The organism is Variovorax sp. J22R115 (assembly GCF_030317005.1).
Classification (GTDB): domain Bacteria; phylum Pseudomonadota; class Gammaproteobacteria; order Burkholderiales; family Burkholderiaceae_C; genus Variovorax.
Window position 1 is genome coordinate 1 of sequence record NZ_JASZYM010000031.1, and the last position, 44,661, is coordinate 44,661.

Consider the following 44,661-nt stretch of genomic DNA (forward strand, 5'->3'; position numbering starts at 1 on the left):
GGGAGTCCCCAGATTCTCCTGACCTCAACTTCTCGAACCGCCCGGTGCGGACCCGCACGCCGGGTGGTGTGGGAGGGGTCCGGTCTTCGTTGACCGGCCCCTATCCCGATCGCTCAGAGGTCGAGCCATGGCGAGCCGTCTGCGGCAGTGGCGGTGAGCATTTCGTCCTGATTTGAACCCAGCGCTTCGGCCATCACGCGGCGCACGATCTCTGGCCGGTTGTTCTGCTCGCTCAAATGCGCGCCCAGCACGTGGCGCAAGCCGGAGTGCAGCACCGCCTTCGCGATCGCCGCAGCCGCCGCGTTGGAGAGATGGCCGTAGTTGCCGCCCACGCGCTGCTTGAGAAAAGGAGGGTACGCCGAACCCGCGAGCATGTCGCCGTCGTGATTGAACTCGAGCAGCAGGGCATCGAGCCCCATCAGGCGGCCCAGCACATGCGGCGTGGCGTGCCCGAGATCGGTCAGAACCCCGAGGCTGCGATCGCCGTCGGTGCAGCGCAATTGCAGCGGCTCGCGCGCATCGTGAGGGACCGTGAACGGTTGAAGCAGGAGATCGCCGACCTGGATGTCGAGACCGTCTCGTGCGAGATGCACGCGTCCCTCGAAATCGCGCCCGCCAGTTGCCAGCCACGTGCCTTCGCTCATCCACACCGGAATGCGCGCGCGTCGCGAAAGTGCGTGCGCACAACCGATGTGATCGCCGTGCTCGTGCGTGATGAAGATGGCGTCGATGTCCGAGGCCACGAGGCCCGCCCGGGCGAGGCGGGCGTCGAGGTGACGCAGTGTGAAGCCGCAGTCGATCAGCAGCCTCGAAGTCCGCCCGCCGCTGGTCGCTTCGACCAGCGTGGCGTTGCCGGTGCTGCCGCTGCCCAGACTGCGGAAGCGCAGCACCGGAAAGGCCTTACTTCAAATCGTCGGCGATGACTTGGACGATCCGCTGCGCGTTCGCAGAAGTGTCCGGCGCGCCGTTGCCGTCGAGCACCGACACCGTGCTGCTCGCATCGCCCTGGCCCTTGACCAGGATGCGGAACTTGAGCGGCGCCTCGGTCTTGCCCGAGCCGAACGTGAACAGCTTGCCGAAGAAGCCAGGGTCACTCTTGTTGGGGTTCGGCGGCACGTAGCGAACGAAGTAGGTACCCGCCGCGCGGTCACGGTCTTCGACGGTGAAGCCGGTGCGGTCCAGTGCCAGGCCGACACGGCGCCATGCACGCTCGAAGCCTTCGCTGATCTGCACCACCGGCTGGCCGCCGACGTTGGCGACGCGAGCGGTCTGCACGGGTGCGCCAGCCGCGGCGATCACCTTGGATTGCTCTTGCGAGACGCCGAGCTTCACCATCAGGCGGCGTAGGAATTCGGTCTCGAGTTCGGGGTCGCTGGGGCGGGGCTGCCACACCGTCTGGTCCTGACGCGAGCTGCTGTAGACCTCTTGCATGCCCCGGTGGCTGATGAAGATCTCGGTGCCGTTGGGCGTGCGCTCCATGCGCGTGCGGAAACGGTCCAACTCGCCGGTCGAATACATCGACTCGACCAGCTTGCCCAGAGTCCCGCGGATGATGTCCTGCGGAAGCTTGGCGCGGTTTTCGGCCCAGTCGGTTTCCATGATGCCGAGGTTGCGCTGCTCGGTGGTGATCAGGAAGCCGCTCTCCTGCCAGAAGTCCTTGACGGGATCCCAGAGTTGGTCTGCGGGCCGGTTGATGACCAGCCAGCGTTGCGAACCCGAACGCTCCATGCGCACGTCGCCAATGTTGGTGAGCGCGGTCGGAAGCCCGGGCGCATTGGCCAGGCCGGCCTGGTACGTGTTGGCCGTGACGGCACCGCCCGGCACCGCGTAGCGGTTGTCGCGCGACAGCTGCGTCAGGTCGGGCGGCACTTCGAGGGTGGGGGCCTTGCCGGCGCTCTTGTAGTCGATCTTGTCGGTCTCGAGAACCGAACAGGCGGCGAGGCTGGCCACAAGGGCCAGCAGGGCGAATCGCGAAATGGTGTTCAACGTCGTCTTCCTTCTTGGAATATCTAACTCAATCGGTGGGAAGCCGCGGCGCCCGCAGTTTCAGAGCGCAGCCAGGGCAAAAGGTTGCCGGCATTCGCCAACGGCAAGGTAAAGATGGATCAGTCCTTGAGCAGGCCGCTGGCGCGCAGCGCGGACTCGACCACTGGCTGGCCGGATTCGGCGAGCGGGGTGAGCGGCAGGCGCAGCGCACCACCGCACAGCCCCAGGCGTGCCATGGCCCACTTGACCGGAATCGGATTGGGTTCGACGAAGAGATGGCGATGCAAGGGCATCAGTTCGAACTGGATCTGCATCGCGCGCTTGACGTCGCCGGCGATGGCGGCCATGCACAGCTCGTGCATCTTGCGCGGTGCAACGTTGGCCGTAACGCTGATATTGCCCTGGCCGCCGCAAAGCATCAGCGCGACCGCGGTCGGGTCGTCGCCGGAATACACGGCAAAGCTCTTGGGCAGGTCGCGGATGAGCCACTGCGCACGCTCGATGTTGCCGGTCGCTTCCTTGATGCCGATGATGCCGGGCACCTGGGCGAGGCGAAGCACGGTGTCGTGCGCCATATCGGCGACGGTTCGGCCGGGCACGTTGTAGAGCACGGTGGGGAGGTCGCCCACTGCTTCGGCGATCGCCTTGAAGTGCTGGTACTGGCCTTCCTGTGTCGGCTTGTTGTAGTAGGGCACCACCTGGAGCTGGCAATCGGCGCCCACGCCCTTGGCGAACTTCGCGAGTTCGATGGCTTCCTTGGTGGAATTGGCGCCGCAGCCGGCCATCACGGGAACGCGGCCGCGGGCCTGTTCGACCGAGACGCGAATAATCTCGCAGTGCTCCTCGACGTCGACGGTCGGCGATTCGCCGGTGGTGCCGACCACGCCGAGACAATCGGTGCCTTCGTCGATGTGCCAGTCGATCAGCCGGCGCAGGGCGGGATAGTCGACACTGCCGTCGTCGTGCATCGGCGTGACGAGCGCGACGATGCTGCCTGTCAGTTGCTCCAAGGGAAATCTCTTTGTCGGTGGACGAAAAGCAGACATTCTACTAACTCGGCCCCCGGACGCGCGGTTCTGTCCGGGGTGGCCCGGGGAGGACCGCAGAGAGGTCTCTAGCGAGGCTGCAGCGGATGGCGCGACGGCGTCGAGGCGCAGGAGTCCGGAGGCCGGACCGCCGCGACGCGCTGGACGAAGCGGTCCGGCGCCGCGAGAAACCCGTCTTCGTACGCGACGACGCGCAGGCCCGCGCAGGCAGCGAGGAGTTCCCCCGGCTGCAGAAGGAAATCTGGCCGGGACGGCTTGCCGACGGTTTCGTTGCCCGCTGCGAAGGTTTCATACAGCAGCACACCTCCGGCCGCGACCGCCGCCACGATGTCGGCCATCCGCGGCCGCCAGAGGTAGTTGGTGACGATCACCCCACCGAAGCCCTGCCCGGCGAACGGCCATGGCCCGGATTCGATGTCGGCCAGCACCGTTTGGCCGAAGGGCGCCGCGGAAGCGACCGCTTCCGGCGACCGGTCCACGCCGGTTGTCGGATGGCCGCGTTCGGCGAACCAGCGCATGTGGCGGCCCGAGCCGCAGGCCACGTCCAGCACCGAGGCGCCGGGCGCCAGCAGGTGCGACCAGCGCACGATCCAGGGCGAGGGCTCGAGTGTCGAATGGTTCAAAAACAGGCCCAGAGCTGGTCGATCAGCGTCACGAGGAACGCCGGTCGCGTGTAGAGCGCGAACACCGCTGCCAACGCCAGGGCGGCCGCCCCCAGCCAGCCAGCTTGCACGAGGCGATGGCGCGTCAGGTCGGACATGGTGGAGCTCAGGCCGGTTGCGGCGTCGGACGCACGATCGCGCCTTCCTTCACCGGCAGGTTGATGAGCGCCGCGCAAACGCCCAGCGCAATCGCGATGTACCAGACCAGGTCGTAACTGCCGGTCCGGTCGTAGAGATAGCCGCCGAGCCAGACACCCAGGAACGAACCGACCTGATGGCTCAGGAACACGATGCCGCCCAGCATCGACAGATGGGCGACGCCGAAGATCTGGGCGACGATGCCGCTGGTGAGCGGCACGGTCGACAGCCACAGGAAGCCCATCACGCTGGCAAAAACGTACACGGTCATCGGCGAGATCGGCACGATCAGGAACAGGGCGATCGCCACGGCCCGGCTGATGTAGATCGTCGCCAGCAGCTTGCGCTTGGCAAGCCGCGCGCCCAGGGAGCCCGCGATATAGGTGCCGAAGACGTTGAAGAGCCCGATCAGCGCGAGCGCGTAGCTCGCAACCTCCGGCGACAGTCCTTTGTCGCGCAGGTAGCTCGGCATGTGCACGCCGATGAACACCACCTGGAAGCCGCAGACGAAATAGCCGGCCGTCAGCAGCACGAAGCTCGGATATTTGAAGGCCTCTTGCATGGCCTGCGAGATCGTCTGGCTGCGGCGCACGCTGGAGGTCGCGCCGTGCCGCGGCTCCCGAAGTCCGAAGGCCAGCGGCACGATGATGAGCACCATCGCTGCCAGCACCAGCAGGGCCGTCTGCCAGCCGAGGCGGGCGATCAACTGGCCCTCCACCGGCACCATGAGGAATTGGCCGAAGGAGCCGGCCGCCGCCGCCACGCCCATGGCCCAGGAGCGCTTTTCGGCAGGGATCTGGCGACCGATGACGCCGTAGATCACGGCGTAGGTCGTGCCGGCCTGTGCGGCGCCGATCAGGACGCCCGCCGTCAGCGCGAACATCAGTGGCGTGGGCGAAAACGCCATGCCCGCCAGCCCGAGCGCATACAGCACAGCGCCCGCAAGCAGCACGCGGAACGCGCCCAGCTTGTCGGCCAGCATCCCCGCGAAAACGCCGATCACGCCCCAGGACAGATTCTGGATCGCGATCGCCAGTGAAAAAGCTTGCCGCGACCAGCCCTGTTCCTGCGTGATCGGCTGGAGCCAGAGCCCGAAGCCGTGGCGGATGCCCATCGACAGCGTGACGATCATGGCGCCGCAAATGAGGACCTGCTTGAGGCTGAGAGGCTGGCTGGAGGAGGAAGTCATCCCGGGCAATGTACCCAAAAGCGAAGCCTCGCGGCGGCAGGGCACCTGTCGCCGATTGCTGAAATTTTCGAGCGGCTTTGATGCGATAGACGAATGCTTCGCCTCGAATACGCCTCGGGTGGCTGCAAGACCAGCGCCTAGAATCCCGCGCCATGGCAAGCAAGGAACCAGGTAGTTACGGCGAGGCGTCGATTCGCGTCCTCAAGGGCCTCGAGCCCGTCAAGCAGCGGCCGGGGATGTACACCCGCACCGACAACCCGCTGCACATCATTCAGGAAGTACTGGACAACGCCGCCGACGAGGCGCTGGCGGGGTACGGCAAGAAGATCAAGGTCACGCTCCACGCGGACGGCTCTGTCAGCGTGGAGGACGACGGCCGCGGCATTCCGTTCGGATTGCACCCGGAGGAAAAGGCCCCGGTGGTCGAGCTGGTGTTCACCCGCCTGCACGCGGGTGGCAAGTTCGACAAGGGCTCGGGCGGTGCCTACAGCTTCTCCGGCGGGCTGCACGGCGTTGGCGTCTCGGTGACCAATGCGCTGTCGACGCGCCTGGAAGTGACTTCCTACCGCGAAGGCTCGGTGGCGCAGATTGCGTTCTCGGCCGGCGACGTGGTCGAGCCGCTCAAGCTCCGGCCGCAGGAAAGCGCGGCAGCGTCCAATGGCGACGGCCCGCGTGACCGCCGGCAGGGCACCACGGTGCGAGCCTGGCCGGACGCCAAGTACTTCGAATCCCCGGCGCTGCCTATCAACGAACTCACGCACCTGCTGCGCAGCAAGGCGGTGCTGATGCCCGGCGTCACGGTGACGCTGGTGGTCGAGAAGACCAAGGAAACCCAGAGCTGGCTCTACAAGGGTGGCCTGCGTGACTACCTGATGCAGACGCTCAACGGCGATCCGGTGATTCCGCTCTTCGAAGGTGCGGGCCATGCCGACAAGAACGCCGACAACTTCGCAGAGGGAGAGGGCGCCGAATGGTGTGTGGCCTTCACCGAAGACGGCCAGCCGGTGCGCGAGAGCTACGTCAACCTGATCCCCACCAGCGCAGGCGGCACGCATGAAAGCGGGCTGCGCGATGGTCTGTTCAATGCGGTCAAGAGCTTCATCGAGCTGCATTCGCTGTTGCCGAAGGGTGTGAAGCTGCTGCCCGAAGACGTCTTCGCGCGCGCTTCATACGTGCTCTCGGCCAAGGTGCTCGACCCGCAATTCCAGGGGCAGATCAAGGAGCGGCTCAACTCGCGCGATGCCGTGCGGCTGGTGTCCAGTTTCGTGCGGCCGGCGCTGGAGCTTTGGCTCAACCAGCACGTCGACTACGGCAGGAAGCTCGCCGAACTCGCGATCAAGGCCGCGCAGACGCGCCAAAAGGCCGGCCAGAAGGTCGAGAAGCGCAAGGGCTCCGGCGTGGCCGTGCTGCCCGGCAAACTGACCGACTGCGAGAGCAAGGACATCGCGCACAACGAAGTCTTCCTGGTCGAGGGCGACTCCGCCGGCGGCAGCGCGAAGATGGGCCGCGACAAGGAAAGCCAGGCCATCCTGCCCTTGCGCGGCAAGGTGCTCAACACCTGGGAGGTGGAGCGCGACCGGCTCTTCGCCAACACCGAAATCCACGACATCTCCGTCGCGGTGGGTGTCGATCCGCACGGGCCCGACGACACGCCCGACATGTCGGGCTTGCGTTACGGCAAGGTCTGCATCCTGAGCGACGCCGATGTGGACGGCTCGCACATTCAGGTGCTGCTGCTCACGCTGTTCTTCCGTCACTTCCCGAAGCTGATCGAGACAGGGCACGTGTACGTTGCCAAGCCGCCACTGTTCCGTGTCGACGCACCGGCGCGTGGCAAGAAGCCGGCCTCGAAGGTCTATGCGCTGGACGAGGGCGAACTCACCGCCATTCTCGACAAGCTGCGCAAGGACGGCGTGCGTGAAGGCGCCTGGAGCATCAGCCGCTTCAAGGGCCTGGGCGAAATGAGCGCCGAGCAGTTGTGGGAGACCACGCTCAACCCCGACACGCGACGCCTGCTGCAGGTGCGCCTGGGGCGATTCGACGTGCAGGGCACGCAGGGCGAGATCACCAAGCTCATGGGCAAGGGCGAGGCCGCCGCGCGGCGCGAGCTGATGGAATTGCGCGCGGACGACGTCGAAGTGGACGTCTGAGCCTGCCTATCAATCACGACACGAAGGCCGACGGAACCACCGGCACCTCGCCGAGCGCCTGCCGCAGCACGGCCCAGTGCATGGCTTCGTCGCCGAGGATGCTCGCTGCGGCCTTGGAGAGGTCGCGATCGTCGAACAGCGGCACGGCACCCAGGTAGGCGCTGACGGCGCCTTGCTCCAGCTTGGCCGCGAACCGGAGCACATCAGCCTGCGACTTCAACTGCTCGAGCGGAAAGTCGTACTTGCTCTTTGCGAGCACGGGCTTGCCGCCCAGCTTTGCGACGGTCGCGGACAGTACGGCCGCATGCGCCTTGTGATGGCCCTGGAAGGTCACCGCGAGGTCGAGCACGGGCTTCTCGAGCAGCTTGCTTTCCGCACCGACCTGGTAGGCCGCGATGGCCTCGAACTCCGCGCCGAGCGCGGTGTTGAGGATCTGCACGTCCCCTGCGGTGTCACCTCCCGCCTTGGCAGCCAGGGCATCCCTGCCCGCGAGCAGTGCGATCGCGGCGCCGGAGAGCACGAGGCCCGATCGGCCCAGGAAGAGGCGGCGTGCGGCGATGGGTGTGGGCATCAGAAAGAATGACATGACGGTCTCCGTGTGGTTTTGGATTCAGGAACCTGGTAGAGGGCATGGTGCGTCGCTGGTGATCGCCGACATCACGTGGGCGACGATGTCGTCGCAGCGCTGGCCAGCGAACGAGAAGGCATCGCCGATCGCCAGGTCGACCTCGCGCGATAGCGCCTCGCGCAAGAGGCCGCGCGCCCGGAAGAAGCGGCTTCGCACCGTGGCTTCGGGTATCTCGAGCGCTGCAGCTACTTCTTCGATGCTCATGTCCTCCACCGCGCGCAAGACGAACACGGTGCGAAAGGCCTCCGGAAGGGCATCGATCCGGGTTTCGATCAGGCTGCGGAACTCGCCACGCATCGCCTGGCGTTCGGGCTGTTCGTCCGGGTCTGCGTGCATCCATGTCTCCCCTTGCGCTTCGGCGGTGTCGCTGGCGGTGTCGAGCGGAATGACTTGCGCGCTGCGGCGCCCGCGCAATCGTCCGAGCGCTTCGTTCACGACGATCCGCACCAGCCATGTGGAGAGCCTGGCCTCGGCCCTGAAGCTGCCGAGCGAACGCCATGCGCGCAGGTAGGCTTCCTGTAGCGCGTCCTGTGTCTCTTCGTCGTTCTGCAGGATGCTGCGTCCGGTGCGAAACAGCAGCCGGTTGTGCCGGCGCATGATGTGCTGGAAGGCGAGCGTGTCGCCTCGTGCGGCGCGCATCGCCAACTCGGCGTCCGCCGGAAGGCTGGATGTCGCTGCGGAATCGCGGGGTTCGATGTTGTGCATGTCGGTGTCTTCTGCCCATTGGATGGATGCGGGTGTCGTCCTGTTCCCAGGGGCGTGCCGCGGGGCACTTCGACGACAATGCACTCCATGACGGTTCAAGACAGACTGTTGATATCTTGCGGGAACCCTGCGCGCTGGCGCAGTGCGGGCTGATTGCCGACGCATCACGGGCGCTGACCTTCCTCCGGCGATGAATTTCTCACGTGCTCTGGCTCGCGGCGGGTTGCTGCCGGCCCTGCTGTTGGCGCTGCTGGCATGGCAGCCGCTCGCCCGCGCCGCCGACATCTACGGCTACATCGACCAGAAGGGCGTGGCGCACTTTGCATCCGAGAAGCTCGACGAGCGGTATCAGCTTTTTTTCCGCGGCGGACAGAGCTTCGACACCGCGAGCGGCATCGGCCCCTTGGGCCGGGCGCGCAAGGGCACGATCGACGGCAAGGTCCCGCGAGCTTCGCAGACCTTGCTGGCGCTGTTCGAGGCGTCGCCCAGCTACAAGATTGCGAAATCCGCGCTGCGCGATGCATCGCGCAAGCACGACATCGACTACGAGCTTCTGCAGGCGCTGATCGCGACGGAATCGGGCTTCGATGCACAGGCGGTGTCGCCCAAGGGCGCGCTCGGGCTCATGCAACTGATGCCCGCGACGGCACAGCGCTATGGGATCTCGGCCGACCAGCGTGCGACGATCGAGAAGAAGCTGTTCGACCCGCGCATCAACATCGCCACCGGATCGCGCTACCTGCGCGACCTGATCGCCATGTTCCCGGGCCAGATCGAGCTGGCACTTGCGGCCTACAACGCGGGCGAGGGTGCCGTCCAGCGCGCAGGCAACAAGATTCCGAACTACCCCGAGACGCAGAACTACGTGCAGACGGTGCTGCAGCTCTATGCATACCTCAAGCCGTCGGCGGGGCTGGGTCGTGGCAAGGGAAAGGGGCCCTCGCGCATTCGCATGGAAATGACGGTTCCCCAGGGCGGGGCCCTCGGTCGTGGCAATATGCCGCCCGCCTCCGGGAAGTTGCCGGCGATGCCGCCCATCCCCGAGGCGCCGCCCGCGGTGCCTTGAGCGCACCGGTGCCTCTCGATCCGATGAAGGAAATCGCCATGCAACGTCGAAACCTTGTGCTCGCCACTGCGTCAGCCGCCTTGGTCGGCAGCGTGCGTGCGCAAGGAGCGTCGCCCCGCCTGCCCGTGGCGCCTTCCGCGGAAGAGCCCTACGCACGTCTGCAAGGTGGCGTGCCCCACCACATGACGCCCGAGCAGGAGGCGCAGCGCTTCACCGAAAGCCCGGCACCTGCCGGTGCGCCGGGGCGTTGGGTGCCGCGCGCGGCCTTGCCGATTCCGCGCAGCGAGATGGCCTGGGCAACCGCCGCAGCCGGCCGAATGCATGTGGTCGGCGGCTACGGCGAAGGTGCGGTCAACCGCGACTACCACCACATCTACGACCCTGCGGCCGACCGCTGGCTCTCCGGTGCTCCGCTGCCGCGCGGCGCGAACCACGTCGCCGTCGCCGCTGACGCAGGCCGGGTCTATGCGTTCGGCGGCTTCGTCGAACAGAACCGCAGGTCGGACACGAACGCCTACGCCTACGAGATCGCCGCCGACCGCTGGGTGGCGATCGCGCCCTTGCCGCGCCCGCGCGGTGCGGCCGCTGCAGTGGTGATGGATGGCGCGATTCATCTGATCGGCGGTGCTTCAGAGCCTGCGAGCGAGCGCGCCAGCGTGGGCTGGCATGAGGTCTACGACCCGAAGACCGACCGCTGGTCAGCGCGCAAGGCGCTGCCGGGCGCACGCGACCACGTGGGCTGCGTCTCGCACAACGGCCAGATCCACGTGATCGGCGGGCGCTTCAACACCTTCGAATACAACACCGACCTGCATCACGCGTACCTGCCGGCGCGAGACACCTGGGAATTGCGTTCGCCGCTGCCCACGGCACGTTCGGGCCATGGCCTGGTGGTCTACCGCGGGCGCTTCTACGCAATGGGCGGCGAAGGCGGCATCCTGGTGAGCGGCGTGCCGCGCCAAGCCAAGGTCTTCGGCCAGATGGAAAGCTACGATCCGTCGACCGACACCTGGCAACGCCACGCGCCGATGCCCACGCCGCGCCATGCCGTGGGCGCGGCCGTGATCGGCGACTGGATCTATGTCGCCGGCGGCGGTGCCGTGCTGGGCGGCGCCGTGCAGTCGGCCGTGCATGAGGCATTCACACTGGGTTGAGCGCGCAAGGGTGCGCTGACCCGCGATTCATTTCTCCTCTCACTTTTTTTCCATGGACTCCCAACCTTCGCTCGATCTCCAGAGCCCCGAAGAAGACGGCGCGCTGACGCTGGCCGACTACGCGCAGACCGCCTACCTCGAGTACGCGCTGAGCGTCGTCAAGGGCCGCGCGCTGCCTGACGTCAGCGATGGCCAGAAGCCGGTGCAGCGGCGCATTCTCTATTCGATGTCGCGCATGGGCCTCGGCTACGGCGGTGCCAACGGCACGGTGGGCGCCAAGCCCGTCAAGAGCGCGCGCGTGGTCGGCGACGTGCTCGGCCGCTTCCATCCGCACAGCGACCAGGCCGCCTACGACGCGCTGGTGCGCATGGCGCAGGATTTCTCGCAACGCTATCCGCTGGTGGACGGCCAGGGCAACTTCGGCAGCCGCGACGGCGACGGCGCAGCGGCCATGCGCTACACCGAAGCGCGCCTCGCTCGCATCACGAGCCTGCTGCTCGACGAGATCGACGAAGGCACGGTCGACTTCATCCCCAACTACGACGGCTCGACCGAGGAGCCGCGGCTGCTGCCCGCGCGCCTGCCTTTCGCGCTGCTCAACGGCGCGAGCGGCATCGCGGTCGGCCTGGCCACCGAGATTCCCAGCCACAACCTGCGCGAGATCGCCGATGCCTGCGTGGCGCTCATCAAGAGCAACGGCAAGCTGTCCGAAGAGGAACTGTTCGCCTTCGTGCCGGGACCCGACTATCCGGGCGGCGCGCAGATCATCAGCAGCGCCGCCGACATCGCCGAGGCTTACCGCACCGGACGCGGCTCGCTCAAGGTGCGTGCGCGATGGAAGATCGAGGAACTGGCGCGCGGCCAATGGCAACTCGTGGTCAACGAACTGCCTCCAGGTGTCAGCACGCAGAAGGTGCTGGAGGAAATCGAGGAACTCACCAACCCCAAGATCCGCACTGGCAAGAAGGCGCTTACGGCCGAGCAGACGCAGCTGAAGGCTGCTGTGCTCTCCGTGCTCGACGTGGTGCGGGACGAGTCGAGCAAGGACGCGGCGGTGCGGCTGGTGTTCGAGCCGAAGACGTCGCGCATCAGCCAGGACGAGCTCATCACCACGCTGCTGTCGCAGACGTCGCTGGAGACATCGTCGTCCATCAACCTGACGATGGTCGGCATCGACGGCAAGCCCACGCAGAAGTCGCTGCGGCAGATGCTCAACGAGTGGATCGCCTTCCGCGAGATCACCGTCGAGAAGCGTTCGCGCCATCGGCTCGCCAAGGTGGAAGACCGCATCCACATCCTCGAAGGCCGGCAGCTGGTGCTGCTGAACATCGACGAGGTGATCGCCATCATCCGCGCCGCCGAGGATCCGAAGGCAGCGCTGATTGCACGCTTCAACCTCAGCGACCGGCAGGCCGAAGACATCCTGGAAATCCGCCTGCGCCAACTCGCACGGCTGGAAGCCATCAAGATCGAGCAGGAGCTCAAGGGCTTGCGCGAAGAGCAGAAGAAGCTCGAGGATATTCTCGGCAGCCCGGCCGCGCTGCGCCGGCTGCTGGTGAAGGAAATCGAGGCCGATGCGAAGAGCTTCGAAGACCCGCGCCGCACGCTGATCCAGGCCGAGAAGCGCGCCGTCGCCGAAGTGCGGGTGGTCGACGAGCCGGTCACGGTCATCGTGTCGCAGAAGGGCTGGGTCCGCACGCAGAAGGGCTGGGCCAGCGAGCGCGCTGCGGGCACTGCGCCGCCTGAATACAGCTTCAAGTCGGGCGACGCGCTGTATGGTGCCTTCGAGTGCCGCACGGTCGACACGCTGCTCGTGTTCGGCACTGCCAAGGACAAGGGCGTGCGCGTCTACAGCGTGCCGGTGGCATCGTTGCCTGGCGGTCGCGGCGATGGACAGCCTGTCACCACACTGATCGAGCTGGAAAGCGGCACGCATGTGGCGCACTACTTCGCGGGCCCGCTCGGCGCCAACCTGCTGTTGTCGAACACCGGCGGCTATGGCTTCATCGCGGCAGTCGAGAACATGATCTCGCGCCAGCGCGGCGGCAAGGCCTTTCTCGACGTGGGCGAGGGCGAGCAGATGTGCCGGCCGTCGCTGGTGGGCGGCGCTGGTGGTGCCGAGCCGCTGCCGATGGCCACGCACGTGGCTTGTGCGTCGACGGGCGGTCGCATCCTCACGTTCGAGATCAGTGAACTCAAGTCGCTGCCGAAGGGCGGACGCGGGCTCACGCTCATCGACCTCGAAGCCAAGGACACGCTCGCCGGCGCGGCCGCCTACACGCGCAGCGTGAAGATCGAAGGCATCGGCCGCGGCGGCAAGGAACGCGAAGAGACGCTGGAAATCCGCACGCTCAACAACGCGCGTGCCGGCCGCGCGCGCAAGGGCAAGGCGGCCGATCTCGGCTTCAAGCCGACGAGCATCGTGCGCGTTCAGTAACGCGGCCAACGGGAACGCAGATGGATATCGGAATCCTGGGTCTGGTCATCGCCGTGGTCAGCGGTCTTGCCAGCTTCGTGCTGGGCCGCTGGCTCTCCAACAAACGGCGGCAGAAGAAGGCCGATCAGGCGCGCGCCATCGCCGAGGCCGGGCAGAGCCGTCAGGTGCGGCGCGCGCGCGAGCGGCAGCGACGGCGCTGACCCGCGCGGCGCGCAGCGGCCGGGCTACTTCAACCCTTGCCACCAGCGCACGTTCGTGCGCGGCTGGCCGACGGTCAGCACCTCGCCGATGGCCGGCGTGGCGAGTTCGATCTTCTGGCTCTCCGACAGGTCCGCGATGCGGTCCAGCGGGTCGTGCCAGGTGTGGAAAGCGAGATCGAAGGTGCTGTTGTGCACCGAGAACAGCACCTTGCCTCGCAGGTCCTGGAAGGCCTGCACGCTTTGCTCGGGCGTCATGTGCACCGCGGGCCAGTAGGCGTCGTAGGCGCCGTTTTCGATCATCGCCAGGTCGAAGCCGCCGAAGCGTTCGCCGATCTGGCTGAAGCCCTTGAAGTAGCCGGAGTCGCCGCTGTAGAAGATGCGCTGGTTGCCGCTCTGGATGACCCACGACGCCCACAGCGTCTTGTCGCGGTCGTTGAGTGTGCGTCCCGAGAAATGCTGGGCCGGCGTGGCGGTGAGCTGCACGCCGTCGTGCTGCCCGGCTTGCCACCAGTCGAACTCGGCGATGCGATCGGCCGGCACGCCCAGTTCCACCAGCCGCGCGCCCACGGCCAGCGGCACGAAGTAGCGGTTCACGCGCTGCGCGAGGTATTCGATGGTCGCGATGTCGAGATGGTCGTAGTGGTCGTGCGAGAGGATCAACCCCTCGATCGCCGGCAACTGCTCGAGCGCGAGCGGCGGCTGGTGGAAACGTTTCGGACCGATCCACTGGAACGGCGACGCGCGCTCGCTGAAGACCGGGTCGATCAACCAGAACTTGCCGCGCAGCTTGAGCAGGTGGGAGGAGTGCCCCAGCCGGATCACGTGATTGGCCTGCGGATCCAGCGCTTCCAGCTGCGCAGTGGTGATCGGGTGCACCGGGATCGGGTCGGTCGGTACCGTGTCGGTCTTGGTGCCCGCGATGAATCGCGACCAGATCTTCCACTGGCTCGCCGAGGGGAGGGCGTCCGGATTGGGTGGATTGCGAAATCCGCAGTCCCGGAACTGCGGCGATGCGGCGTAGGGCGTCTCGCAGGCCCCGTGGCTCGCGCAACTGGTGAGCAGGGCGCACGCCGCCACCATGAGTCCCCCGCACCACTGGCGCAGCCCTGGATGTGAAGGCTGCGAAGTGGATGCCGGCGTTACGGGTGCGGCGTTTGTCGTCATGAGGATGTGGCTCCCGGAGGCGATATCGGATCGATGCCGCGCGAGCTTAACCAATGCGGCACTGCGGTCCGGCATAGACCGTTCGCTCCATTGATGCGTTGCGGCAAGCATGAAATATTGGGGCCGAACGACGAGGACCCGCATGGACGAAACCATCCAGAAGCTGGTTGCCGAGCGTCGCCATGCACTTCATGGCGCTGATGACGGCCGTCGGGCCTGGGGCCTGGCGCTGTCGGGCGGCGGCGTCCGCAGCGCCACCTTCTGCCTGGGCCTGCTCAAGTCGCTGGCGGCGCACCGGCAGTTGCTCAAGTTCGACCTGATGTCGACAGTCTCCGGCGGTGGCTACATCGGCGCGATGCTGGGTCGGCTCTGCACCAACGCGAAGTCGGCCGATGACGTGCGCGAGATCGAGCGCGCACTGGGCGACGTCGATCGCGCGCGCTTCGGCTGGTGGCTTCGCGGCAATGGCCGCTATCTCATTCCGGGCGGCATGCGCGACACGCTCTTCGCAGCCGCGCTCTACCTGCGCAACCTGCTCGGCACGCACATCGAACTCGCGATCGCTGCCAGCCTGATCGGCATCGTGCTCGCAGCGACCAACCTGCTGCTGTGGGACGCGGTGTTCAGGGCGGTGGACCTCAACAGCATTTCGCCCGACAACCCGAACAGCGTGAGCGCGCTGACCAGCGTGCAGTACGTGCGCCTGCTGGTCGAATGGGCGACACAGTGGCCGACCTTGTGGTTCACGCTCGTCGGGCCTTTCATCGCGTCGATCGTCCTGGCGTGCGCCTACTGGTCGGTGCGCGACAAGCCGTCGACCTCTTCGATGCTGCTTCAGGTGGCCATGTGGGTGGCGCTCGGCCTTGGCGCCTGCTGGATCGGTCCGCCACTGCTGCAGCGCTACAGCGGGCCGCCCTGGCTGGCTCCGGCCTTCGAGATCTTTGCGCTGTGCTGGGTCGTCGCCTTGCTGTGGGTGTTGTACCGAAGCCGGGTGCGATCGGCGGCCGAACTGCGCAACGAGTTGACGGATTGGCTGGCGTCGGTGCTCAACACGGCGCTCTTGATCGTGATGCTCGGCCTGCTCGATCGCAGCGCATGGTGGCTGGCGGCAGAGACGCCGCGGCAGTCCATCTCCTACGGTGCGGTCCTGCTGGTTGTTGCGGCAGCGCTGCGTGGAGTGCTGCCGATGCTGCTCGCTCACAGGCAGGAGATACCAGGCATCGGCAAGACCCTGGTGATGACGCTCGCGAGCCTGCTGGGACTGGTGTTGGCATTCTGTCTCGCGGCATGGTGGGTGAGCGTGGTGTATTCGGTGGCGCTGCTGCCCGTGTTCACGCCCGCAGGGCTGGACTTCATGCGCGGTTGGGCGTGGCTGGGCACCATCGCCGTGATCATCGGCACCTATGCACTGGTGACGGGGCGCAATTTCGCATTCCTCAACGTCTCGTCGCTGCACATGTTCTACAAGGCGCGCATCGTGCGGGGCTATCTGGGCGCGGCCAATGCGCGCCGGCTCGGCGCGAGCCCGACGGACAAGGTTTCGGGCCTGGAGCCGCCTCAGGTGCCAGTCGGCGAGGTCGATTCGCATGACGACATCTCGCAGCTCCACTACACGCCGCAGTCCCATGGCGGGCTGGTCCACTTTGCGAACGTCTGCATCAACCAGACGCACGGCACCAAGGACAAGCTGTTCAATCGCGACCGCAAGAGCCTGCCACTCACGATTGGGCCGTGCGGCTGGATGCAGGCGGCCGGCGCGCCATGGACGCAGGCCCATGGCGACGGTGCGCTCACGCTCGGCGCCTGGACCGCGATCTCGGGTGCGGCCTTTGCGCCCGGCCTCGGCCGGCTGACCAAGCGCGGCATCTCGGCGCTGTCCGTCTTTGCGGGTCTGCGGCTCGGCTATTGGTGGAACAGTTCGGACGCCGGCATCGTTCAGCGGGGCGCCGTCGTGCACGCGAGCCCGCTGTTGATGAAGACACGCTTCATGCTGCTCGAGTGCTTCGGTGCGTTTCCGGGCAGCAGTTCCGCGAACTGGTATCTGAGCGACGGCGGCCATTTCGAGAACACCGGTGCGTACGCACTGCTGCGGCAGGAGGCGGCGTTGATCGTCATTGCCGACTGCGGCGCCGATCCGGCCTATCGCTTCTGCGACTTGGAAATCCTCATCCGCCGCGCGCGCATCGACCTCAACGCGGAGATCACTTTCATGAAGCCGCGGCCGGGTGCCGATTGGACGCACCTCGCTTCCTTCGGCTCGCTCAACGACCTCGCATCGCCGAGCAGCCAGGCGTGCCTTGCGCTGGCGCATGTGCGCTACGCGAGCGGCGCCACGGGCCAGATCGTGTTGGTCAAGCCGAATGTCTCGGCCGCGTTGCCTGTGGATCTCGTGAACTTCAAGGCGGCCAATCCGCTGTTTCCGCAGCAGCCGACCACCGACCAATTCTTCGACGAAGCGCAATGGGAGAGTTACTTCCGCCTCGGCGCCGAGATCGGCGATCGGCTCGAGGAAGAGATGCTGGAGCACGTCGCGTTGGGCGCGCCGGGCCTGTTCGTGCCCGACGACGGCCAACCGAACGCGATCGCGCAAGCGGCGAAGCCCGGTGACAAGGACAGCGCCGCCGCAGCCGGTGGGCTCCATGAGCCGCCTCCAGGCGCGGGTGCTGAAGGCCGGCGCAGTCACGGCGTCGATCGGCATCGGCACTGCGGCGACCTTCGGTGTGGCGGCCTGGCAGGGCATCGACAGCTGGCGCGCACAGCGCGCGGAGGCGGAGCATTCGGAGAACAGCGCCTTCAAGGATCTCACCGAACGCTGGGCGCACCTGGGCAACGGGACGGGTGGCGGCGACGCGCCAGCCCTTTTGGCGGCCGAGCTGCTGCGCACCGGCGATTTGCTGTGCCGCGAGGGCAGCGACAACTTCATGGCGAACTTCCGCCTGTCGGTGCGCATCGTCGACGACGCCAAGCAGGCCTGTGCGAACGAAGCCCCGGAGCAGCGTGCACCGGCCTGCGCCCGCCTTCTCGACCCGGGCAACGGTATCGACTGCCTGCAGCCTCCACCGGCCCAGCCGTGCGCGCCGCGCTATTGGGCACGCGATTACACAGGGCAGACGGGGTCGAAGCAGAACTGCAGCGGCATCCTGCCCGAGCCCTTTGCCATTGCGGTGCGGGCGCGCGACCTCGTGACGGGGTGGCGCGGCGAGACTCGGGTGGCGGCCGCGCCGCCGCCCTATGCCCCCTCGGCCGGTTCAGCCGGTTCGGCGGGCACGCCGGCGCCGATCCCGCCCGACGTCTGCGAAGGCGCCGTCGTCTACGTCCAGACCTACGGCACCGCGTTCCGCGACAAGGCGCGCTCATGGCGCGGGCCGTGGCGCGAACTGGGTGCCTCCGTGCCCCCGATCGAGGACGTGCTCAGTACCTCGCGTCGCCAAGGCCGGGCGCCACCCGTGGGCCATCCGGCTCCGACCGTGGTCATCCGCGAAGAATCATCGCGGGCCTGTGCGCAGGCCCTGGTCCAGACCGCCCCCACGCCGACCGGGCAGCCCTGGGCCATCAAGATGCTGCCGCGCGCGATCAAGTCGGATCCCGGGGCGATCGAAGTGTGGCTGCCGAGGCCCTAGAGAACGGCCCTAGTCCGACCCGGGCCGCCAGACTCTCGCCAGCACGCCCAGCTTGGTACGCAGCGTGTGACGCTCATCGGACAGCGCATCGATGAAGTCCGACAGCCGCTTCGACTTGACCATGGTGTAGACCGTGAGCCAGGTCGTGAACGCGAGGATCGCGCCGAACCAGAGCAGCTTTTTCCACAAGGGCGAATCGGCTTCGGCAAGCAGATTCATGCCGAGGAAGCCGGTCGTGATGGTGCCGATCAGGCCGAACAGCGTGACCACTGTCAGACGTACCACCGTGTTGGCCTGCCGGCGGAGGCTGTCGGCATCGAGGTATGTGTTCATGTCGGCGATGCGCTCCTTGACCTCCTCGTAGAGCGGATCGAGGCCGAGGTGCGTGGTGCACAGGTGCGACAGCGCGCGCACCTGCGCCTGTTCGGAAATCTCGTGGAACCAGTAGCGGTGCGTGAAGCGAAGGAAGCCTTCGAAGCTGGCCCGGATTGCGCGCTTGAAGCGCTTGACGCTCGCGACGTCGTGAATGTCGAGGCTGCGCAGTGCTTCGACGAGGCGATCCGAATACATCAGCAGCGCAGCCTTCTGGAAGTGCGCGATGAGAAAGAGCAGGAAGTGCTGGTGCCGGAACTGCGCCAGCACGCCGCGGTCGCGGCAGCAGAAGAACTCGGCGTGTGCGTCGCCGATGACGATCAGCGCACGGCCGTTGCACAGGTAGCGCGTGTTGGGCGCTGCACCCGCGTTGACCCAGAAGCGGTCGTAGCAGTAGCGCTGCTCGAAGTCGACCATGCTGTCCTCGGCGAAGGGCAGGGGTCCCGCGCCGGAGACGACTGGGTCCGCAGCACCGCTGACCAGGGCCAGCCGCACGAAGTCCGCCCGCGACAGGCCGCGAGGATCGTCGAGTGCGAGGTAGGCCATCACGGGCATGCGGTAGTACTCGATTTGGCGGAAGCGCAGTGCGCCCGGCTCGTCCGAATGGTCGCTCACGAGCGGGCGCATCAGCCACGCCCAGTGGGCCGCAATGCGCGGCGCTCGGTGCTCGGCCACATGCGACATGAAGGCCTCGCGCTGCTGCGCGTCGGAACTCGACAACACGCTGCCGTCGGCCGCCAGCCACTCGACGCTGCTCATGCAATGCAGCGCCTGGCCGAGCGCGTCCCAGCCGCCAGGATACGCACGGCCGAAGCGGTAGAGGATCTCCTGCGCCTGCGGCAGGCTCAGGTCGTCGGCGCCCACCTCGACGTTGAGCAGCACCACGTCGACATCAAAGAAGAAGTACAGGTCGACATGGACCATCTGCAGCGTGATGGGTGCATCGCCGGGCCGCGCCACCACACGCACCGCCGCGACGTCGCTGCGCCGGAATACGCGCATGGGTGAATCGCTTCCGAAATCGGTGCCGGCCTGCCGATCCTTGCGGCCATCGCCGTAGAGGAAGCGCTGCACGTAGGGAAGGAAGCTGACGAACTCGTTGTAGTGGCGCTCGTGAAAGCGGTCGCTGCTGCCGGTGTATTCATCGATCTCCTCGCGCCACGGCGATGCATCTCCGAGGTCGCGCAGCACTTGCCAGGGGCCGCGATGCGCGTGCCGCGGATGGGCCGTCGGCATCAGGCGCAGCGGCCACAGCAAGGTCTGGCGCAGGTGATGCACCGCGGGCGCGGGCGCCGCGGCCGCAAGCTGTGTCTTTGCGTCGGACGTGTCGGTGATCAGCATCGCTCCAGTGTAGGCACGCCGGGTGACTAGGGGAATCCCTAGGGTGGTGCTGAAACCGGTTTCACATATACTGAATCGCCCCGCAATGAAGTGCTTCCGAAGCGCGGCGCACCAATCCGAATCCCCATCCGAGTCATCGTCACCCGTGAATTACCAATTCCAGTTCGACGCCGTCTTCGCCGCATGGCCGCTGCTGCTGAAGGGCACCTGGATCACGATCCAGCTCTCGCTCGTTGCCACGCTGCTGGGGCTGGTGGTGGCCATCTTCTGCGCTTGGGGCAAGACCTCGGGGCCAGCCTGGCTGCGCTTCATCGTCAACGCGTACATCGAGGTCATCCGCAACACGCCCTTCCTGGTGCAGCTGTTCTTCTTTTTCTTCGCGCTGCCGGCCATCGGGCTGCGCTGGTCGCCCTACACGGCGGCGCTCACGGCGATGGTGGTGAACCTCGGCGCCTACGCGGCGGAGATCGTCCGCGCCGGCATCGAGTCCATTCCCAAGGGCCAGATCGAAGCGGGCAGGGCGCTCAACCTAAAGCCCTGGGAGATCTTCCGCTTCGTGGTCATCAAGCCCGCGCTCAAGGCCATCTACCCGGCGCTCACGAGTCAGTTCATCCTGCTGATGCTGAGTTCGGCAGTGGTGTCGGTGATCTCCGCCGATGACCTCACCTCGGTCGCGGCCAATCTGCAGTCGCAGACCTTCCGCAGCTTCGAGATCTACATCGTGGTCGCGTGCATCTATCTGGCACTGGCGCTGTCTTTCTCGGCGCTGTTCAAGCTGATCTACAAGCGCACGCTCAACTATCCGGATCGGCGCTGAACACCATGCGTACCTTCGGCTTTCCCGAATTCCTGTTCATCCTCGAAGCGGCCCAGTGGACGCTGGCACTGTCGCTCATCGCCTTCATCGGCGGCGCGATCCTGGGGCTGGTCGTTGCGCTTGCCCGCACCTCCGAGAGCAAGACGGCGCGCGTGCTGTCGACTGGCTTCATCCAGATCTTCCAGGGTACGCCGCTGCTGCTGCAGCTGTTCCTGATCTTCTTCGGCGCGCCGGTGTTCGGCCTCGACATCAATCCGTGGATCGCGGCGGGCGTGGCGCTGGTGCTCAACAGCGCTGCCTTCCTCGGCGAGATCTGGCGCGGCTGCATCGAAGCCATCCCGCGCGGCCAATGGGAAGCTGCGCAGGCGCTCAATCTCAGCTACGCCTCGCGCATGCGCGACGTGGTGCTGCCGCAGGCCTTCAAGATCGCGCTGCCGCCGACCGTGGGCTACGTGGTGCAGATCATCAAGGGCACGTCGCTCGCGGCCATCATCGGCTTCACCGAGATCACCCGCGCCGGGCAGATCATCAACAACGCGACCTTCCAGCCGCTGCACGTCTTCACGACGGTGGCTGCGCTCTATTTCGTCATCTGCTGGCCGCTGTCGCTGCTGGCGGCGCGCATGGAGCGCAAGCGCGCCAGAGCCCTGGCGCGCTGATTCCTTCCCCTTTTCGACTTCAGTCCTCAACTTCAGGAGACCTCGACATGATCCGTTTCACCACCCGTCGCGCTGCCATCGCAGCCCTGGGCCTCGGCGCCGCGCTGACCGCGTTCGCCCCCTTCGCATCCGCACAGAGCGTGGCCGACATCAAGAAGAAGGGTGAAATCACCATCGGCATGCTGGTGGACTTCCCGCCCTACGGCACCACCGATGCGAAAAACCAGCCCGACGGCTACGACGCCGACGTCGCCAAGCTGCTGGCCAAGGACTGGGGCGTGAAGGCCAACATCGTGCCGGTCACGGGCCCGAACCGCATTCCCTTCCTGCTGACCAACAAGGTCGACCTGCTGGTGGCTTCGCTGGCGGTGACGCCGGAGCGCGCGAAGCAGGTGCAGTTCTCGCAGCCCTATGCGGCCGCGACCATCGTGCTGTACGGCAAGACCAGCGCGCCGATCAAGAGCGCTGCCGATCTGAAGGGCGTGCGCGTGGGCGTGGCCCGCGCCAGCACGCAGGACGTGGCCGTGACCAAGGCCGCACCCGAAGGCACCGAGATTCGCCGCTTCGACGACGACGCATCTGCCATGCAGGCGCTGATGTCGGGGCAAGTCGATGCGATCGGTGCCTCGACCACCGTCGCCGCGCAGATCGCCAAGCGCGTGCCGGCCAACACCTTCGAAAACAAGTTCACGCTGGTCCAGCAGAACATGGGCATCGCGATGCGCCCGGGCCAGGACGACCTGCTCAAGAACGTGAATGAGTTCATCGTCAAGAACACCGCGAATGGCGAACTGAACAAGCTCTACCAGAAGTGGCTGCAGACGGACCTGCCGAAGCTGCAGTAAGCGCAAGAGCCTTCAGGGAACACCCATGACCGACGCAGTCACGACGCACGCGGGCACCGAATCCATCATCCAGATGGAGGCGGTGAACAAGTGGTACGGCACCTTCCAGGTGCTGACCGACATCGACCTCTCGGTGCGCACCGGCGAGCGCATCGTGATCTGTGGGCCGTCGGGCTCGGGCAAGTCGACGCTGATCCGCTGCATCAACCGTCTCGAGACGGTGCAGAAGGGCCGCATCGTGGTCGACGGCATCGAGCTCACGGCCGGCGGCAAGAACGTCGATGCCGTGCGCGCCGAGGTTGGCATGGTGTTCCAGCAGTTCAACCTGTTCCCGCACCTCACCATCCTGCAGAACTGCACGCTGGCGCCGATGCGCTCGCGCGGCATGAACAAGGCGCAGGCGGAAGAGGTGGCGATGAAGTACCTCACGCGCGTGCGCATTCCCGAGCAGGCGCACAAGTATCCGAGCCAGCTCTCAGGCGGCCAGCAGCAGCGCGTGGCGATCGCGCGGGCGTTGTGCATGTCGCCGAAGATCATGCTGTTCGACGAGCCGACTTCGGCGCTCGACCCGGAGATGGTCAAGGAGGTGCTGGACACCATGATCGGCCTCGCCGAGGACGGCATGACCATGCTGTGCGTCACGCACGAGATGGGCTTTGCGCGCAGCGTGGCCGACCGCGTGATCTTCATGGCCGACGGCAAGATCGTGGAGCAGGGTCCGCCTGCGGACTTCTTCGGCAGCCCGAAGCACGAGAAGACGCGCCAGTTCCTCGGTCAAATCTTGAGCTCGCATCAAGCGCATTGACGAATCTATCCCCAACGACATGACGCAGGTATTGATTTCTCTCTCATCGTTCGGGGCCGCAGAAACGGGGCGCCACGGCCAGTTGTGGTGTTCGCAGCTTGCCAAGGCTGCCGGCGCCGACAGTGTCGAAGTGCGCGGCGAGTTGTTGCGCGATCCGGCGACCGAGCTCCCTGCACTGGCCGGGCTCGCTTCCGTCTATTCCAGCCCGGAAGGTCTCTGGGCCGAAGGCGGCTGGCTCGACAGCGCGGCGCTCGGCCGCGGCATCGCGGCGGCGAGCACGCTCGGCGCCAAGCGGCTGAAGATGTCGATCGGCGACTTCGGTCCGTCGTCGCACGGCTCGCTGTGGGGCCTCAAGGTGCAGCTCGCTGAAACCCGCGTCGAACTCGTGATCGAGAACGACCAGACCGTATCCGCCGGCACGCTGCCCGCGTTGCAGGCTTTCTTCGACGCTGCCGACCATGCGGGGCTCGACCTGGGCATGACCTTCGACATGGGCAACTGGCACTGGGTCGGCGAATGCCCGTTGCAGGCCGCGCAGGCGCTGGGCCGCCGCGTGCGCTACGTGCATTGCAAGGGCGCGCAGCGATTGCCGGCCAAGTGGGTGGCGGTGCCGCTCGCCGACTCGGTGGCGCCCTGGCGCGCCGTGTTGCGCGCGTTGCCGGCCGATGTGCCGCATGCCATCGAATATCCCCTGATCGGCGACGACCTGTTGGCCGTCACACGCGAGCAGATCGCGCGCATCCGCTCTTTGCGAGGCACATCATGACAAACACTTCCTTCGATGTCGCGCTGTTCGGCGAAGCCATGCTGTTGCTGGTGGCCGACCAGCCGGGCCCGATCGAGAACGCAACCGCCTTCCACAAGCGAACGGCCGGCGCCGAGACGAACGTGGCGATCGGCCTGTCGCGCCTGGGCCTGAAGGTCGGCTGGGCCAGCCGGCTCGGCACCGACTCGATGGGCCGCGCGCTGCTCGCCACCATGCAGGGCGAGGGCATCGACTGTTTCCATGTGACCACCGATGCGACGCAGCGCACCGGCTTCCAGTTCAAGGGCCGCGTGACGGATGGCAGCGATCCGCCGGTCGAATACCACCGCAAGGGATCGGCTGCGAGCCAGATGGGCCCGGCCGATATCGACGAAGTCTGGCTGCGCTCCGCACGGCATCTGCACGCGACCGGCGTGTTCGCGGCCATCTCCAGCACCAGCCTGCAAGCCGCGATCAAGAGCATGGAGGTGATGCGCCAGGCCGGCCGCACGATCTCCTTCGACCCTAACCTGCGGCCGACGCTGTGGGCTTCCACCGAGGTCATGCGCAATACGATCAACGACCTCGCGGCCCGCGCTGACTGGGTGCTGCCGGGCATGGAAGAAGGCCTGCTCCTCACTGGCGAGAGCACACCGGAAGGCATCGCGCATTTCTATCGGCAACGCGGCGCGAAGCTGGTGGTCGTGAAGCTCGGCGCCGAGGGCGCCTACTACGACAGTGATGTCGCCGGCACGGGGCGCGTCGAAGGCTTCCCGGTCAAGGAGATCGTCGATACCGTGGGCGCCGGCGATGGCTTCGCGGCGGGCGTGGTGAGCGCGTTGCTCGAAGGCAGGTCGGTGCCCGATGCCGTGCGGCGCGGCGCCTGGATCGGCGCGCGCGCCGTGCAGGTGCTCGGCGACACGGAAGGCCTGCCGACGCGGGCGCAGCTCGAGGAGGCCCGGCTATGACGCGCAAGAACATCCTCGTATTCCGCGAACTCCCGGACGACCAACTGGCACGCTTGCAGGCGGCGCATGAGGTCATCGTCGCGAATCCGCGTGTGGCCGCGCAGCGCCCCGCCTTCGATGCGGCCTTGACCACGGCCCATGGCCTGATCGGCTCGAGCTTCCCCATCGACGACGCGCTGCTCGCGCGCGCACCGCAGCTCGAAGTGGTTTCCAGCGTGTCGGTCGGCGTCGACAACTACGCGCTGTCAGCGCTGCATGCGCGCGGCATCACGCTGTGCCACACGCCCGGCGTGCTCGACGAGACGGTGGCGGACACCGTCTTCGCACTGCTCATGGCGACCAGCCGTCGCGTGGTCGAACTGGCGACCCTCGTTCGCGAGGGCCGGTGGACCCAGAACGTCGGCGAGGAGCTGTTCGGCTTCGACGTCCATGGCAAGACGGTGGGCTTGCTGGGCTTCGGACGCATTGGCCAGGCGATTGCTCGCCGCGCCGCGCTCGGCTTCGGCATGCCGGTGCTCTACCACGCGCGGCGGCCGGTCGATCTCGCGACGCAGGCGCCGGAACTGCAGGGGCGCGCAACGCACACGCCGCTCGATGAACTGCTCGCATGTTCCGACATCGTCGTCGCGATGCTGCCGCTGTCGGACAGCACGCGCGGGATGATCGACGCGAAAGTGTTCGGCGCGATGAAGCCGGGCGCGATTTTCATCAACGGCGGCCGCGGCGCCACGGTGCAGGAAGACGCGCTGCTCGCAGCGCTCGACCAGGGCACGCTGCGTGCGGCGGGCCTCGACGTCTTTGCGACCGAGCCGCTTCCCGCGGCATCGCCGCTACGTACGCATCCGCGTGTGACGCCGCTGCCGCACATCGGCTCGGCCACGCACGAGACGCGCCATGCGATGGCCGAACTGGCGACCACCAATCTGCTGCGCGCATTGGCCGGGGAGAAGCCGTTGGCCGTCTTCGACACGGCTTCCGCTTGAACGCCAGAGGCCCCATGCAGCGCCCGGGTCGCGCAACCATTGCGGATGTGGCCAAGGCTGCTGGCGTGTCGAAGGCCACGGTCTCGCGATTTCTCAATCACCGCGAGCGTCTGCTGAGCCCCGACATCGCTGCGCGCGTCGAAGCCGCGGTGGCCCAACTGGCCTACACGCCGAGCCCCATGGCGCAGGCACTGAGCCATGGCCGTTCGCGCCTGATCGGCCTGATCGTGGCCGACATCACCAACCCCTATTCGGTTGCCGTGCTACGCGGTGCCGAGAAGGCCTGCCAGGAGGCCGGCTACCTGGTCATGTTGTTCAACCTCGGCAATGACGTCGACCGTGAGCGCGAGGCCATCGATGCGCTCGCCGGCTACCAGGTCGACGGCTTCATCCTCAACACGCTCGGTCGCGGTGGCCTTGTCGATGCCGATGCCTTGCACGGCAAGCCGGCCGTGCTGGTCGACCGCATGCATGCCGGCATGCACTCAGACTTCGTCTCGCTGGACAACGCCGCCGCGATGAAGACGGCTTGCGGGCATCTCGTCGAAGGCGGTTATCGCGAGCTGCTCTACATCACCGAGCCGCTGAAGGGCGTGAGCTCTCGGCGCGAGCGCACGGCCGCTTTCGGCGCCTGCGTGGCCGCGCACGAGCCGCGGGTGGCGGGCGAGGTTTTCGAATGCAAGGGGGACGATGGCGATGCCCTCGACGCCGCATTGAGCGCCTTGCGCAAGCGCGCCAGGCGCGGTCGCCGGGTGGCCGTGCTGGCGGGCAATGCGGTGGTCACGCTGCGCGTGGCCGCAGCCATGGCGCGGCTGGACCTGAGCTTCGGGACGGACGTCGGCTTCGTCGGCTTCGACGATGCCGAGTGGGCGCCGCTGATCGGCCCCGGCCTGACTGCCGTCGCGCAGCCGACGGATGCCATCGGACGCGCCGCGGCCACCTGCCTCATCGAGCGCCTGCGCGGCCTCGAAGGCCCGGCGCGGCAATTGCTGCTCCCGGGCGAGTTGGTGGTGCGCGGGTCGTCGGCCGCGGCCTGATATCGCTCGCGGCGCGCGAGTAGCCGGCCAGCTCGTCGCAGCGCGATCCGCTCTGGATGAACTCGCGTCTCACGCCTGCACGCGCCGTATGGCAACGGCTTTGCAACGCTGAAGATTTTCTCGTGCGGCTTGCACGCTGACCATTCGAGCGTCTGTCTCGTCGTTTCGCCCGAACGGCGCGTGCCTTCGACGCAATGCCGGCTTCTCCCTGCCAGCAGGCCCTCCTAAAGTGACCTCAACTCGATGGTCGCGTGCGAAGGAGGTGCCCCATGAATCCGATCGACATTCGCAAGGTCCTCGTTCTGGGCGCGGGCAAGGTCGGCGGCACGGTCGCCGACATGGTGGCCGAGTACCACCGGCTGCCCGTCACGCTCGCTGACCGCGAGCACCGTCGGCACGAGCCCGGTGATCGCCTGGTGCAGCGCACCATCGTCAACGTCGAGGACGACACCGCGCTTGCCGCCGCACTGGTCGGCCATGACGTGGTCATCAATGCGCTGCCTTTCTATCTCGCATCGGGCGTCGCGGCGGCAGCCAGATCCCTCGGCGTGCACTACCTCGACCTGACGGAGGATGTCGCCGCCACCACCGCGATCCGCGCCATGGCAGAAGGCGCCCGCACGGTGTTGATGCCGCAGAGCGGGCTCGCGCCCGGCGTGATCGGGATGCTGGGCGGCCACCTGGCGGATCGCTTCGACGAACTGTACGACCTGCACCTGCGCGTCGGCGCGCTGTCGCGCCACGCGACCAACGGTCTGCGCTACAACTTCACGTGGAGCATCGATGGCGTCATCAACGAGTACTGCCATCCGTGCGCGGCCATCGTGCAGGGCCATCCGGTATCGGTGCAACCGCTCGAAGGCATCGAGACGCTGGTGCTCGACGGCGAAAGCTATGAAGCCTTCAACACCTCGGGCGGGCTCGGCACGCTGTGCGAGACGCTCGCGGGCCGTGTGCGAAACCTCGACTACAAGACCCTGCGCTATCCCGGCCACCGCGATGCCATGGCGCTGCTGCTGCACGACCTCCGGCTGATCGAGCGTCGCGATCTGCTGAGGGAGGTTCTCGACCATGGGGTGCCGCACAGCCGGGAGGATGTCGTGATCGTCTTCGCGTCGGCATCGGGGCTGCGCCATGGCCGTTTCGAGCAGGAGACGCGCATGGCCCGCATCCATGGCGGGCGGCTGCGCGGCGTGGACCGTACTGCCATCGAACTCGCGACGGCCGCCGGCGTGGTGGGTGTGTTCGAACTGCTGCGCAATGGGCAGCTGCCCGCGTGCGGCTTCGTCGGGCAGGAACAGGTTGCGCTCGAGGCATTCCTCGCGACACGGGTCGGCAGTTGCTATGCGGACCTGGGTGAGGGGGGCGCAGCTTCCGGGCACGCAAGTCCGTCTCGCAGCCAGACCTTCGCACATACTTGGCCGCCTCAGGCACGACGCCGGACCCGGAAGGAGCCACAAGCATGAGCGAAGTACAAGCTGTTTTCGAACGCTGCAGCATCACCGCGGCGGAACGCTCGGGCGGCGCCTTGCGCGTGCGCTCGGCCATCGACGGCGCCGAACTCGCCCGTCTGCACGAGACGCCGGTGGCGTCTATGCCCGACGTGATCGCCCGTTCGCAGGCCGCCTTCCGCCGCTGGCGCGACGTGCCGGCGCCAGCGCGTGGCGAGCTGGTGCGACTCTGGGGTGAGGAGCTGCGCATATCCAAGGCCGATATCGGCAGGGTCATCTCGCTGGAGGTCGGCAAGATCGCCCAGGAGGGCCTGGGCGAGGTGCAGGAGGGCGTGGACATCTGCGAGTTCGCGCTCGGCCTGTCGCGGCAGCTCTACGGCAAGACCATCGTGTCCGAGCGTCCGGGTCACCGGATCATGGAGCAGTACCACCCGCTGGGGCCGGTGGCGGTCATCACGGCATTCAATTTTCCGAGCGCGGTGTTCGCGTGGAACGCGGCCATCGCGCTGGTGTGCGGCGACCCCGTCATCTTCAAGCCGTCCGAGAAGGCGCCGCTGTCCGGCCTCGCGACCTTCAGGGCGCTGGAACGCGCGATCGCGCGCTTCGGCGATCGCGCGCCGGGCGGGCTCGCGCAGATCGTGATCGGTGGCGCGGCCCAGTCGCAGGCGCTGGTCGACAGCACCGACATTCCGCTGGTGTCCGCGACTGGCTCGACGCGCATGGGCCGAGAGGTCGGCCCGCGTGTGGCCGCGCGATTCGGCCGTCGCATTCTCGAACTCGGCGGCAACAACGCGATGATCGTCACGCCGGCGGCCGATCTCGACATGGCCTTGCGGGCGATCCTGTTCAGCGCAGTCGGCACGGCGGGACAGCGTTGCACTTCGCTACGCCGGCTCATCGTCCATCGCACGGTCAAGGACGCCCTGTTGGCGAAGCTGCTGGCGGCCTATGAGAGCCTGCGCATCGGCCATCCCCTGGAGGAGGGCACCCTGGTGGGCCCGCTGATCGACGAGCCCGCCTTCGACACCTTGCGGCACGCCATCGCCGAAGTCGAGGCGCAGGGCGGCCGCATCCTGACCGGCGGCGATCGCGTGCTCGCCGAGCGTTTCCCGGAGGCCTTCTACGTGCGCCCCGCCATCGCCGACATGCCGGCGCAGACGGAGCTGGTGCGGCGCGAGACCTTCGGCCCGTTGCTCCATGTGCTGGGCTACGACGACCTCGATCAGGCGATTGCAATGCACAACGACGTTCCGCAAGGCTTGTCGTCGTGCATCTTCTCGAACGACTTGCGCGAGGTCGAGCGCTTCATCTCGGCGGCCGGCTCGGATTGCGGCATGGCCAACGTCAATATCGGTCCGAGCGGCGCGGAAATCGGCGGTGCATTCGGCGGGGAGAAGGAAACCGGCGGCGACCGCGAGAGCGGGTCCGATGCATGGAAGCAGTACATGCGGCGAACGACGAACACCATCAACTTCTCGACCGAGCTGCCATTGGCACAGGGCATCCGGTTCGGCTGAACCGAGGACTACGCAGCGAGCCGCACCGGAATCCGCCGCCGGCCGAAGCCGCGCGTGAAGGCGCCGAAACGTCCCGCGATCGGTGTGCCGCAGTGCGGGCAGGTAGCGCTTGCATCGAGTTCGCAATCGAACACGACGTACCAGTCGCGCCGCACCAGCGCTGCGCGACAGCCGGGGCAGAAGGTGGTCCCGCCTTCGACGTCATGCACATTGCCCGTGTAGACGTGGTGCAGGCCGTTGCCTAGCGCGATGGCGCGCGCCCGCGTCAGCGTGGCCGGCGGCGTCGGCGCCACGTCCAGCATCCGGTAGTCCGGATGGAAGGCGCTGAAGTGCAGCGGCACGTGGGGCCCCAGGCGGTCGGCGATCCAGCGCGTCATCGCGTCGATCTCGGTATCGCTGTCGTTGTGGCCGGGGATGAGCAGCGTCGTGATCTCGAACCAGCAATCGGTTTCGTGGCGAAGGTATTGCAGCGTGTCGAGCACGGGCGCGAGGTGTGCGCCGGTCTGCTGGAAGTAGAACCCTTCGGTGAATCCCTTGAGGTCGACGTTGGCTGCGTCCATCCGCGCGTAGAACTCTCGCCGGGGCGCGGCGTGCATGTAGCCCGCCGTCACGGCGACGCTGTGCAGCCCGAGTGCGTGGCAGGCGTCGGCGACATCCATGGCGTATTCGGCAAAGATCACGGGGTCGTTGTAGGTGAAGGCCACGCTCGAAGCGCCGCTCTCGAGCGCTGCTTCGGCAATGCGTTCGGGCGAGGCCGTGTCCATCAGCCGGTCCAGCTCGCGGCTCTTCGAGATGTCCCAGTTCTGGCAGAACTTGCAGGCGAGGTTGCAGCCCGCCGTGCCGAAGCTCAGGACACTGCTGCCGGGGAAGAAGTGGTTGAGCGGCTTCTTCTCGATCGGGTCGATGCAGAAGCCCGAGCTGCGTCCGTAAGTCGTCAGCGCCATCGCATCACCGACGCGCCGGCGCACGAAGCACATGCCGCGCTGGCCCTCGTGCAGGCGGCAGTCGCGCGGGCACAGGTCGCATTGGATGCGCCCGTCGTCGAGCTGGTGCCACCAGCGGCCGGGCGTCACCGGGTCTCCTCGAATGCGATGGCCCCGTAACCGACGACGCGATCACGGTCGCCCGCGGTGTCTCCGGAGTTGCGCAGGTCGAGCAGGCGCGGCGCCAGGCCGTGGTGGCGCGCGGCCCTGAGCGCGCCATTGATGGCCGCCGATCCGCAAGCCTCGTGCGGGGAGAGTCCGGCATCGAATCCCAGGATGCGCTGCACGGTGGCGCGATCGATGGCCTGCGCCTTTTCGTAAGTCAGGTAGTGCGACAGGTCGGAGCTGATCACGATCAGCGTCTCCGGGCCGCCCCAGAGCCGCTCCAACACCTGTGCCACTGCCTCCACGCTGGCGTCGCCGACGACCAGCGGCACGAGCGTGAAGTGACCGAGCACGCTTTGCAGAAAGGGCAGCTGGACTTCGAGCGAATGCTCTCGTTCGTGGGCACGGTTGCTGCGAACCACCTGCGGCAGGTCGTCGAGGCCGGCCAGCGCCGCGACGTCCACGGGAACCCGGCCCAGCGGCGTCTCGAAACTCAGTGCTTCGGGCGCGGCGAGCCCCCTGACCCATTCGCGGTGTGCGGGTCCGAGCAGCACCACGCGGCTGACGATCGGTTCGCGCCTGCGTTCGAGCAAGGCATAGGCATGCGCTGCCACCGCGCCGCAGTATTCGTAACCGGCATGCGGGGAGATGATCAGCTTAGGCCGGCGTCGCGCAGGTTGGTCGACGACGACGCCGTCCAGGCAATCCGCGACCTGCTCCCGCAGCGCCTTGGGTGCGGCGGGGTAGAACAGGCCATCGACAGCGGCGTGGCGCACGGCAGGCATGGGCAGGACTCCTGCCATTGAATTTGAACCTTTCGGGGTCGAAAATCAATCCTGTCCGGTTGCGCCGCAGCCCGTGTCTTCGGAGATCGCCATGAATGAAGAAAGCTTCAATCTCAGCATCAGGAAGTTTCTCAAGACGGTGGGTGTCAGCTCGCAGCGCGACATCGAGCAGGCCGTGGCGAAGGCGATCGCGGCGGGCTCCCTCCAGGGCGACGCGAACCTGCCGGCGACGATGACGCTGGAGATTCCGTCCCTGAATCTGAAGGTCAAGTTCGATGGAGAGATCCGCCTCGACTGAGCCGGCAAGGCTGCCGGTCGGGACCCGCCGATTCAGGCGGCAGGCGGCGGTGCGACGGCGGTGCGTCGGTCCACCTTCCGGCTGAGCACCACCGACGTGTGCGTGTGCTGGATGCCCTCGATCAGGCCAATCCTGTCGAGCAAGGCATCGAGTTGCTCGTTGGTCTCGCAGCGCAGGAACACCATGTAGTCGAACTGGCCGCTGACGGCAGACAACTCTTCGACTTCGGGCAGGCGTTCCAGCGCCCGGACGACGGCACTGCCCATCTTGGGCGCGACGCTCAGGCCGCAATAGGCGCGCACTGCGGCCTGTTCGAGGCGCTGGCCGAGGCGCACGCCATAGCCGGAAATCACGCCATCGCGTTCCAGTCGGGCAATGCGGGCGACGACTGTGGTGCGCGCCACCCCCAGCTTGCGCGCGAGCAGCGCGGCGGGCTCCCGGGCGTTCGCCTGGAGCAGGCTCAGCAGGTGGCGATCGGTGTCGTCCAACGAGGGCGGGCCTCAGTCCACTTCGGCGATGAGGTCGATCTCGACGCAGGCGCCCATCGGGTTCTGCGCAACGCCGAAGGCACTGCGCGCGTGGGCGCCTTTTTCGCTCCCGAACACCTCGGCGAACAGTTCGCTTGCGCCGTTGGTCACGAGGTGCTGCTCGGTGAAGGTGCCGACCGAGTTGACCAGGCTCATGAGCTTGACGATGCGCCTGACCTTGTTCAGGTCACCGACCGCCGCATGCAGGGTGCCCAGCAGATCGATGGCAATCGCGCGTGCGGCCTGCTTGCCTTCGTCCGTTGTCATCGTGGCGCCGAACTGGCCGACCCAGGGCTTGCCGTCCTTCTTGGCGATGTGGCCCGAAAGAAAGACCAGATTGCCAGTCCTTACGAAAGGCACATAGGCCGCGACTGGTACGGAGACGGGCGGCAGGGTGATGCCGAGGCTGGAAAGCTTGTCGTAGACGCTCATGAGGGCTCCTCGTTCTGGGTTTGCGATTGCGATTGCGTTTGTGTCTGCGATCGCGCGATGCGTGCCGCTTCCTCGCGCAGTTCTTCGAGCGGCCGCACCGTCACGCTCACATCCAGCGTATGGCGGGCGCCGCCGTGCAGCACGCCGCGCATGGGTGACACGTCGGAATAGTCCCGCCCGATGGCGAGTGTCACGTAGTCCTCGCCCGGCTGACGGCCGTTGGTCGGGTCGAAGTCGGCCCATGCGCCTGGACCGTCGTCGCCGGGCAGATACACCGACACCCAGGCATGCGAGGCGTCGGCGCCGATCAGGCGAGGCCGTCCGGGCGGCGGTTGCGTCAGCAGGTAGCCGCTCACGTAGCGCGCCGGCAGGCCCATCGTGCGCAGACAGGCGATCATGATGTGCGCGAAGTCCTGGCAGACGCCCCTGCGCTGGGCCAGAGCCTCGATGGCCGGCGTGCTGATCTCGGTGCTCTCGGAGTCGTACTCGAAGTCGCGGTACATGCGCAGCGTGAGATCCATCGCGACGTCGAAAGCCGGCCTGCCGGGCGCGAAGCTCGGGCGCGCGTACGCGGCGAAGTCGTCATGCCGCGGCACGTAGCGCGAGGGAAAGACGAAGTCCGACGCCGGGTCGTACGCCGAATCCTTGACGTAGCGGAAGCGATCGCGCACCTCTTCCCACGGCAGTTCGCGAGCCACGTCCGGCGAGAGCACCGGCGGGGAGGTGTCGACCACGCTCTCTGCAGTGACGACGAGTTCCTCATGCGTCGATTCGAGCGCGAAGAAGGCGCGCGCGTTGCCGTAGACGTCCGGCGCCTCGCTGCACTGCGCGGGTGTGGGGCTGATCTTCAGCGCATGGCTCACCAGACGCTGAGACAGCGTATCCATCGGCTTCAGGTGCGCCAGGTGCTGCGCCGTCTCGACCGGCGGCGTGTAGTCGTAGCGCGTGGAATGGGTGACGTGAAGCAGCATGATCAGGCTCCAACGGACCGGACGGATTCGGACGTGAGCGTGAAATAGCGCGTCCCGATCGCGTCCGACACATGGTATGCGGCTGTCTCGCAGGCAGTGAACAGGTGAACCAGCGCAGGATACTGCGCGTCGGGACCGGCTTCGCACAAATGCTCCAGCGTCCAGGTGTCCGGATCGGGCAACTCGTGGGAAAGGGCGGTGAGCTTGCCAGGCGCGCTGCCCGCGAGCCGGGCGATGCGCTTGCGCAGCGTCTGCGTGACCCAGGCCAGCGATCGCGGGTTGTCGCCGTCGAGCACCAGCAGGTCGACCAGCGTCGCTACGTCGCGACGCTGCTGGTAGCGCGCATGGAAGGTGATCGTGCTGTCGAACAGCGCCACCATCGCTTCGAAGCCACTCACCTCGTGCACCGAGCCGTGCTCGAAGCCGGCGGCCAGGGCGCTGGAGAGAAATCCCAAGCGCTCGATGTGCCGGCCGATGGACAGCAGCCGCCACGCGTCGTCGCGCGTCATGCGGTCGGTCTGGGCGCCGGTCATCGCCGCCAGCGCGGTGCTCGCGGATTCGAGCAGGCGCAGCGCGGCGCCGGTCGCGTAGCCGCCTTCGCCTTTCTCGCTCGCCTGTTCGGCGCTGCGGCGCAGGAAGTCGGTCTCGGCGCGCACGATCTGGTTCCAGTGATCCTGCGACAGCCGCTCGCGCACCGCGGCGGCGGACTGGCGGATGCAGCGCAGGCTGTAGCCCACGCTGCCGCCCTTCTCGACGTCGCCCAGTTCCGCGATCAGCGCGCGCTCGAACACGCGACGGGACTTCGGCAGGCTCGGCACTTCGGGCGAGACCAGCGCGTTGCGCAGCGCGAGTTGATGCAGCCAGACCAGCAGGGCGCGCGAGGATTGGTCTTCGCCGCCCAGCAGGTCGATGGTGAGGCGAGCCAGGCGCACGGCGTTCTCGGCGCGCTCGGTGTAGCGGCCCAGCCAGAACATGTTCTCCGCGGCGCGACTGGTGACGGGGGCGCGATGGCGTGCCAGCGACGCTGGCGTCGCATGCGGGTGCAGCAGCGAGGTGCGATCGATCTCGTCTAGCGTCTGTACCCAGACATCGGCGCTGCTGCCGCCGCGCTGCATCGAGGCGATCTGCGCATCGGGTCCGACCAGGCGTGCGAGGCCGCCGGGGAGAACGCGCCACGAGCGCGGCCCGTCGCTCACCGCGAACACGCGCAAGAGCACCGACCGCGGCGCGATGTGGCCACGTCCGAGGTCCTGCGTCCAGGTCGGCATCTGCGACAGCGGCAGGTAGCTCTGCACGGTGTGCTCGTCGCCCTGGCGCACGATGCGGCCGGCCCACTCGTCGAGTTCGCGCCGGCCCATGTGGCGGCCGAGCACGGCGTCGAAGCTGGTGTGCGAATCGTCTCCGGGGTAGGTGGACTTGATCGCGCAGTCCGCCAATTGCGGCAGCACCGCTTCCATGGCGGCGCGTTCGCCGCACCACCAGGTGGGCAGCGCCGGCAGTCGCAGCTTCTCTCCGATCAGGCGTCGCGCCAGTGCGGGCAGAAAGCCGAGCAGGGCAGGCGATTCGAGGAAGGCCGAGCCGGGCATGTTGGCCACCAGCACGTTGCCCGCGCGAATGGCCTGCAGCAGGCCCGGCACGCCGAGCGTGGAATCGGGACGCAGTTCTAGTGGGTCGAGGTACTGGTCGTCCAGCCGCTTGATGAGGCCGTGCACCGGTCGCAGGCCCTGCAACGTCTTGAGGTAGAGGCGCTGGTCGCGTACCGTCAGGTCGTTGCCCTCGACCAGCGTGACGCCGAGATAGCGCGCGAGGTACGCGTGCTCGAAGTAGGTTTCGTTGTAGGGGCCGGGCGTGAGCAGGGCGATGTGGGGCGGCTGGCCGGCCGGGCACATGTTCTGCAGCCCTTCCATCATTGCGTTGTAGGTCGCGGCGAGGCGCTGCACGTGCAGGTTCTCGAAGGCCTGGGGAAACTGCCGTGCGATGGCGAGCCGGTTTTCGAGCAGATAGCCCAGCCCCGAAGGCGCCTGCGTGCGTTGCGAGATCACCCACCAGTTGCCATCGGGCCCGCGAGCCAGATCGAAGGCCGCGATGTGCAGCCAGGTGTCGCCTGGCGGTTGGACGCCGTGCATTGCGCGCAGGTAACCCGCGTGACCCTGCACCAGCGCCGGCGGCAGCAGGCCTTCGGCCAGCAGTTGCTGCGGGCCGTAGACGTCGGCCATCACGCGGTCGAGCACGCGCACGCGCTGCTGCACGCCGGCCTCGACCTGCGCCCAGCTTGCGGGCGAGACGATCAGCGGGAACAGGTCGAGCGACCACGGCCGCTGGGGGCCGTCGGCATCGGCGTAGACGTTGTAGGTGACGCCGTTGTCGCGGATCTGGCGTTCGAGGCTGATCGCGCGCCGCGGCAGGTCGTCGAAGCCGCCTGGGCCCAGCTGTTCGAAGAAGCCCGCCCATGAGGGCGAGAGCGGCGCATGCTCGCGCTGCCCGCCGAGGTCCCGTTCCGGGGAGGGTGCGGCCGGCGGCACGGACGCTGCATCGTAGAGCGGGGCGGGTTGCGACGGCACTCCGAGGCGCGATGCGGTTTCCGGCGTTGCGGCGCCTCGCAATTCGTCGAAATGGCCAGGTGCAGCCGGGGGAGCGAGCGCCGACGCGAGCGCTGCGGGTGCTTCCAGCGCCTGCGCGTCGAAGAGGGATTCGTTCATTGGGTCCACGGTGCGGTGATTGTCAGGGGAAACTCACCCCCCAGGCTTCGCGCACTTCGTGTCGCTGGGCCAACCCCCGACCGGGGGCAACACCAGCGGCCCGGCGAAGCCGGTTCCGCGGTATTCCCGGCTCTAGCGGCGCAGGTCGAGCGTGAAGGGGAACTCGCGGCTTCCGGCCAGCTCGATGGTGGCCGGCGGCGTGCTCATCAGCCCTGGCGTGTGCCCCATGCGCGAGAAGCGCGAGTGTCGCCGGCTCTCGGCCTCGTAGGCATTCACCGGGAACGTGTCGTAGTTGCGTCCGCCCGGGTGCGCGACGAAATACTGGCAGCCGCCCAGCGAGCGTTTCATCCAGGTGTCGACGATATCGAAGGTCAGCGGCGCATGCGCGCCGATGCTCGGATGCAGCGCCGACGGCGGATTCCAGGCCTTGTAGCGCACACCAGCCACGAACTCGCCGACCGTGCCGGTGGGCTGCAGTGGCAGCACCTTGCCGTTGACCGTGATGACGTGCCGGCTTTCGTTCAGGCCGGTGACGCGCACCTCGATCCGTTCAAGGGAGGAGTCGACATAGCGCACGGTGCCGCCGGCCGAGCCTTCCTCGCCCATCACGTGCCAGGGTTCCAGCGCGTTGCGCAGCGACAGCTCGATGCCCATCGCCTGCACCTGCCCGACCAGCGGGAAGCGGAATTCGAAATGCGGCGCGAACCAGTTCGGGTCGAAGGCGAATCCGGCCTGCCGCATTTCGCTGATGACGTCGTCGAAGTCCATGTTCACGAAGGTCGGCAGCAGAAAGCGGTCGTGCAGCTCGGTGCCCCAGCGCGTGGCGGGCGCCTTGTACGGATCGTCCCAGAAGCGGGCGATGAAGGCGCGCAGCAGCAGTTGCTGGGCGATGCTCATGCGGGCATGCGGCGGCATCTCGAAGGCCCGCAGTTCGAGCAGGCCGAGGCGGCCGGTGCTGGAGTCGGGCGAATAGAGCTTGTCGATGCAGAACTCGCTGCGATGCGTGTTGCCGGTGACGTCGACCAGGATGTTTCGCAGCGTGCGGTCCACGAGCCATGCGGGCATGTTCTGGCCGTAGATCTCGCGGTTGCGGGCGATTTCCTTGAGCGCGATTTCCAGTTCGTAGACCTGGTCGTTGCGTGCTTCATCGACTCTTGGCGCCTGGCTGGTGGGGCCGATGAACATGCCCGAGAACAGGTAGCTCAGCGACGGATGGTTGTGCCAGTACAGCAAGAGGCTCGCGAGCAGTTCCGGCCGGCGCAGGAAGGGGCTGTCGGTCGGCACGGCGCCGCCCATCACGAAGTGGTTGCCGCCCCCGGTGCCGGTGTGGCGGCCGTCGGTCATGAACTTCTCGGCCGACAGGCGCGTCTCGAACGCGGCGTTGTAGAGGAACTCGGTGTGATCGACCAGTTCGCGCCAGTTGTGTGCCGGGTGGATGTTGACTTCGATCACGCCCGGATCGGGCGTGACCTGCAGCATCTTGAGGCGCGGATCGCGAGGGGGCGGGTAGCCCTCCATGACGATCTGCACGCCGAGCTGTTCAGCGGTCGCTTCGACCGCGGCGACGAGATCCAGGTAGTCCTCCAGCCGGGCGAGTGGCGGCATGAAGACATAGAGCACACCCGAGGCGTTGCCGATCTTTTCCGCGGCCGGGCCGTTGGCGCGACGCGGATCGCGTACTTCGACGCACAGCGCGGTGCGCGTGACCCAGTGGGCCGACTCGCCGCGACGTGGCATCCGGGGCGTGGTGAGATCGAGGTTGGCCTCCGTTGCGTCACCGGCATTGCCGCCTGGCGTCTGCAGGCGCACCGACGCAGCCGTCGCGGGCGGCGTGCCGAAGGCATAGGGCACTGCGCTTCGATCGGCATGCGGTCCGGTCGGCGGGCCGGCGTAGCGTGCACGGTAGTCGGCACCGGTCGGCAAGGCATCGCGCGGCGCGGTCGGATCGCGCTCGACGAGGTAGGGATAGTCTCCCTTGCTGGCCCATGGCTGCGAGTCGAGCGGCAGGCGATAGCCCATCGGGGAATCGCCGGGGATCAGGTACATGCGGTCGTCGCGCAAGAACCAGGGGCCGGTCTTCCAGCCGGGCCCTGCGAGCGCGGGCGCATCGGTGTCGGCGTTCGAGGCCTCGATCGGCAGCATGTAGCCGATCACGGCGTCGAGCTTCTGCGTGAACACGCGGCGCAGGCGAACCCGCTCCATTTCGTCGTCGAGCTTCGATTCGAAGGGGTCGACGTTCACCGGCAGCCGGCGTTCGCGCCAAAGGTAGTAGTAGACGTCCTCGTAGCCGGGCTGGATGTAGCGCTCGGTCAGTCCGAGGCGGTGCGCGAGCACGGTGGTGAAGCGGCGCGCGTCTTCGCTGGTGTAGTGGGTCGGATGGCGTTCGTCCGCGAAAAGCGCGGGGTTGTGCCAGAGCGTCTCGCCGTCGGCGCGCCAGAAGATCGACAGCGCCCAGCGCGGCAACTGCTCGCCCGGATACCACTTGCCCTGCCCGAAGTGCAGGAAGCCGCCCTCACCGTATTCGGCGCGCAGCTTGTGCACGAGTTCGGTCGCGTAGCCGCGCTTGGTCGGGCCGAGCGCATCGGTGTTCCATTCGGCCGCATCGCGGTCGCTGGTGGCCACGTAGGTCGGCTCGCCACCCATGGTGAGGCGCACGTCGCCGGCCTTCAGGCGCTTGTCGACCGCATCGCCGAGCGCCAGCACTTCGGCCCATTGCTCCTCGGTGTAGGGCTTGGTGACGCGCGGCGATTCATGAATGCGCGTGACCTTCATTTCATGGCCGAACTCGACTTCGGCATCGTCCACCACGCCTTCGATCGGTGCGGCGCTCGACGGCGTCGGCGTACAGGCCAGCGGGATGTGGCCCTCGCCGGCCAGCAGGCCGGAGGTGGCGTCGAGCCCGATCCAGCCGGCGCCGGGGAGGTAGACCTCGCACCAGGCGTGCAGGTCGGTGAAGTCCACGGTGGTGCCGCTCGGGCCGTCGAGCGCCTTCACATCCGGCGTGAGTTGGATGAGGTAGCCCGACACGAATCGCGCCGCCAGCCCGCAATGGCGCAGCAGTTGCACCAGCAGCCAGCCGGAATCGCGGCAGGAGCCGGAGCCGTTGGTGAGCGTTTCTTCCGGCGTCTGCACGCCGGGCTCCATGCGGATCAGGTAGTTGACGTCCTTCTGCACCTGCTGATTGATGCCGACCAGGAAGTCGATGGTCCGCTGCTCCTTGCGATCGATCTTCTCCAGATAGGCCTGCACCAGCGGCGTGGCCTCGTCGGCCACGAGGTAGGGCGCGAGTTCCTGCGCCTGCGCCTCGGTGTACTTGAAGGGGAAGTTCTCGGCCTGCGGTTCCAGGAAGAAATCGAAGGGGTTGTAGACCGCCATCTCGACCACGAGGTCGACCGTGACCTTGAACTCGCGCGACTTCTCGGGAAACACCAGCCGGGCCAGGTAGTTCGCGAACGGATCCTGCTGCCAGTTGATGAAGTGCTGCTCGGGCTCGACGCGCAGCGAATACGAGATCACGTTACTTCGGCAATGCGGTGCGGGACGCAGGCGGATCACCTGAGGCCCTAGTTGCACCGGACGGTCGTACTTGTAGTGAGTGACGTGGTGGAGGGCGGCGTGGATTGACATTGTTTCTCAGTGCGTCGAGCGTGCCTCGGGTGAGACGCATACTAGCCGACACAGAAAGCAATTAGCGCGCCACAGAGCGGTTCCAGGGAGTGATTCGCATGCGACAGGGAGTAGTCTCGTGATGCCGGGCGCGAAAGCGCGCGGCTTGGTCGGTTTCGCCTCGATGGCAGGCTCGGTGCTTGGGGCTGCGCTTCAGTTGCAGCAACCGGCGCTGTGGAACTGGGCGGCCTACGCAGGCCTGCTGGCCGGTGCGCTGGGTGGCTGGCTTGCGCTGCATTCGTCGCGACGCCCGGTTCGAGGCGTCTTGCCGATGGCGCTGCTCTTCGGTGCGATGTTCGGCGTGGGGATGGCGGGCTGGCGGGCGACGGCCTATGCCGACGGGGCGCTGCCGCCGACGCTCGAAGGGCGGGAGCTGCAAGTGATCGGGGTGGTCGCGCAGATGCCCCAGCGCGGCGAGGGGATGGTGCGCTTCGAGCTCGAAGTCGAATCGGCCGAGCCCCCGGATGTGCCCCGGCGCATTTCGCTGGGCTGGTACGCGGAAGGCTCGGGGCCATGGGGTCAAACCGGTGCGGTCGACCCGCCCGGCCGCGTGCACGCTGGCGAACGCTGGCGCATGACGGTGCGGCTCAGGGCGCCCCACGGCAATCTCAACCCGCATGGCTTCGACCAGGAACTGCGCCTGTGGGAGCAGGGCGTGCACGCCACGGGCCAGGTGCGAACCGGCGCCCGGGACCCGCGCCCCGAACGCATCGCCGCCACCTGGCGCCATCCGGTCGAGCGCTTGCGGGAGACCGTGCGCGATGCCGTCTTCGAGCGCGTGGCGGATCCGCGGTCGGCCGGGGTGATCGCGGCGCTGGTCACCGGCGACCAGAACGCGATCGACCTGGGAAGATTTTTCTATTCCTGACTCCCGGTCTGATGCGTTCTCATAGGAGACACGCAAATAGGGGGGCCATACCGCGCGCTTTCATTGCTTACGCTCGCCTGGGTATCGGAGGATCGTCCGTTTCGGCCGCTGTTCTTGGTTAGCTACTCTCCCGGAATCGCCGCATACAGTAGAAAAAAGTATTCGCCTCGTAAACGGCTCTTAGACGCGATATCCGCCGCGGGGGTGAGGGGAGGGTGCTTCCATCGCCTTGGCGGCCGTGCGGGGCGTCTAGCGGCAAGGGGATTGAGTGGTCCCGCCGGCCAAAGGTTTGCGATTCAAAGAACGCCTAACCTGAAGGGGCCGATGAACTGGTTTGCCTGCAGCACGTCCTGTCCGGCGGTGTGAGCCCCGCAGGGCTCTGTGGTCCGTCTAGGCGGGTTGTCCGCTGGAGTTCTCGAGCGGCGGCCAGCCATCCCGCCTAGTGGCGGCTAGAGCGAACCGTTCGGGCCTTGGAGGCCTGCCAACTTCGCACGTGCTCCGCAACTTGTCTGAGCTTGGGACATTCGCCCCTATACCGATTCCAAGTCGTGACCGCTCCGATTCGTTTCATGACAGGACCGATTGTGGGCCTCTCGCCAGTGGCGATTGACTTCTCCAGTTCAGCAGCCGCTGCGGCGGCAAGCCGCGCGTCGTCTGCTTGGTGCTTTGAGCGGAGAGCGGACTCTGACGGAAGCGTTCCAACTCTGGAAGCGTCTTACGACGTCTGTTAATTTCGGGATGTCGCTGGCCGCGTGTTTCCATGCCGCCCAGCCGCCAATCCTCTTCAGCAGTGCACGAGTGGTCAGTGTCTCGCCGCTTTCTTGAAGTTTGAAGAATTCGGCCGCCGCCGCTGCGGACAGTTCCTCATCTCTCTGTCGCCAGGTGACGTCCTGAGCAGCTTTCGGGCGTGCGTTGTTCCACGCCTGCAGGCGCTTGATTACTTCAACAAGCTTCGGGCATTCGCTCCTTCTGTAGACCCATGCTCCCTTGGCACCACGAATACGCCTGAGAAACTGCTCGAGCGTGACTTTCCTGCCAGCCGCCATGACCTTCGCGAGTTCGGCAACTCCCGCGGCCTCAAACCTCATGTCCGCCTCGTGCGCCCCAATAACACGTGGTGAGCCTTTGGCAATGTGGTCTAGAAAACCAGGCCGCGGCGTTCCATGCCGAAGGGCGGTCTCAACCATTAGGTGTCTAAATGGGGAGAGCGGAGTCGATCCTAGATTGAACGCGCCGATCGGCCACTTTCGGTCTGGGCCAGGGCCGAACGACGCTGCGTCAAGAAAATCCCTCGTGAAGCAATCTTGGAACACTTCGACTAGAGCGGCGCGGCTTACACGCCTTTTACTGCTCAACCATCCGAGCTCGACAGCTAAGCTGAGATAGAAGTCGTCAGACCTGTGATGACCTGGCCCCGGCTTTCGTTTTAGAAGCGCAGCTGACGCCATCGACAGGTCTAGAGAGCATGGTGACGTCCACGCATCGGGAGGCGCGAGTAGCGCGCACTCCGCCGGCAGAGCGGTTGACGTCATGTAGTGCGCATTAAGCGACGTTTTATGCAGCAGGCACTTGTGCTCTGAACAGAAAAATGTTCCCGGCATGTTGTGTGACCGGTGCCAGTAGCTTTCTCCGTATCGCGAGAGGTCCTCTTCCAGGCACTTGACGCAAACACGTCGCACACCCACAGCAGCCAGACGCGTTCGTCCAAGGCTTCTGCCTCCTCCCGCCGAATTCAGGACATCGTGAAATACTCGGTCGTACTCGTCACCGCCGACGAAGGCGGTCATGTACGGAAACGCGGTGTGGTTCCAAAGGAGGTTTTCATGTGTAGTCCGGAAGAGACTTGCAGCCTCGTGCAGAAGGTTCACCGCAAGGAACCGATTCTTGACGATGCCGACCCTCAGGACTTTGGACTCGAGGGCGCCCATAGACACACCGAACCACCTGCAGCAGCGCGCAAGGGCCCCGGACAAGAGTTCGTCGGGATAAAGCGGAGGAGCTGGAATCATGGAGAGACTCGAGCTGCTTCACGTTGGCCCTGGTCCCGGTCGGTGAACGAGCCCGCGGTGTTTCGGTAGAGCGTCTTGCCAGGTAGAAGTTGCTTGATTGATGCTGGCGAGCCTCGAAAATCGCGAACAACCTGCCGCAGGGATGGCAGCTGGTCCGCTCTGTGTCGATACGGGCCGAACGCGCCCACGCGCCGCAAAAACTGCTCGGTGCTCAAAACGTCGCCTTGCTGAAGCGCGCGTCTCAGCTCCTTTTGAGCGCGCGGGGCGTAGAAGGCGTCCACGGCTTCGGATAGCGTTCCGCGAGGTCCGGTAGGCACATGGTCCAGCATTGGTCGCGTGGGTTTGCGAGTGCTGAGCAAAGTCTCCACCAGGAGGTGCTTGAGTGGCGCAAAACTGAAGCTGGTGGCCGGGCGAAAGAAAAGGGATGCCCAATTAGGCCTGTCGGCCTGTTTTCCGGAGGAATTCAGCACAGCCGGGGGGTAAGTGCGCAGCAGGGCACCTTGGAGCGCCGCGAAGTTGACCTCACGAGGTGGGCTCAGCCAGCCCTTAGAGATTGCAAGGTGTCTGTACCACTCAGAGTCGCGGGCGTGCCCGGGACCGACTGGCCTGCTCAGCAGTTCCCGAGATGCGCGCGCGAGTGCCAATATGGCCCTTGGTGGTTGCGGCTTGGCGTCGGGGGCAATAGGTTGCCCGCACTCAATCGGCAAGCCGTAGATGGTTCGAAGCGTGGAACTTGCAGGCAGTTGCGTTGTCACAAGCGCGCAGGCGTGCCATGGGCAGACAAGTGCTCCCGGCAAGTTGTGCGCACGGTGCCAGTAGCTCTCGCCGTATCGGGCGACGCTCTCTTGCACGCACTGTGGGCAATAGCGCCGGTGCGGCACCTCTGCGCTGACGTTCTGCATAGCAGCAAGCAGCCGGGGCATGCCCGGCCCGCCATCCAGGGATGCGCTGCGAGCGTGCTCGAAGCTCTCCCCAAGGACAAAAGCTGTCGCGTACGGGAAAGCCGTGTGCTTCCAGAGGAGCTCCTCGGCGCTCAAATTAAAGAGCTCCTCCAGCGGCCGCAGCGGCCACAAGTTCACAAAGTTCAGGCGCAAACCTGGTACGCGCAGCTCTTCGCGCGCGAAGCGCTTGAACGGAAGATTGAACCATCGACAGCAGCGAGTCAGACCTGAGGAGACAAGTTCGTCTGGATAGAGTCGTGGAGCGGGAATCATCCTGCTTCCCCAATTTCGGTGTGGTCGGCCACGACTGCTGTTGTCAGCTCCGAGGGCGCCCGCGCACCAGGGGCGTCGCGTCTGCCCCGAGCCATTGGTGCCTTCTGAGCTTCGTCTGCTGCCTCCTTCACAGAGACCAGCGCTTTGTCCACAGTGCCAGTGGCGCCCGGCTTGAGACCAAACTCCGCAGCGGTGTCAGGCTTAGCGGCCAAAAACTGAGCGGCCGGCTCGTCGTATTTCTTCATCAGAGTGCGCATGTGGCAGGTCCAGCGCGTCACGGCCTTAAAGTGCTTGCGAGCGATTCTGTGGTAAGCCGTCATTCAACCGCGCCCTTGCGTTCGGCATGACAAGGTGTTTGGGGTGTCTAGGCGGCTGGAAGCGCGATGTTCCAGGGCAGCAGTGCCTCGTAGTCGTCCGCT

The 44,661-nt window shown here is 66.6% G+C and carries 37 protein-coding genes and 1 pseudogene; 18 read left to right on the top strand and 20 right to left on the bottom strand.

Features of this window, described 5'->3' with window-relative positions; genetic code table 11:
• Positions 1–113: 113 nt before the first annotated feature.
• The 6 genes from QTI04_RS32310 to QTI04_RS32335 all read right to left on the bottom strand — a co-directional run bounded on the left by QTI04_RS32310 (position 114) and on the right by QTI04_RS32335 (position 5,021).
• Positions 114–890 carry an MBL fold metallo-hydrolase gene (locus QTI04_RS32310; RefSeq protein WP_286599991.1) on the bottom strand — a complete coding sequence of 259 codons (777 nt, stop codon included), beginning with the start codon at positions 888–890 and terminating at the stop codon, positions 114–116.
• A 10-nt stretch (positions 891–900) separates the two neighbouring features.
• The gene (gene bamC, locus QTI04_RS32315) at positions 901–1,986 is read right to left on the bottom strand and encodes an outer membrane protein assembly factor BamC (protein ID WP_286599993.1); all 1,086 of its coding nucleotides are present in this window, start codon (positions 1,984–1,986) and stop codon (positions 901–903) included.
• A gap of 119 nt (positions 1,987–2,105) precedes the next feature.
• The gene (gene dapA, locus QTI04_RS32320) at positions 2,106–2,996 is read right to left on the bottom strand and encodes a 4-hydroxy-tetrahydrodipicolinate synthase (RefSeq protein WP_286619317.1); all 891 of its coding nucleotides are present in this window, start codon (positions 2,994–2,996) and stop codon (positions 2,106–2,108) included.
• A 104-nt stretch (positions 2,997–3,100) separates the two neighbouring features.
• Positions 3,101–3,655, bottom strand: a complete 555-nt coding sequence (locus QTI04_RS32325; RefSeq protein ID WP_286619319.1) for a bifunctional 2-polyprenyl-6-hydroxyphenol methylase/3-demethylubiquinol 3-O-methyltransferase UbiG — start codon at positions 3,653–3,655, stop codon at positions 3,101–3,103.
• Complete coding sequence (locus tag QTI04_RS32330; RefSeq protein ID WP_286619320.1) at positions 3,652–3,792, bottom strand: hypothetical protein; 141 nt, start codon at positions 3,790–3,792, stop codon at positions 3,652–3,654. The genes QTI04_RS32325 and QTI04_RS32330 overlap by 4 nt, the downstream gene beginning before the upstream one ends.
• Before the next feature lie 8 nt (positions 3,793–3,800).
• The gene (locus QTI04_RS32335) at positions 3,801–5,021 is read right to left on the bottom strand and encodes an MFS transporter (protein WP_286619321.1); all 1,221 of its coding nucleotides are present in this window, start codon (positions 5,019–5,021) and stop codon (positions 3,801–3,803) included.
• Positions 5,022–5,173: 152 nt separating this feature from the next.
• On the opposite strand from QTI04_RS32335, the gene QTI04_RS32340 reads away from it, so the two are divergent.
• The gene (locus tag QTI04_RS32340) at positions 5,174–7,171 is read left to right on the top strand and encodes a DNA topoisomerase IV subunit B (RefSeq protein ID WP_286600000.1); all 1,998 of its coding nucleotides are present in this window, start codon (positions 5,174–5,176) and stop codon (positions 7,169–7,171) included.
• Positions 7,172–7,184: 13 nt separating this feature from the next.
• On the opposite strand, the gene QTI04_RS32345 is transcribed toward QTI04_RS32340, so the two are convergent.
• Positions 7,185–7,757, bottom strand: a complete 573-nt coding sequence (locus QTI04_RS32345) for a ferritin-like domain-containing protein (RefSeq protein ID WP_286619322.1) — start codon at positions 7,755–7,757, stop codon at positions 7,185–7,187.
• 24 nt (positions 7,758–7,781) lie between these two features.
• Positions 7,782–8,504 carry an RNA polymerase sigma factor gene (locus tag QTI04_RS32350; protein ID WP_286619324.1) on the bottom strand — a complete coding sequence of 241 codons (723 nt, stop codon included), beginning with the start codon at positions 8,502–8,504 and terminating at the stop codon, positions 7,782–7,784.
• A 190-nt stretch (positions 8,505–8,694) separates the two neighbouring features.
• Between QTI04_RS32350 and QTI04_RS32355 the strand changes: the two genes are divergently transcribed.
• From QTI04_RS32355 to QTI04_RS32370, 4 genes are read left to right on the top strand one after another with little or no spacing between them, the layout of a single operon-like run.
• Entirely contained in the window at positions 8,695–9,570 is an 876-nt protein-coding gene (locus QTI04_RS32355; RefSeq protein ID WP_286619326.1) for a lytic transglycosylase domain-containing protein, read from the top strand.
• Positions 9,571–9,608: 38 nt separating this feature from the next.
• Entirely contained in the window at positions 9,609–10,724 is a 1,116-nt protein-coding gene (locus QTI04_RS32360; protein WP_286600005.1) for a kelch repeat-containing protein, read from the top strand.
• A gap of 52 nt (positions 10,725–10,776) precedes the next feature.
• Positions 10,777–13,161 (top strand): DNA topoisomerase IV subunit A, encoded by a 2,385-nt coding sequence (gene parC / locus QTI04_RS32365; RefSeq protein ID WP_286619328.1) that lies wholly within the window; start codon positions 10,777–10,779, stop codon positions 13,159–13,161.
• A gap of 20 nt (positions 13,162–13,181) precedes the next feature.
• Positions 13,182–13,361 (top strand): hypothetical protein, encoded by a 180-nt coding sequence (locus QTI04_RS32370; protein ID WP_286600008.1) that lies wholly within the window; start codon positions 13,182–13,184, stop codon positions 13,359–13,361.
• Between the two features lie 24 nt (positions 13,362–13,385).
• Here the strand turns inward: QTI04_RS32370 and QTI04_RS32375 are convergent, their stop codons facing one another.
• Positions 13,386–14,525, bottom strand: coding sequence for an MBL fold metallo-hydrolase (locus tag QTI04_RS32375; RefSeq protein WP_286619329.1), 1,140 nt, complete (start codon positions 14,523–14,525; stop codon positions 13,386–13,388).
• A 142-nt stretch (positions 14,526–14,667) separates the two neighbouring features.
• On the opposite strand from QTI04_RS32375, the gene QTI04_RS32380 reads away from it, so the two are divergent.
• On the top strand, positions 14,668–18,240 hold the full coding sequence (locus tag QTI04_RS32380) for a patatin-like phospholipase family protein (protein WP_286619331.1): 3,573 nt from the start codon (positions 14,668–14,670) through the stop codon (positions 18,238–18,240).
• On the opposite strand, the gene QTI04_RS32385 is transcribed toward QTI04_RS32380, so the two are convergent.
• Positions 18,155–19,858 carry a hypothetical protein gene (locus QTI04_RS32385; protein WP_286619332.1) on the bottom strand — a complete coding sequence of 568 codons (1,704 nt, stop codon included), beginning with the start codon at positions 19,856–19,858 and terminating at the stop codon, positions 18,155–18,157. The genes QTI04_RS32380 and QTI04_RS32385 overlap by 86 nt on opposite strands.
• A gap of 145 nt (positions 19,859–20,003) precedes the next feature.
• Here QTI04_RS32385 and QTI04_RS32390 point away from each other — a divergent pair, with 145 nt between their 5' ends.
• The 10 genes from QTI04_RS32390 to QTI04_RS32435 all read left to right on the top strand — a co-directional run bounded on the left by QTI04_RS32390 (position 20,004) and on the right by QTI04_RS32435 (position 29,685).
• The gene (locus QTI04_RS32390) at positions 20,004–20,675 is read left to right on the top strand and encodes an amino acid ABC transporter permease (protein ID WP_286619334.1); all 672 of its coding nucleotides are present in this window, start codon (positions 20,004–20,006) and stop codon (positions 20,673–20,675) included.
• A 5-nt stretch (positions 20,676–20,680) separates the two neighbouring features.
• A complete protein-coding gene (locus QTI04_RS32395; RefSeq protein WP_286600015.1) occupies positions 20,681–21,334 on the top strand; it encodes an amino acid ABC transporter permease in 654 nt (217 codons plus the stop codon).
• Between the two features lie 47 nt (positions 21,335–21,381).
• Complete coding sequence (locus QTI04_RS32400; RefSeq protein WP_286600017.1) at positions 21,382–22,179, top strand: transporter substrate-binding domain-containing protein; 798 nt, start codon at positions 21,382–21,384, stop codon at positions 22,177–22,179.
• 25 nt (positions 22,180–22,204) lie between these two features.
• On the top strand, positions 22,205–22,984 hold the full coding sequence (locus QTI04_RS32405) for an amino acid ABC transporter ATP-binding protein (RefSeq protein ID WP_286600018.1): 780 nt from the start codon (positions 22,205–22,207) through the stop codon (positions 22,982–22,984).
• Positions 22,985–23,003: 19 nt separating this feature from the next.
• A complete protein-coding gene (locus tag QTI04_RS32410; protein WP_286600020.1) occupies positions 23,004–23,750 on the top strand; it encodes a sugar phosphate isomerase/epimerase in 747 nt (248 codons plus the stop codon).
• Positions 23,747–24,697 (top strand): sugar kinase, encoded by a 951-nt coding sequence (locus tag QTI04_RS32415; protein ID WP_286619336.1) that lies wholly within the window; start codon positions 23,747–23,749, stop codon positions 24,695–24,697. Before QTI04_RS32410 ends, QTI04_RS32415 begins: the two co-directional genes overlap by 4 nt.
• Positions 24,694–25,680, top strand: coding sequence for a D-glycerate dehydrogenase (locus QTI04_RS32420; protein ID WP_286619338.1), 987 nt, complete (start codon positions 24,694–24,696; stop codon positions 25,678–25,680). The genes QTI04_RS32415 and QTI04_RS32420 overlap by 4 nt, the downstream gene beginning before the upstream one ends.
• Before the next feature lie 14 nt (positions 25,681–25,694).
• The gene (locus tag QTI04_RS32425; protein WP_286619340.1) at positions 25,695–26,717 is read left to right on the top strand and encodes a LacI family DNA-binding transcriptional regulator; all 1,023 of its coding nucleotides are present in this window, start codon (positions 25,695–25,697) and stop codon (positions 26,715–26,717) included.
• A gap of 269 nt (positions 26,718–26,986) precedes the next feature.
• Positions 26,987–28,183 (top strand): saccharopine dehydrogenase family protein, encoded by a 1,197-nt coding sequence (locus QTI04_RS32430; protein ID WP_286619341.1) that lies wholly within the window; start codon positions 26,987–26,989, stop codon positions 28,181–28,183.
• Positions 28,180–29,685, top strand: coding sequence for an aldehyde dehydrogenase family protein (locus QTI04_RS32435; protein ID WP_286619342.1), 1,506 nt, complete (start codon positions 28,180–28,182; stop codon positions 29,683–29,685). Before QTI04_RS32430 ends, QTI04_RS32435 begins: the two co-directional genes overlap by 4 nt.
• 8 nt (positions 29,686–29,693) lie before the next feature.
• Here the strand turns inward: QTI04_RS32435 and amrS are convergent, their stop codons facing one another.
• Both amrS and amrB read right to left on the bottom strand, forming a co-directional pair.
• Positions 29,694–30,758 carry an AmmeMemoRadiSam system radical SAM enzyme gene (gene amrS, locus QTI04_RS32440; protein WP_286619343.1) on the bottom strand — a complete coding sequence of 355 codons (1,065 nt, stop codon included), beginning with the start codon at positions 30,756–30,758 and terminating at the stop codon, positions 29,694–29,696.
• Positions 30,755–31,558, bottom strand: coding sequence for an AmmeMemoRadiSam system protein B (amrB, locus tag QTI04_RS32445; RefSeq protein WP_286619344.1), 804 nt, complete (start codon positions 31,556–31,558; stop codon positions 30,755–30,757). The genes amrS and amrB overlap by 4 nt, the downstream gene beginning before the upstream one ends.
• A 91-nt stretch (positions 31,559–31,649) precedes the next feature.
• Here amrB and QTI04_RS32450 point away from each other — a divergent pair, with 91 nt between their 5' ends.
• A complete protein-coding gene (locus QTI04_RS32450) occupies positions 31,650–31,856 on the top strand; it encodes a DUF6494 family protein (protein ID WP_286600032.1) in 207 nt (68 codons plus the stop codon).
• A 32-nt stretch (positions 31,857–31,888) separates the two neighbouring features.
• Here the strand turns inward: QTI04_RS32450 and QTI04_RS32455 are convergent, their stop codons facing one another.
• The 5 genes from QTI04_RS32455 to QTI04_RS32475 all read right to left on the bottom strand — a co-directional run bounded on the left by QTI04_RS32455 (position 31,889) and on the right by QTI04_RS32475 (position 40,112).
• A complete protein-coding gene (locus QTI04_RS32455) occupies positions 31,889–32,344 on the bottom strand; it encodes an Lrp/AsnC family transcriptional regulator (RefSeq protein WP_286619346.1) in 456 nt (151 codons plus the stop codon).
• A gap of 12 nt (positions 32,345–32,356) precedes the next feature.
• Positions 32,357–32,815: a RidA family protein gene (locus tag QTI04_RS32460; protein ID WP_286600034.1), complete on the bottom strand. Its 459-nt coding sequence runs from the start codon at positions 32,813–32,815 to the stop codon at positions 32,357–32,359.
• On the bottom strand, positions 32,812–33,786 hold the full coding sequence (locus tag QTI04_RS32465) for a transglutaminase family protein (protein WP_286619347.1): 975 nt from the start codon (positions 33,784–33,786) through the stop codon (positions 32,812–32,814). Before QTI04_RS32465 ends, QTI04_RS32460 begins: the two co-directional genes overlap by 4 nt.
• 2 nt (positions 33,787–33,788) lie before the next feature.
• The gene (locus QTI04_RS32470; protein WP_286600038.1) at positions 33,789–36,485 is read right to left on the bottom strand and encodes a circularly permuted type 2 ATP-grasp protein; all 2,697 of its coding nucleotides are present in this window, start codon (positions 36,483–36,485) and stop codon (positions 33,789–33,791) included.
• A 132-nt stretch (positions 36,486–36,617) separates the two neighbouring features.
• Positions 36,618–40,112, bottom strand: a complete 3,495-nt coding sequence (locus QTI04_RS32475) for a DUF2126 domain-containing protein (RefSeq protein WP_286619349.1) — start codon at positions 40,110–40,112, stop codon at positions 36,618–36,620.
• Between the two features lie 121 nt (positions 40,113–40,233).
• On the opposite strand from QTI04_RS32475, the gene QTI04_RS32480 reads away from it, so the two are divergent.
• Positions 40,234–41,019, top strand: a complete 786-nt coding sequence (locus QTI04_RS32480; protein ID WP_286619351.1) for a ComEC/Rec2 family competence protein — start codon at positions 40,234–40,236, stop codon at positions 41,017–41,019.
• A gap of 620 nt (positions 41,020–41,639) precedes the next feature.
• On the opposite strand, the gene QTI04_RS32485 is transcribed toward QTI04_RS32480, so the two are convergent.
• The 3 genes and pseudogenes from QTI04_RS32485 to QTI04_RS34405 all read right to left on the bottom strand — a co-directional run bounded on the left by QTI04_RS32485 (position 41,640) and on the right by QTI04_RS34405 (position 44,242).
• Positions 41,640–42,107: a hypothetical protein gene (locus QTI04_RS32485; RefSeq protein WP_286619353.1), complete on the bottom strand. Its 468-nt coding sequence runs from the start codon at positions 42,105–42,107 to the stop codon at positions 41,640–41,642.
• 483 nt (positions 42,108–42,590) lie between these two features.
• A pseudogene (locus QTI04_RS34400) lies at positions 42,591–43,028 on the bottom strand (TniQ family protein); the annotation flags it as partial.
• Positions 43,025–44,242 (bottom strand): TniQ family protein, encoded by a 1,218-nt coding sequence (locus QTI04_RS34405; protein ID WP_369292810.1) that lies wholly within the window; start codon positions 44,240–44,242, stop codon positions 43,025–43,027. The gene QTI04_RS34405 and the pseudogene QTI04_RS34400, both read right to left, overlap by 4 nt.
• Between the last annotated feature and the right edge of the window lie 419 nt (positions 44,243–44,661).

What these genes read in the sequence shown, in the direction of transcription:
- QTI04_RS32465 (WP_286619347.1), bottom strand. Translation starts at nt 33,786, where the DNA reads ATGCTGCTTCACGTCACCCATTCCACGCGCTACGACTACACGCCGCCG.
- QTI04_RS32405 (WP_286600018.1), top strand. Translation starts at nt 22,205, where the DNA reads ATGACCGACGCAGTCACGACGCACGCGGGCACCGAATCCATCATCCAG.
- QTI04_RS32480 (WP_286619351.1), top strand. Translation starts at nt 40,234, where the DNA reads ATGCCGGGCGCGAAAGCGCGCGGCTTGGTCGGTTTCGCCTCGATGGCA.
- QTI04_RS32375 (WP_286619329.1), bottom strand. Translation starts at nt 14,525, where the DNA reads ATGACGACAAACGCCGCACCCGTAACGCCGGCATCCACTTCGCAGCCT.
- QTI04_RS34405 (WP_369292810.1), bottom strand. Translation starts at nt 44,242, where the DNA reads ATGATTCCCGCTCCACGACTCTATCCAGACGAACTTGTCTCCTCAGGT.
- parC (WP_286619328.1), top strand. Translation starts at nt 10,777, where the DNA reads ATGGACTCCCAACCTTCGCTCGATCTCCAGAGCCCCGAAGAAGACGGC.
- QTI04_RS32385 (WP_286619332.1), bottom strand. Translation starts at nt 19,858, where the DNA reads ATGCTGATCACCGACACGTCCGACGCAAAGACACAGCTTGCGGCCGCG.
- QTI04_RS32420 (WP_286619338.1), top strand. Translation starts at nt 24,694, where the DNA reads ATGACGCGCAAGAACATCCTCGTATTCCGCGAACTCCCGGACGACCAA.
- QTI04_RS32475 (WP_286619349.1), bottom strand. Translation starts at nt 40,112, where the DNA reads ATGTCAATCCACGCCGCCCTCCACCACGTCACTCACTACAAGTACGAC.
- QTI04_RS32485 (WP_286619353.1), bottom strand. Translation starts at nt 42,107, where the DNA reads ATGAGGTTTGAGGCCGCGGGAGTTGCCGAACTCGCGAAGGTCATGGCG.
- amrB (WP_286619344.1), bottom strand. Translation starts at nt 31,558, where the DNA reads ATGCCTGCCGTGCGCCACGCCGCTGTCGATGGCCTGTTCTACCCCGCC.
- QTI04_RS32370 (WP_286600008.1), top strand. Translation starts at nt 13,182, where the DNA reads ATGGATATCGGAATCCTGGGTCTGGTCATCGCCGTGGTCAGCGGTCTT.
- QTI04_RS32395 (WP_286600015.1), top strand. Translation starts at nt 20,681, where the DNA reads ATGCGTACCTTCGGCTTTCCCGAATTCCTGTTCATCCTCGAAGCGGCC.
- QTI04_RS32400 (WP_286600017.1), top strand. Translation starts at nt 21,382, where the DNA reads ATGATCCGTTTCACCACCCGTCGCGCTGCCATCGCAGCCCTGGGCCTC.
- QTI04_RS32340 (WP_286600000.1), top strand. Translation starts at nt 5,174, where the DNA reads ATGGCAAGCAAGGAACCAGGTAGTTACGGCGAGGCGTCGATTCGCGTC.
- QTI04_RS32435 (WP_286619342.1), top strand. Translation starts at nt 28,180, where the DNA reads ATGAGCGAAGTACAAGCTGTTTTCGAACGCTGCAGCATCACCGCGGCG.
- QTI04_RS32355 (WP_286619326.1), top strand. Translation starts at nt 8,695, where the DNA reads ATGAATTTCTCACGTGCTCTGGCTCGCGGCGGGTTGCTGCCGGCCCTG.
- QTI04_RS32415 (WP_286619336.1), top strand. Translation starts at nt 23,747, where the DNA reads ATGACAAACACTTCCTTCGATGTCGCGCTGTTCGGCGAAGCCATGCTG.
- QTI04_RS32350 (WP_286619324.1), bottom strand. Translation starts at nt 8,504, where the DNA reads ATGCACAACATCGAACCCCGCGATTCCGCAGCGACATCCAGCCTTCCG.
- QTI04_RS32335 (WP_286619321.1), bottom strand. Translation starts at nt 5,021, where the DNA reads ATGACTTCCTCCTCCAGCCAGCCTCTCAGCCTCAAGCAGGTCCTCATT.
- QTI04_RS32425 (WP_286619340.1), top strand. Translation starts at nt 25,695, where the DNA reads ATGCAGCGCCCGGGTCGCGCAACCATTGCGGATGTGGCCAAGGCTGCT.
- QTI04_RS32345 (WP_286619322.1), bottom strand. Translation starts at nt 7,757, where the DNA reads ATGTCATTCTTTCTGATGCCCACACCCATCGCCGCACGCCGCCTCTTC.
- QTI04_RS32330 (WP_286619320.1), bottom strand. Translation starts at nt 3,792, where the DNA reads ATGTCCGACCTGACGCGCCATCGCCTCGTGCAAGCTGGCTGGCTGGGG.
- QTI04_RS32470 (WP_286600038.1), bottom strand. Translation starts at nt 36,485, where the DNA reads ATGAACGAATCCCTCTTCGACGCGCAGGCGCTGGAAGCACCCGCAGCG.
- QTI04_RS32450 (WP_286600032.1), top strand. Translation starts at nt 31,650, where the DNA reads ATGAATGAAGAAAGCTTCAATCTCAGCATCAGGAAGTTTCTCAAGACG.
- QTI04_RS32380 (WP_286619331.1), top strand. Translation starts at nt 14,668, where the DNA reads ATGGACGAAACCATCCAGAAGCTGGTTGCCGAGCGTCGCCATGCACTT.
- QTI04_RS32460 (WP_286600034.1), bottom strand. Translation starts at nt 32,815, where the DNA reads ATGAGCGTCTACGACAAGCTTTCCAGCCTCGGCATCACCCTGCCGCCC.
- QTI04_RS32360 (WP_286600005.1), top strand. Translation starts at nt 9,609, where the DNA reads ATGCAACGTCGAAACCTTGTGCTCGCCACTGCGTCAGCCGCCTTGGTC.
- QTI04_RS32430 (WP_286619341.1), top strand. Translation starts at nt 26,987, where the DNA reads ATGAATCCGATCGACATTCGCAAGGTCCTCGTTCTGGGCGCGGGCAAG.
- QTI04_RS32410 (WP_286600020.1), top strand. Translation starts at nt 23,004, where the DNA reads ATGACGCAGGTATTGATTTCTCTCTCATCGTTCGGGGCCGCAGAAACG.